General features: G+C 32.2%; 56 protein-coding genes and 2 tRNA genes (2 of these 58 running past the window's edge). 25 read left to right on the forward strand and 33 right to left on the reverse strand.

Translation table 11 applies throughout. From position 1 onward, the window contains the following. Nucleotides 1-119: the 3' portion of an acetate--CoA ligase gene (acs, locus tag BFJ87_RS07060; protein ID WP_077401946.1), read on the forward strand. The gene continues 1,789 nt to the left of window position 1, outside the view; 119 of the gene's 1,908 nt are visible here — the last part of the coding sequence; its start codon lies off the left edge, out of view; its stop codon occupies nt 117-119. A 45-nt stretch (nt 120-164) separates the two neighbouring features. Here the strand turns inward: acs and BFJ87_RS07065 are convergent, their stop codons facing one another. Together BFJ87_RS07065 and BFJ87_RS07070 are read right to left on the reverse strand one after the other, a co-directional pair. Next, the gene (locus BFJ87_RS07065; protein WP_077401949.1) at nt 165-1,439 is read right to left on the reverse strand and encodes an NRAMP family divalent metal transporter; all 1,275 of its coding nucleotides are present in this window, start codon (nt 1,437-1,439) and stop codon (nt 165-167) included. Nucleotides 1,440-1,450: 11 nt separating this feature from the next. Then, on the reverse strand, nt 1,451-2,086 hold the full coding sequence (locus BFJ87_RS07070; protein WP_077401952.1) for a SanA/YdcF family protein: 636 nt from the start codon (nt 2,084-2,086) through the stop codon (nt 1,451-1,453). A 158-nt stretch (nt 2,087-2,244) separates the two neighbouring features. Here BFJ87_RS07070 and BFJ87_RS07075 point away from each other — a divergent pair, with 158 nt between their 5' ends. Both BFJ87_RS07075 and BFJ87_RS07080 read left to right on the forward strand, forming a co-directional pair. Then, nucleotides 2,245-3,831 carry a S41 family peptidase gene (locus BFJ87_RS07075; RefSeq protein WP_077401955.1) on the forward strand — a complete coding sequence of 529 codons (1,587 nt, stop codon included), beginning with the start codon at nt 2,245-2,247 and terminating at the stop codon, nt 3,829-3,831. 125 nt (nt 3,832-3,956) lie between these two features. After that, nucleotides 3,957-4,469: a hypothetical protein gene (locus BFJ87_RS07080; RefSeq protein WP_077401958.1), complete on the forward strand. Its 513-nt coding sequence runs from the start codon at nt 3,957-3,959 to the stop codon at nt 4,467-4,469. Nucleotides 4,470-4,505: 36 nt separating this feature from the next. Here BFJ87_RS07080 and BFJ87_RS07085 read toward each other — a convergent pair whose 3' ends face one another. Next, on the reverse strand, nt 4,506-4,967 hold the full coding sequence (locus BFJ87_RS07085; protein WP_077401962.1) for an Lrp/AsnC family transcriptional regulator: 462 nt from the start codon (nt 4,965-4,967) through the stop codon (nt 4,506-4,508). A gap of 157 nt (nt 4,968-5,124) precedes the next feature. On the opposite strand from BFJ87_RS07085, the gene metE reads away from it, so the two are divergent. Beyond that, complete coding sequence (gene metE, locus BFJ87_RS07090) at nt 5,125-7,440, forward strand: 5-methyltetrahydropteroyltriglutamate--homocysteine S-methyltransferase (protein ID WP_077401965.1); 2,316 nt, start codon at nt 5,125-5,127, stop codon at nt 7,438-7,440. Nucleotides 7,441-7,492: 52 nt separating this feature from the next. Here metE and BFJ87_RS07095 read toward each other — a convergent pair whose 3' ends face one another. The 4 genes from BFJ87_RS07095 to BFJ87_RS07110 form a co-directional block, all read right to left on the reverse strand. Further along, nucleotides 7,493-8,305, reverse strand: coding sequence for a 3-keto-disaccharide hydrolase (locus tag BFJ87_RS07095; RefSeq protein WP_077401968.1), 813 nt, complete (start codon nt 8,303-8,305; stop codon nt 7,493-7,495). Between the two features lie 131 nt (nt 8,306-8,436). Continuing rightward, the gene (locus BFJ87_RS07100) at nt 8,437-9,843 is read right to left on the reverse strand and encodes a pyridoxal phosphate-dependent decarboxylase family protein (protein ID WP_077401971.1); all 1,407 of its coding nucleotides are present in this window, start codon (nt 9,841-9,843) and stop codon (nt 8,437-8,439) included. Nucleotides 9,844-9,957: 114 nt separating this feature from the next. Continuing rightward, on the reverse strand, nt 9,958-10,518 hold the full coding sequence (locus BFJ87_RS07105) for a carboxymuconolactone decarboxylase family protein (RefSeq protein ID WP_171974481.1): 561 nt from the start codon (nt 10,516-10,518) through the stop codon (nt 9,958-9,960). A 69-nt stretch (nt 10,519-10,587) separates the two neighbouring features. Then, nucleotides 10,588-10,905, reverse strand: coding sequence for a helix-turn-helix transcriptional regulator (locus BFJ87_RS07110; protein ID WP_077401977.1), 318 nt, complete (start codon nt 10,903-10,905; stop codon nt 10,588-10,590). 143 nt (nt 10,906-11,048) lie between these two features. On the opposite strand from BFJ87_RS07110, the gene BFJ87_RS07115 reads away from it, so the two are divergent. Both BFJ87_RS07115 and BFJ87_RS07120 read left to right on the forward strand, forming a co-directional pair. Beyond that, nucleotides 11,049-12,191, forward strand: a complete 1,143-nt coding sequence (locus BFJ87_RS07115) for an MFS transporter (RefSeq protein WP_077401980.1) — start codon at nt 11,049-11,051, stop codon at nt 12,189-12,191. Between the two features lie 39 nt (nt 12,192-12,230). Then, the gene (locus tag BFJ87_RS07120) at nt 12,231-12,983 is read left to right on the forward strand and encodes a helix-turn-helix domain-containing protein (protein ID WP_077401983.1); all 753 of its coding nucleotides are present in this window, start codon (nt 12,231-12,233) and stop codon (nt 12,981-12,983) included. A 9-nt stretch (nt 12,984-12,992) separates the two neighbouring features. On the opposite strand, the gene BFJ87_RS07125 is transcribed toward BFJ87_RS07120, so the two are convergent. The 11 genes from BFJ87_RS07125 to mutS all read right to left on the reverse strand — a co-directional run bounded on the left by BFJ87_RS07125 (nt 12,993) and on the right by mutS (nt 21,007). Further along, the gene (locus BFJ87_RS07125) at nt 12,993-13,901 is read right to left on the reverse strand and encodes a pepsin/retropepsin-like aspartic protease family protein (RefSeq protein ID WP_077401986.1); all 909 of its coding nucleotides are present in this window, start codon (nt 13,899-13,901) and stop codon (nt 12,993-12,995) included. Between the two features lie 84 nt (nt 13,902-13,985). Continuing rightward, nucleotides 13,986-14,633 carry a suppressor of fused domain protein gene (locus tag BFJ87_RS07130; protein WP_077401989.1) on the reverse strand — a complete coding sequence of 216 codons (648 nt, stop codon included), beginning with the start codon at nt 14,631-14,633 and terminating at the stop codon, nt 13,986-13,988. Nucleotides 14,634-14,672: 39 nt separating this feature from the next. Beyond that, nucleotides 14,673-15,062: a DUF5071 domain-containing protein gene (locus BFJ87_RS07135; protein WP_171974482.1), complete on the reverse strand. Its 390-nt coding sequence runs from the start codon at nt 15,060-15,062 to the stop codon at nt 14,673-14,675. Nucleotides 15,063-15,064: 2 nt separating this feature from the next. Continuing rightward, nucleotides 15,065-15,802 (reverse strand): hypothetical protein, encoded by a 738-nt coding sequence (locus tag BFJ87_RS07140; RefSeq protein ID WP_139344219.1) that lies wholly within the window; start codon nt 15,800-15,802, stop codon nt 15,065-15,067. Nucleotides 15,803-15,813: 11 nt separating this feature from the next. Further along, nucleotides 15,814-16,737 carry a hypothetical protein gene (locus tag BFJ87_RS07145; RefSeq protein ID WP_077401998.1) on the reverse strand — a complete coding sequence of 308 codons (924 nt, stop codon included), beginning with the start codon at nt 16,735-16,737 and terminating at the stop codon, nt 15,814-15,816. Between the two features lie 102 nt (nt 16,738-16,839). Further along, nucleotides 16,840-17,025: a hypothetical protein gene (locus BFJ87_RS07150; RefSeq protein WP_077402001.1), complete on the reverse strand. Its 186-nt coding sequence runs from the start codon at nt 17,023-17,025 to the stop codon at nt 16,840-16,842. A 19-nt stretch (nt 17,026-17,044) separates the two neighbouring features. Continuing rightward, on the reverse strand, nt 17,045-17,548 hold the full coding sequence (locus tag BFJ87_RS07155) for a hypothetical protein (protein WP_077402004.1): 504 nt from the start codon (nt 17,546-17,548) through the stop codon (nt 17,045-17,047). Between the two features lie 10 nt (nt 17,549-17,558). Then, nucleotides 17,559-17,915 carry a hypothetical protein gene (locus BFJ87_RS07160; protein WP_077402007.1) on the reverse strand — a complete coding sequence of 119 codons (357 nt, stop codon included), beginning with the start codon at nt 17,913-17,915 and terminating at the stop codon, nt 17,559-17,561. 166 nt (nt 17,916-18,081) lie between these two features. Next, nucleotides 18,082-18,165 (reverse strand) — tRNA-Leu (locus BFJ87_RS07165). A gap of 45 nt (nt 18,166-18,210) precedes the next feature. Next, nucleotides 18,211-18,282, reverse strand: a tRNA-Gly gene (locus tag BFJ87_RS07170). A 142-nt stretch (nt 18,283-18,424) separates the two neighbouring features. After that, nucleotides 18,425-21,007 (reverse strand): DNA mismatch repair protein MutS, encoded by a 2,583-nt coding sequence (gene mutS / locus BFJ87_RS07175; protein ID WP_077402010.1) that lies wholly within the window; start codon nt 21,005-21,007, stop codon nt 18,425-18,427. 157 nt (nt 21,008-21,164) lie between these two features. Here mutS and BFJ87_RS07180 point away from each other — a divergent pair, with 157 nt between their 5' ends. Beyond that, nucleotides 21,165-21,698, forward strand: coding sequence for an RNA methyltransferase (locus BFJ87_RS07180; protein WP_077402252.1), 534 nt, complete (start codon nt 21,165-21,167; stop codon nt 21,696-21,698). A gap of 165 nt (nt 21,699-21,863) precedes the next feature. On the opposite strand, the gene folK is transcribed toward BFJ87_RS07180, so the two are convergent. After that, nucleotides 21,864-23,009 (reverse strand): 2-amino-4-hydroxy-6-hydroxymethyldihydropteridine diphosphokinase, encoded by a 1,146-nt coding sequence (gene folK, locus BFJ87_RS07185; RefSeq protein ID WP_077402013.1) that lies wholly within the window; start codon nt 23,007-23,009, stop codon nt 21,864-21,866. Nucleotides 23,010-23,141: 132 nt separating this feature from the next. Between folK and BFJ87_RS07190 the strand changes: the two genes are divergently transcribed. Both BFJ87_RS07190 and BFJ87_RS07195 read left to right on the forward strand, forming a co-directional pair. Then, nucleotides 23,142-23,852, forward strand: coding sequence for a queuosine precursor transporter (locus BFJ87_RS07190; protein WP_077402016.1), 711 nt, complete (start codon nt 23,142-23,144; stop codon nt 23,850-23,852). Nucleotides 23,853-23,959: 107 nt separating this feature from the next. Beyond that, nucleotides 23,960-26,701 carry an AsmA-like C-terminal region-containing protein gene (locus BFJ87_RS07195; RefSeq protein ID WP_077402019.1) on the forward strand — a complete coding sequence of 914 codons (2,742 nt, stop codon included), beginning with the start codon at nt 23,960-23,962 and terminating at the stop codon, nt 26,699-26,701. Here BFJ87_RS07195 and BFJ87_RS07200 read toward each other — a convergent pair. Further along, nucleotides 26,691-27,485: a DUF2797 domain-containing protein gene (locus BFJ87_RS07200; RefSeq protein WP_077402022.1), complete on the reverse strand. Its 795-nt coding sequence runs from the start codon at nt 27,483-27,485 to the stop codon at nt 26,691-26,693. The two genes, BFJ87_RS07195 and BFJ87_RS07200, sit on opposite strands and share 11 nt — an antisense overlap. An 83-nt stretch (nt 27,486-27,568) precedes the next feature. Between BFJ87_RS07200 and BFJ87_RS07205 the strand changes: the two genes are divergently transcribed. Then, nucleotides 27,569-29,083, forward strand: a complete 1,515-nt coding sequence (locus BFJ87_RS07205) for a GH3 auxin-responsive promoter family protein (protein WP_077402025.1) — start codon at nt 27,569-27,571, stop codon at nt 29,081-29,083. Between the two features lie 69 nt (nt 29,084-29,152). Then, nucleotides 29,153-29,743 (forward strand): alpha/beta fold hydrolase, encoded by a 591-nt coding sequence (locus BFJ87_RS07210; RefSeq protein ID WP_077402028.1) that lies wholly within the window; start codon nt 29,153-29,155, stop codon nt 29,741-29,743. Between the two features lie 55 nt (nt 29,744-29,798). Here BFJ87_RS07210 and clpX read toward each other — a convergent pair whose 3' ends face one another. From clpX to BFJ87_RS07240, 6 genes are all read right to left on the reverse strand, one after another. After that, a complete protein-coding gene (gene clpX, locus BFJ87_RS07215; RefSeq protein ID WP_077402031.1) occupies nt 29,799-31,034 on the reverse strand; it encodes an ATP-dependent Clp protease ATP-binding subunit ClpX in 1,236 nt (411 codons plus the stop codon). A 47-nt stretch (nt 31,035-31,081) separates the two neighbouring features. Further along, nucleotides 31,082-31,762 (reverse strand): ATP-dependent Clp endopeptidase proteolytic subunit ClpP, encoded by a 681-nt coding sequence (gene clpP, locus BFJ87_RS07220; protein WP_077402034.1) that lies wholly within the window; start codon nt 31,760-31,762, stop codon nt 31,082-31,084. 203 nt (nt 31,763-31,965) lie between these two features. Beyond that, complete coding sequence (gene tig / locus BFJ87_RS07225) at nt 31,966-33,294, reverse strand: trigger factor (RefSeq protein ID WP_077402036.1); 1,329 nt, start codon at nt 33,292-33,294, stop codon at nt 31,966-31,968. Between the two features lie 99 nt (nt 33,295-33,393). Continuing rightward, complete coding sequence (locus BFJ87_RS07230) at nt 33,394-33,744, reverse strand: phage holin family protein (RefSeq protein ID WP_077402039.1); 351 nt, start codon at nt 33,742-33,744, stop codon at nt 33,394-33,396. A gap of 20 nt (nt 33,745-33,764) precedes the next feature. Further along, the gene (locus BFJ87_RS07235; RefSeq protein WP_077402042.1) at nt 33,765-34,535 is read right to left on the reverse strand and encodes an alpha/beta fold hydrolase; all 771 of its coding nucleotides are present in this window, start codon (nt 34,533-34,535) and stop codon (nt 33,765-33,767) included. Next, a complete protein-coding gene (locus BFJ87_RS07240; protein WP_077402045.1) occupies nt 34,535-35,248 on the reverse strand; it encodes a pyridoxine 5'-phosphate synthase in 714 nt (237 codons plus the stop codon). The genes BFJ87_RS07235 and BFJ87_RS07240 overlap by 1 nt, the downstream gene beginning before the upstream one ends. Before the next feature lie 147 nt (nt 35,249-35,395). Between BFJ87_RS07240 and BFJ87_RS07245 the strand changes: the two genes are divergently transcribed. The 8 genes from BFJ87_RS07245 to murI all read left to right on the forward strand — a co-directional run bounded on the left by BFJ87_RS07245 (nt 35,396) and on the right by murI (nt 43,431). After that, the gene (locus BFJ87_RS07245; protein WP_077402047.1) at nt 35,396-36,052 is read left to right on the forward strand and encodes a CBS domain-containing protein; all 657 of its coding nucleotides are present in this window, start codon (nt 35,396-35,398) and stop codon (nt 36,050-36,052) included. 4 nt (nt 36,053-36,056) lie between these two features. Continuing rightward, nucleotides 36,057-36,938 carry an NAD kinase gene (locus tag BFJ87_RS07250; RefSeq protein ID WP_077402049.1) on the forward strand — a complete coding sequence of 294 codons (882 nt, stop codon included), beginning with the start codon at nt 36,057-36,059 and terminating at the stop codon, nt 36,936-36,938. A 116-nt stretch (nt 36,939-37,054) separates the two neighbouring features. Beyond that, nucleotides 37,055-37,750: a type IX secretion system protein PorG gene (porG, locus tag BFJ87_RS07255; protein ID WP_077402053.1), complete on the forward strand. Its 696-nt coding sequence runs from the start codon at nt 37,055-37,057 to the stop codon at nt 37,748-37,750. A 9-nt stretch (nt 37,751-37,759) separates the two neighbouring features. After that, complete coding sequence (locus BFJ87_RS07260; RefSeq protein ID WP_077402056.1) at nt 37,760-38,500, forward strand: isoprenyl transferase; 741 nt, start codon at nt 37,760-37,762, stop codon at nt 38,498-38,500. Next, nucleotides 38,472-41,093 carry a BamA/OMP85 family outer membrane protein gene (locus tag BFJ87_RS07265; protein ID WP_077402059.1) on the forward strand — a complete coding sequence of 874 codons (2,622 nt, stop codon included), beginning with the start codon at nt 38,472-38,474 and terminating at the stop codon, nt 41,091-41,093. The genes BFJ87_RS07260 and BFJ87_RS07265 overlap by 29 nt, the downstream gene beginning before the upstream one ends. 101 nt (nt 41,094-41,194) lie before the next feature. Continuing rightward, a complete protein-coding gene (locus tag BFJ87_RS07270) occupies nt 41,195-41,980 on the forward strand; it encodes an OmpH/Skp family outer membrane protein (RefSeq protein WP_077402062.1) in 786 nt (261 codons plus the stop codon). 55 nt (nt 41,981-42,035) lie between these two features. Beyond that, nucleotides 42,036-42,545, forward strand: coding sequence for an OmpH/Skp family outer membrane protein (locus BFJ87_RS07275; protein WP_077402065.1), 510 nt, complete (start codon nt 42,036-42,038; stop codon nt 42,543-42,545). A 94-nt stretch (nt 42,546-42,639) separates the two neighbouring features. After that, nucleotides 42,640-43,431, forward strand: coding sequence for a glutamate racemase (murI, locus tag BFJ87_RS07280; protein WP_077402068.1), 792 nt, complete (start codon nt 42,640-42,642; stop codon nt 43,429-43,431). A gap of 8 nt (nt 43,432-43,439) precedes the next feature. On the opposite strand, the gene BFJ87_RS07285 is transcribed toward murI, so the two are convergent. From BFJ87_RS07285 to BFJ87_RS07310, 6 genes are all read right to left on the reverse strand, one after another. Further along, complete coding sequence (locus tag BFJ87_RS07285) at nt 43,440-43,937, reverse strand: dihydrofolate reductase (RefSeq protein ID WP_077402071.1); 498 nt, start codon at nt 43,935-43,937, stop codon at nt 43,440-43,442. A gap of 18 nt (nt 43,938-43,955) precedes the next feature. Further along, a complete protein-coding gene (locus BFJ87_RS07290; RefSeq protein WP_077402074.1) occupies nt 43,956-44,780 on the reverse strand; it encodes a thymidylate synthase in 825 nt (274 codons plus the stop codon). Nucleotides 44,781-44,949: 169 nt separating this feature from the next. Further along, a complete protein-coding gene (locus BFJ87_RS07295; RefSeq protein WP_077402255.1) occupies nt 44,950-46,440 on the reverse strand; it encodes a NupC/NupG family nucleoside CNT transporter in 1,491 nt (496 codons plus the stop codon). A gap of 19 nt (nt 46,441-46,459) precedes the next feature. After that, a complete protein-coding gene (locus BFJ87_RS07300) occupies nt 46,460-47,092 on the reverse strand; it encodes a bifunctional nuclease family protein (protein ID WP_075695112.1) in 633 nt (210 codons plus the stop codon). A 92-nt stretch (nt 47,093-47,184) separates the two neighbouring features. After that, nucleotides 47,185-48,153: an electron transfer flavoprotein subunit alpha/FixB family protein gene (locus BFJ87_RS07305; RefSeq protein WP_077402077.1), complete on the reverse strand. Its 969-nt coding sequence runs from the start codon at nt 48,151-48,153 to the stop codon at nt 47,185-47,187. A 2-nt stretch (nt 48,154-48,155) separates the two neighbouring features. Next, nucleotides 48,156-48,902, reverse strand: a complete 747-nt coding sequence (locus BFJ87_RS07310; RefSeq protein ID WP_075695114.1) for an electron transfer flavoprotein subunit beta/FixA family protein — start codon at nt 48,900-48,902, stop codon at nt 48,156-48,158. Between the two features lie 169 nt (nt 48,903-49,071). Here BFJ87_RS07310 and BFJ87_RS07315 point away from each other — a divergent pair, with 169 nt between their 5' ends. The 4 genes from BFJ87_RS07315 to BFJ87_RS07330 all read left to right on the forward strand — a co-directional run bounded on the left by BFJ87_RS07315 (nt 49,072) and on the right by BFJ87_RS07330 (nt 55,826). After that, nucleotides 49,072-50,049, forward strand: a complete 978-nt coding sequence (locus tag BFJ87_RS07315) for a pyruvate dehydrogenase complex E1 component subunit beta (protein WP_077402080.1) — start codon at nt 49,072-49,074, stop codon at nt 50,047-50,049. 99 nt (nt 50,050-50,148) lie between these two features. Beyond that, nucleotides 50,149-52,647: a DUF5686 family protein gene (locus tag BFJ87_RS07320; RefSeq protein ID WP_077402083.1), complete on the forward strand. Its 2,499-nt coding sequence runs from the start codon at nt 50,149-50,151 to the stop codon at nt 52,645-52,647. Between the two features lie 84 nt (nt 52,648-52,731). Then, on the forward strand, nt 52,732-53,259 hold the full coding sequence (locus tag BFJ87_RS07325; protein ID WP_077402086.1) for an inorganic diphosphatase: 528 nt from the start codon (nt 52,732-52,734) through the stop codon (nt 53,257-53,259). Between the two features lie 119 nt (nt 53,260-53,378). Further along, nucleotides 53,379-55,826: a sodium-translocating pyrophosphatase gene (locus tag BFJ87_RS07330; RefSeq protein WP_077402089.1), complete on the forward strand. Its 2,448-nt coding sequence runs from the start codon at nt 53,379-53,381 to the stop codon at nt 55,824-55,826. Between the two features lie 59 nt (nt 55,827-55,885). On the opposite strand, the gene BFJ87_RS07335 is transcribed toward BFJ87_RS07330, so the two are convergent. Beyond that, a complete protein-coding gene (locus tag BFJ87_RS07335) occupies nt 55,886-56,506 on the reverse strand; it encodes a deoxynucleoside kinase (protein WP_077402092.1) in 621 nt (206 codons plus the stop codon). Nucleotides 56,507-56,788: 282 nt separating this feature from the next. On the opposite strand from BFJ87_RS07335, the gene BFJ87_RS07340 reads away from it, so the two are divergent. After that, nucleotides 56,789-57,622, forward strand: coding sequence for a GLPGLI family protein (locus BFJ87_RS07340; protein WP_077402095.1), 834 nt, complete (start codon nt 56,789-56,791; stop codon nt 57,620-57,622). 28 nt (nt 57,623-57,650) lie between these two features. After that, nucleotides 57,651-57,671, forward strand: the start of a protein-coding gene (locus tag BFJ87_RS07345) for a carboxypeptidase-like regulatory domain-containing protein (protein ID WP_077402098.1). Its footprint extends 2,748 nt past the window's final position; 21 of the gene's 2,769 nt are visible here — the first part of the coding sequence; the start codon lies at nt 57,651-57,653; its stop codon lies beyond the right edge, outside the window.

The following is a 57,671-nucleotide window of genomic DNA, read 5'->3' on the forward strand; positions in this document are numbered from 1 at the left end:
GTAAAATTATGCGCCGTATTTTACGTAAAATAGCTTCTAATGATACGGGGAATTTAGGTGATATTAGTACGTTGCTAAACCCAGAAATTGTTAAGGAAATTATGGATAACTCACTATAAAACACAGTATGTAATTTAGACCGACTTTTTTATAGAGTCGGTTTTTTATACAATAATTTCTATATAACAATAGTACACCGCAAAAAGACTTAAAAATAAAATACCTGCATAGGTAAGCAACTTTAGCCATTTTTTCGGTTTGTCTTCGGACGCAACATCATCACTCATAACATTTTTTAAATTCATATAACCAACTATTGGAGCTACAATAAATGATACAAACGTAGCTAAGGCTACAACTTTGCCCATATTAGAATTAAAAAATACAATTACCCCTAAATTTATAACCGCAAGTGCAAGTACGGCTAGCGTAAAGTAAGATTTACTGCGTTTATTTGTTCCTATAGTGTTATTATTTGTCTTGTTTTTTAGTTTTTGTAGTACATCAATACTAACTCTTGCTATAGCATCATGAGCCGTCATACAAGAACTAAACATAGTAGCAAAAGCAGCTGTAGCAACAAAAATGGTTGTCCACTCACCAATATGCACAGTAAATAAATTTATAAGCTGGTCTGCAAAACCAACAGCACTACTGCTCATTTCGGTATTTGTGCCATAAAGAGATAAGCACCCAATTGTCATAAAAAATATAGCAAGTATTGCAGTAACAATGTAGCCAAAGTTAAATTCAGACAATGCTTCTTTAAGGTTTAATTTTTTGCTGGTTAGTTTTTGCTTTTCAATAGTCCACATACTTAACCAGCTAGAAGTTTCTACGGCAGTAGGCATCCAACCCACTAAGCCAATAATAAATAAAATGCTGGTATTGCTAAAAAGTGTTGGAGGCTTAAAGTTGGCTACTTCATCAACCTTACCCTTAAAAACTACAATTACAGTAGTAACTAAAAGTGCAATTCCTAAAATAGATACTATAATTTTTAAAGACTTCTCTAAAAAAACATATTTACCAATGATTAATAGAGCAGATATAAAACCAAACAGCACAAAAGCAACTACAGAGATAGATACATTTGTGAGCTTAAAAAGGTTTATTAATAGTCCGGATGTAACCAAGTACAAAGCAGCCAAAATGGTAAAGGTAGATACTAGCGTAATTAAGGCATAAAACCATAAATACCCTTTTCCCCTGTTTAAATAGCCTTCAATTAATGTTTTATTGGTAGCATTGGTATACCTAATTCCAAACTCAAAAAAAGGATATTTTAAAATGTTAGCCAGTACTATGGGTATTAACATGATCCAACCGTATTGTGCGCCAGCCTTTGTAGATAATACCAAATGCGATGTCCCAATTGCCATACTTGCAAAAAGTAACCCTGGTCCTAAATTTTTAAGTAAAGTTGTAATTTTTTGCATTGTAGTATGTACTATTCTATCACTATTTTTTCGCCGTAAAACTTGGGTTCTGTATTAAATATAATATCTAAAAATACTTTAACACGGGCCAAATATTCTCTTGTTTGTACTTTTAATCCGGCCTTGCCGTCTAAGTCTTTGGCATTAAAACCTACTGCAGTAAGTCCTTTTTTATCTGCAATATAAATAGCTCTTTCATTATGAAATTTTTGAGATATTACAGTAACATTGTTAAGTCCAAAAATAACGTGTGCACGTACCATAGAATCTAAAGTTCTAAAGCCCGCAAAATCTAAAAATATTTTTTCTTCAGGTATACCTTGCTTTATAAGCTCTTTTTTAAACGTATCTGGCTCGTTATAGTATTTAGTTCCATTATCTCCGCTTACTAAAACATAATCTATTTTTTTAGCCTGGTACAAAGCAACAGTAGCATTAATACGGTGTACGTAGTAAGGGTTAGGGCTTCCGTTTGTTAGTTTGTTGGTTGTGCCTAAAACCAAACCAACCTTATTGTGTGGTATGTTATTTACTGTAAAATATGTTTTGCCCTTAGCAGCATTTTTAATAACGCTATTAGAACAAAAAATTGCCAATAATGGCAATGCAATTAAAATACAAATGGATATGTAAATTTTTTTCCTCATACAAGTTAAAGGTACAAAATAGTGACTTAGAATTGATGAAAATAAAATTTTGTTAAACATACTTTTTAGTAAATTCAATATTTTAACTTTATTGGCATACTATGTGTTGTGTTATTTGTTAAAAATGATATAACTTTAATTCATTAAACCATAAGCTTTTGAAAAAAATAATAAGTTCTTTATTTGTCATACTACTAATTACTTCTTGTGCTAGTGTAAAAAAACACAACGAGCAAATAACCAAGTTACATAGTGTAAATGAACTTCATAAAGATGTTGATGTAGCCTATAGAAAACTACAAAAATTGCACCCTCAATTATACCTTTATACGCCAAAAAACGAGTTAGATGCAAAGTTTTTGGCTTTAAAAAGTAGTATTACAGAACCAATGACTACTTATGCATTTTATGAAAAATTGGTTCCTGTTGTAGCAGAGGTTAAACAAGGACATGCAGGTATTTCGGTGCCAACAAAAAAGTACACACGTAAAGAAAGAAAAGCTCAAAATAAGCTAAAAAATGAATGGTCTTATTTAAGGTTTGAAAACGTAGAAGATGCTGTTTTGGTTAAAAATACTCTTGGAGAAGACAGTACAATGGTAGGAAGCAGAGTGGTAAAGTTAGGAGATGACTCTATTGATGACTTACTAAATAAGTACAAAACTTATTTTTCTTCAGACGGGTATAACACAACTTTTCATGATAAATATGCTGCGCAGAAACTAGCTAGATATTACTATCAAGACAAAGGAAGATTAGATAGTTTAATGGTTACATTTTCTAAAAATGATAGTTTATACACTAAAGTTTTTAGGAGAATACCAAGAGACTCTACAAGGTTTCCTAAAGCAAAAAAAGATAGTTTAAAGGGAAAAAAAACAATCAAAAAAACAAAAGAAGAGCGTAAACTTGCTTCAAAAAAGTTAAAGAAAAAGCTAAAGAATTATCATAAATACGGGTATAGTTATTCTGAAAAATATTACAACAGAAATTTAGATTTTATAGGTGAAGATAGTAGCGTTGCCTATATGAAAATTAGAAGCTTTACAAGAGGTGATTACGAAGCTTTTTATGAAGAGGCTTTTAAAAAAATAGACTCTGCAAAAACTGAAAATTTAATTATTGATTTACGTGATAATGGAGGTGGTAGATTGGTAGAAATTCACGATTTATATTCTTATTTAGCAAAAGATAAATTTAAATTTATTGAAGAAGGAGAGGTAAACACAAGATACCCAATTATAAAGTCTTATATGTCTCGTAATAAAACAATTTATGGAGCAGCATACAAGTCTTTATTTGTGCCATTTGTATTTTTTAAAGAAGTTTTTAAAGCACGCAAAAAAAATGGCAAGTTGGTATATAAGTTTAAGGAAACTAAAGTAGCAGAGCCTAAAGAAAATAATTATAAAGGTAACGTGTACGTATTAATAAATGGCCGTTCTTTTTCTGCATCTTCTGTGTTTTCTAATGTTGTAAAAGCACGTAAAAGAGGAGTTATTGTTGGTGAGGAAACAGGCGGAGCTTACAATAGTACTGTAGCAGGTCAAACAAAATATGTAAGACTACCAAACTCTAAGTTAATGCTGTACTTTGGGTTAATGGTTTTAGAAACGCCTTATAAAACCACGGTTAAAGGGTATGGTGTTAAACCAGACGTTGCTATTACACCAACCTTAAAAGACCGTGAAAATAATTTTGACCCAGAGTTAGAGTGGATTTTAAATACAATAAACAAACAATAATTTTAATTAAAGGAATACAAAACAGATGTTCTACAACGGTAAACAAGTGTTTTGCAACATTAATTATGCATTTTTTTTATAAGCGTTTAGTTTTGGTAATAAATAACTAAACCCCAATCAAAAAAATGAAAAAGATAGCATTACTAATTGCGTTTGCGGTAATTACTGTAAACTTATCTGCCCAAGAAGGATTAAAAATAGGTATACAAGGAGGTATTCCTTTAGATGATTTTACAGATAAAGTAAGTTTAATGGTTGCAGCAGATGTTGGCCATATGTGGGCTTTAGGAGAAGTGGTAGATTTAGGTGTAACAGCTGGTTACATACACGGCTTTGCAGAAAAATACCATACAGATTTAACAGAAGATTTACCTGATATTCAGTTTTTAAAGGCGGCTGCTTCAGTACGTGTATGGACGTCCAATTCTTTTTCTTTTGGAGCAGATTTAGGTCAAGGTTTTGGACTAAATGATGACATTGATGGTGGCTTTTATTACAGGCCTCAAATAGGTTATTTAATGGGAGAAAGTACCGAGCTAAATTTGTCTTACACTGGCATACAATTAGGTAATAATACAGAGTGGTCTACAGTAACTATAGGAATATTGCATACTATAAAAACCATAAAGAGATTTTAATAAAAACACCCCACAATACAAACACTTGCGTTTGCTTTAAATAGGTACAGCGTAAGTGTTTTTTATTTCTCCCATTACAAATGTACTGTGTGTACTACCTACACTTTTTACAGAGCCTAAACCATTTAACACAAAATCTTGGTAATGCTTCATATCTTTTACTTGTACTTTAAGTAAAAAATCAAAATCTCCAGATATATTGTAACACTCTGTTACTTCTTTTATAGACTTAATTTCTTTTACAAAGTTGTGTCCTATATCTTTTGTGTGCTGTTTTAGTTTAATATTACAAAAAACAGTTAACCCCTTCTCTAACTTTTCAGCATCTAAAACGGCAACATATTTTTTTATATACCCGTTTCTTTCTAATCTTTTTATGCGTTCAAAAACAGGCGTTGTAGATAAATTTACCTTATTAGCAAGCTCCTTAGAGGTTAGGTTTGCATTTAATTGTAGTAATCGCAAAAGTTGTACGTCTATCTGATCTAAATTACTCATAGAAAATTTGTCTAAAAGTTGATAAAAAACAAATGTATAAAAGATTATTATTCTTTTTACTATATTATTTGTAGTTCTTATTTCTAAATTTTGTAAGTTATTTAGCTTAAATATTTATTATACTAACCTTTGCATAGAATAATAAATTTACAATGCTATGAAAACTAATGTTTTAGGTTACCCAAGAATTGGAGCTAAAAGAGAGTTAAAAAAAGTAAGCGAGAAGTACTGGAAAGGTACAGCTACTAAAACCGAATTGCTAGAAATGGGTAAGCAATTAAAACTTTACAATTGGAAATTAATGCAAAAGGCAGGAGTAGATCTTATTCCGTCTAACGATTTTTCTTTTTACGATCAAGTTTTAGATGCTACCTTAACCTACGGTTGTATTCCTGCAAGATATCAGACAATAAAAGAAAAAGAGTCTAAACTAGATCTGTATTTTGCAATGGCAAGAGGCTTACAAAATAATGAGTTTGATGTTACTGCTATGGAAATGACTAAGTGGTTTGATACCAATTACCATTATTTAGTGCCAGAGTTTACAGCTAATCAAGATTTTGAATTATTCTCTTTAAAACCTGTGGAGGAGTTTAAAGAAGCATTAGCACATAACATTACCACAAAGCCAGTAGTATTAAGTCCGGTTACTTATTTGCTTTTAGGAAAGGAAAAAGAGGAGGGCTTTAATAAAATAGATTTGTTAAACAATTTGTTGCCTGTATTTTTTGAGTTGATAACAGAGTTAGTTGCAGCTGGGGCAACACACGTGCAATTAGATGAACCTTGTTTGGCATTAAACCTTACAGATACAGATAGGCAGGCAGTAACTAAATTGTATACCCAATTAGCCGATAAGTTTCCTGACTTAAAAATTATTTTAACTAGTTATTTTGATTGTTATGGAGATAATTTAGAAACTGTAATTCAGTTACCAGTATACGCTTTACATTTAGATTTGGTACGTTGTTCTTTACAGTTAGATGATGTTTTAGATGCAGCTAATTTTAAGAATGATAAAATACTTAGTTTAGGCTTAATTGATGGGCGAAACATTTGGAAAAACAATTTTGAAGAAACCTTAGCAACTGTAAAAAAGGTTGAAGAGAAAATAGGAGAAGAGAATGTTTGGTTAGCAACATCTTGTTCTTTACTACATACGCCATACGATTTAGATTTAGAACAGAATGAAGAAACACTACCAGCTAGTGTAAAGCAATGGTTGGCTTTTGCCAAGCAAAAAGTAGATGAGTTGGTTACACTAAAAAAACTGGCTACAGGAAATGCTAGTAAAGATGTAGCAGCTAAATTATTAAATAATAAAAGAGCCCATAGGGCAAAAAAGGAATCTTCAGTAATACATAATGCTGCGGTAAAAGCAAGAGTTAGTTTTTTAACTGAAAATGATAGTTTGCGTAATGCAGAGTTTTCATCACGTCAAAAAATACAAAAAAACCAACTAAAATTACCTGCATACCCAACAACAACTATAGGATCTTTTCCGCAGACAAAAGAGGTAAGGAGTTGGCGATCTAAATTAAAGAAAAAAGAACTTAGTTTAGATGCTTATAACGAACTTATTAAGCAAGAGATTGAAGAAACCATACGTTTTCAGGAAAAAATAGGGTTAGATGTACTTGTGCACGGTGAGTGTGAGCGTAATGATATGGTAGAGTATTTTGGAGAAAAACTAGAAGGGTTTGCAATCTCTAGTTTTGGTTGGGTGCAGAGTTATGGTAGTAGGGCAGTAAAGCCTCCAATATTATTTGGAGACGTGTCTAGACCTGTACCAATGACAGTTAATTGGTCTGCCTATGCACAGTCTTTAAGTTCTAAAGTAGTAAAGGGTATGTTAACAGGGCCGGTTACTATTTTACAATGGTCTTTTGTACGTAATGACCAGCCAAGGTCTGAAACCTGTAAGCAAATAGCCTTAGCAATTAGAGATGAGGTTGTAGATTTAGAAAATGCAGGTTTACAGGCTATTCAAGTAGATGAACCAGCTATTAGAGAAGGTTTACCATTACGAAAAGAATATAGAGATGCATATTTAACTTGGGCTGTAGAGAGTTTTAAAATAGCAACTTCTGGAGTGGCAGATAAAACACAAATACATACGCATATGTGCTATTCTGAGTTTAATGATATTATAGAGCATATTACAGCCTTAGATGCAGATGTAATTACTATAGAAACCTCTAGATCTAAAATGGATTTATTAAACGTGTTTGTAGATTATAAATATCCTAATGAAATTGGTCCTGGTGTTTATGATATACACTCGCCACGTGTACCTACATTGCAAGAGATAGAAGATCTTTTAGAAAAAGCAAGTAAGTTACTGCCAACAGACAATATTTGGGTAAATCCGGATTGTGGATTAAAAACTAGAGATTGGCCAGAAACAAAAGCTGCCTTAGAGAATTTGGTAGCTGCAGCAAAAACAATGCGTTCTAAATTACAAACGGCTTAATAAACGAGCTGTATAAAAAAAGCCTTTAGTATTGCTAAAGGCTTTAATTTTTTTAGTTTTTGGTAAGTAGTTCGTTAATTACTTCTGTAAGCTTACCTTTATCTGTAATGTATTTTTCTAGGTTTACTATTTCTACTTTTCTAAAATCTACAGGATGACTCTCACTTTGTAAAGAGATACTACCACTAGTTAATGGTTTTCCTTCTTTGGCTCCGTTTACAGGATCTAGTTGAGGTTTTGTATAACGCAGCACTTCTTCACCATTTACATAGTGTACTATTAAAGAATCTTTTAAAACCAAAGCTTCAACACGTACCCATTGGTCTCCGTGGTATGTTTTAGATGTAGATTTTGCACAGTGTTCTTGTATTATCTCATTATTAAAAACATACTGTGTGCCAGGTGTGCAAATATTAGCAGTTGGGCGGTCGTCTTTACCATTACCGCCTAAAAGTTGTACTTCTATAGAATTAGGAAAATCTTGCTCTACCGCCATTGTATTAGGAGATTGTCCGTGTATCATAATACCACTATTTCTAGTAGCCCAACCTTCACCACCTTTAGCTTGCTCACCTACAAACCTGTACTCTACACCTATTAAATATGCGCTGTATGGTTTTTTGTAAAATAAGTGTCCGTATTGCTGATTAAAATCTCCGTAGTTGTTATAACGAACTTCTATGTTGCCATCTTTTACACTAAACGTGTTTGCGTAGTTGTCATTTAAAGGGTGGTTTTTAATTTTTACTTGCCAGCCTTTAAGGTCTTTACCGTTAAAAAGTTGTTTCCATTTTGGTTTGTTATTATTGCAACTTGCTAGTAATAAAACGGCACACAACAGTAGGCTAAAACTTTTATTCATCATAATTGGTAGTTATTTAGGATTTGCTAAAATATAAATTTAGAGCAGAGTTGTAATTAATATGATGTTAAATCTGTAGAAAAAAACCTACGATACAGTTTTTAGGTAGCTAGTGTATTCTAGCATAAACTAATTTATTTAATGTATTTAAGAGCTTTTTCAATTTCTTTGGTTATTATCAAAATATCCTTTTCATTAGTACGCCAATTAACAAAAGAAGCTCTAACTCCTTTAGTATTTCTATATACTGTTGGTGTCATATACACTTTACCTTCTTTGTTAAGTTCGGTTATAAAAAGAGGTATTTTATCTTGTTTATTTTTATCCTTTAAAGAAAAACAAACATTGTTTAAACGTGTTGGAGTTAGTAGTGTAAGCTCTTCATTTTGTAAGATAAATTCTTCTAACTTTTGTGCCATGTTAACTGAGTTTTCTACAATGTCTTTGTAGCCATCTTTACCGTAAGCAATAAGAGAAAACCAAGCAGGTAACGCTCTTAATCTTCTGGAATTTTCTGGTAAAAAATTTAAATAATTAAAGTTTTCTGATGGGTCTCCTAAATAGGGTGCATTAGAATTTTGAAATGTTTCTAACTGTAATAAGTTATGTTTTTCTTTTACAAAAAATACAGCACTGTCATAAGGAACATTTAACCATTTATGGCAATCTATAGTAATGCTATCTGCGTTTTCCCAGCCTTTAACAAGGTGTCTGTATTTAGGAGAGCAAGATGCAAAAGCGCCAAAGGCACCATCAATATGCCACCAAAAATTATATTTTTTATGTAAGGCGTTTATAGCTTCAAAATTATCAAAATCTGCAGAATTTACGGTTCCTGCACTAGAGATAAGTATAAATGGTTTATTATTTAAGGTTTTAATTTTTACCTCTAAATCATTAATATTTATAGATTCTCTGTTACCTTCTTCAATTTTTATTTTTATAACATTGGCACTACCAATACCAAGCATAGATAAAGATTTTATAGCAGAAGAATGCGGCACTGCAGATAGTACATTTATGGTGCTGGTAATACCATTTTTTGCAAAATCTTTTCCTTCCTGTTTACCTATCCATTGTCTGGCTACTGCCAAACAAGTAAAGTTAGACATTGTAGCACCAGAGACAAATCCACCTAAAAAGTTATTAGGAAGATGAAATAAGTGTAGTAATAATTTTATGGTTTCTTGTTCTATTTGTACAGAAACATCACCTTGGGCAGTAGTTGTTTGTGGGTTTTGGTCATAAATGGTTGTTAGCCAATCTCCAATAACCGCAGCTGGTGTAGTGCCACCAACAACATAACCTAAATAGCGTGGGCCAGAAGAAGCAACAATTGTATGTCTAAATTTTTCATTAAATAATTTTAGAGTTTTTAATCCGCCTATGCCTTCGTTATTTAAGATTTTTTTAGACGTTTTTAATACAGGTAAACTTGTTTTTTCTAAGTCAACATTTTTAAAATATTCTGTTCCTTGCTCAGCTATTTTATGCAATAATTTGTCAAAACTATTAAAATCTTTTTCCAATAATTTGTTCATAATACAATGTGTTGTTTTGGTTATTTAACCAGGCTACTTAATAGTACACAAGTTAAAAAAACAAAACCACCTAAGTGGTGGTTTTTGTAATAGAATAATGACAATCTGTATTTCTTAATCTTCAATTTCTTTACCAACCGCAAAAGGTTCTAAAGATTCGTTTATTACATTTTCTGTAATGTGGTTAATATAATTACTTAAAGTTTTTAAGGATACACCAACAATAATTTCCATTATATTTTCTGGAGAAAAACCTGCATTGTAAAAAACTTCTAAATCATTTTTAGAAACGTTACCTCTGGTCTCTGTAATTTTTTTAGTAGTGTTTATAAGTACATCTAACCTAGTGTCTTCTAGCTGTTTTTGTTTGCGTATAGCATTTAAGGTTTTAGAAGCTACACCATTTGCTTTAGCGGCTCTAGTATGTGCAGCAGTACAATAATCACATTTGTTTACAACACTAGCAGCAAGTAATATTAGGTGTTGCTCACCAGCTGTAAAAGATGTAGTAGAAAATATTTTAAATAAACTGTTATACGCTTCTAAAGTTGCAGGTGCGCCAGCCATATATTTAAACAAGTTAGGCACAGCTCCGTATTTTTGCTCTCCGTATTTTAAGAGTTCTTTAGATGCTTCTGGAGCGCTTTCTATGCTATGCTTTGTAAAATTTTTCATTCTGCTCATTTTTAATTTTTAATAGAGCAAAGGTATGGCCGTGCACAACAATTGGCAATGGACAAAGGTTCACTTTAAAGAACTTCTGTAATCTGTAGGCGTTTGCCCAGTTTTGCGTTTAAATACTTTGCTAAAATAAAAATGATCTTCAAAGTTCATTTCAAAAGCTATTTCTTTAACGGTTTTATCTGTTTGTTTTAGTAATTGTTTGCCGTGTGTTATTTGCTTTTCTAATAAAACTTGACAAGGTGGTTGCAAATTCTTTTTTTTAGCAAGTTTACTTAAATACTTGGGTTTTAAACCAAGTTCTTTTTCGTAGAAGGAAATCTCGTGTTGTGTAATAAAGTGCTTATTTACTAATTCTGTAAAATGATCTAAAACATCCATTTACTATTTATTTTGGGGATTATAATTGATATGTTATTAAATATAAAGAATTTATTTGGGAGTAGCTTTGTTATTTCCATTTTGGTATACTCTATTAGAAAAACAGAATACTAAGTGCAAAATTAGTGTTGCAATTTTGCACTATGAAAAAGATAACAAACTTAGGAATATTTACCTTGTTATTGGTAAGTAGTTTAACCATAATGGTAGGTACCGTTATAGCGCCTTCTTTAACGGGGATTGTAGATAATTTAAATTTTAGTTTTTCGCCAGGTTGGTTAATAACATTGCCGTCTTTAGGTGTTGTGGTATTTGCTCCTATTGTGGGTAAACTTTTACATAAAAAAGGTTCTTTTATTATGTTGTGTTTGGGGTTGGTGCCTTATGCTTTTTTAGGCTTTGCTGGGGCGTATATTACAAACGACTATATTTTAATGCTAGACCGGTTTTTATTAGGTGCAGCTACAGTTGCAGTGCAAGTGTCTGTAACTTCTTTTATTGCAGATTTTTTTACGGGTGAAAAAAGAATGAAACTTATTGCTTGGCAAGGTATGTCTATAGAGTTAGGTGGTGTAATTTTTCTTTCAATTGGTGGTATACTTGGGCAGTGGCATTGGCAGTACCCATTTTTCCTATACCTTATTGCAATTATATGTTTGTTGTTAGTAGTAAAATCATTACCTAAGGCGGTTAAAAAAGACATAGCTGTAGCTACTCAAGATAAAAAAGAAGACAAACTAGCTATAAAAATCATTTTTTATGCCTCATTGCTTTCAATGGTATTGTTCTTTGTTAGTTTTGTTACTTTACCAATTTATTTACCAAAATCTATTGGTTTTACAGAGTCTTATACAGGTTATTTTATGGCATTTATCTCTTTAGTAGCAATTGTAACGGCAAGTCAAATGCCAAGAGTAGTAAAAAAAATAGGAGATGGTTGCGTAGTTGCTTTAGGCTTTTTGTTGTTTATGTTAGGGTACATAACACTAGCCATAGTTGGCAGTTTACCTTTACTAATTTTAAGCGCAATATTTATTGGCGCAGGCTTTGGATTTACCATACCACTTTTAAACCACATGATGATAGAGGCTAGTGCTACAAAAAATTTAGGTAAAAATTTAGGTCTTTACTCAATGGGCGTTTTTGGTGGGCAATTTTTATCAACTTTTATAGAGTATATATCTGCAAATTATGCTATTGTATATGGTGTAGCGTCTTTATTAGCATTGGTTATTGGTATTTTACTTTACTATGCGTTTAAAAAAATAGAAGTACATAGCAAATAAATATAGTATGCCTATATTTAAATTAAATTTTAAATATAGATGCCTAAAACTGGTTTAAAACACAAAATAAAAATTGATAAAAAGGTAACTAAAGGCACAAAAATGCTTTCAGATAATTCTTTTGGAATCTTTTTTTGTTTTTATACAAATAAAGATTCACTAGTGTTTTTTAAACCTTTAAACGATTATTTCTTAGAAGAAGCATTTTCTCATGAAAAAGGAATATTACTAAATTTTGAAAGAGATTTAATAGAAGAAGATGATATAGAATATGCTTTAGATGTGATGTCGCTTTTTAACAAACAACCACAATTGGTTTTAAAAAATAAAGCGCAAGTAGCAAAAGTAAAAAGTGTGGTTTATTTGGTGGTAGAAGAGTATAACACTACTGCATCTTACATAATGATAAAAACACTATTAAAAGTTTTACTATTACATTTAATACGTATTGGTAATGACAATTTTATAGAGCAAGATCTAAAACAAAAAAGAGTTTTTGATTTTTTAGAGTTGATGGAAACTTATTTTTTAAATGAAACACAAGCTAGCTTTTACGCAAAAGAGCTAGGGTTAAGTGAAAAAAGATTAAATCAGATTTTGAATGAAAAATTAAACTTAACGGCTAAACAAATTATACAACAACGTCAAATTACTGAAGCCAAAAGGCAACTTGTAAAAAAAGAAGTAACAATTAAAGAGCTTGCTTTTGAGCTGGGTTTTGAGTCTTTAAGTAGCTTTTCTAGGTTTTTTAAAAAACATACAGGAGTTAGTCCGTCTAAGTTCTCTGAATAATATAAATAACTACTTGCCGTAAGGTAAATTATAGTTTCTGTTTGGCTTTAAGTATGTAAATTTTCGATTTGCACTAATGTAAAAATCAAACCTTTTTAAAAAGTCAGTGCCAACAACACTCATACTTTGTTTGGCAATTGCGCCTTTAAAAAAGCCAATAGGTACATTTTTAAATGTAGTTTTGCCAACTTTAAATTTAGGTAAAATAGCCTTTTGTGTTTTTAGTACATTACCGTAAGAATCCTTAAGTTCTTTGGTGTCTATAATTTTTAAAAGCGAATCTAATGTATTGGTTTTAGCAAAATCATCATCAAACAAAATAAAACCAGTGTACCCAGAGTGAATTAAAAATGAATTCTCATATTTTTTTGATGCTATACTACTTTCTCCGCCCAAAAACATAAATCCGTCTTTATAATTTAAAGGGATTTTTTTATACCCTTTTATTTTTTTAGGTATTGTTTTGTATACCGTTATTTTGTGGTTTGTAAAGCTAATATGTAGGGCTTTGCCCTTAAATAAACTAGGGCCAAATTTACCATCTGTTCCTGGTCCCGAGTTTTTATTTTCCCAAATAGGTAAATTTTCCCAATTAAAATCTCCTATTTGTAATGTGTTGCTATTACTATGTCTAGATGTGCTTTTTCCGCCCCAACTTTCTACAGTATCTTCTGTGTTCCATTGTACGCTAGTTGTTTTTGCAGCGCTATCTTTTATTAAAGTGATAGATTCTGCAGCTGTGTGTAGCATTAGGCTAACAGTATCTTTTTTATTTAAAATAGCCTGTACTGCAATGTTGTTTTTAGGAGTGAAAGTAAACGGAAAACTACCTAATAAATTTGCGTTGTTTTTGGTTTGAGATATGCCACCAAAAGTAACTAGTGTAAAAAATAAATAAGTAAACAATTTTTTAGGCATAGTTATTATTGGTTTAAGAGACGTAATGCAGTAAAGCTAATTTACATAAAGTTGGAGTAGGTGTAGTGTTAGTGTAGTTAATTTTTACTTACGTTGTAAATCTGTAACAAGCAAAGGGTTGTTTTGTTTTAGTTTATCTAGTAGTTCTTTTGTTTTTGTGGTACTAGGATTTTGTTTTAGTTCCTCATATTCTGTGTTGGTTAAGCCAACCATTTGCAAAAACTGAACTTCACCGTGTGGAGTGTTTAATATGTCTAATTCTTTGTCTATAACAAAGGCCAGAGCAGTAATATCTGTATTGTAATTACTTCTTATTGGGCCGTTTGCAGGTATAAGATGGTACTCCTCAAACCATTTTTCTTTGCTAAAAACATACTTTCCTAAATTCTGAATTAAATTACAAGCCCAATTAACATTATCGTCATCACTATATTTTTTTAGTCTAAACGTAAGTTCAAAACCAAGTTTACTATATTCTTCTTCTACAGATTCCTCGTTATAATATAGCTCAGAAAATCCGTATGAAATGTAATGAAAGTGTGGTTCTTGCAAGGTGCTATTGTAAACGCTAATACCATCTATAGGTTCTGTGCCACCTAATGCATAAGGTAATTGTGGAGCATAATGTTGTGGGTTTTGCTCAGGGTATATTTTTTCTATTGCAGAGTCTATATAGTCCCAACCAACAGTATCTTCTTCTGTATATTTATTTTTGTATTCTTTTAGGGTCATAGGATTAATTATGGAGTATTAAGCAAAGCAGTTACTTTTCTAGGTTTTAGTATTCATTTTTTTAATCACCTCTAAAGCCAATTCTTGTGTTTCTTCGGCTATTTCTGCTTTTGTAGGTTGTGTGGCAATTCGTTTAAATTCGGCCATTAGTTTTGGGGTTATTGGAGCTGTTGCATTAGTGCCAAAAACTAACACAAGCCAGTATTTCCAAACTTCATCTTTACCTTTTAAAATGACAATAATATCATCTGTAATATGTTCTGTTATAGACTGTAAATACAATGCTATTGGGCCTGCAACTGGCCAGTTTAAATCTTGCAACCAAGTTAATAGCTCTGGCACTATTGGTTTTACTTGCTTATAGCTATAGTTATTTAAGTTGGCTACGGCTGCTGTATCTCCTTTATGTTTTGGTAGTTGTGGTTGCACTATTATTTTTCTTTTTTAAATCCTTTGTTAGTTAGTTTCCATTGGGTATGTGTTTGTTCGTTATTGTAAAAACCAGTTTCCTCATCTTCTTGGTAACTAAAATAAGACAATATTTTTTTTTCTTCATTGTATGTTATTTTAATGTCTTGCCCGCGGTTGGCTTCTGTAAAAATATAATCTTCATTAATAAAGGCAGACTTACTTTTTTGTAAGACACCATTAATTATACTGTACACTTTTGCTGTGCTGTAATGTTTGCCTCCACAACAGGTTCCCCAGCCTAATAACAAGTAGTGCGGTTTGTTGTTAATTTCTATATGGTGTACACCAAGTATAAACACATCTTGGTCACCATCATCTTTATCTTTTAAGTTTATATATGTAATAGCTCCAGTACTGTTTTTGTATTGCGCATAACTAACAGAGCTGTGGCAACAGCCAGGGTCTCTTTGGCTCCAAGTATATGTTTTTACTACACTGTCTAAGCTGTATTTTATGCTTATATGTTTAGATAAACTATCATATGGGTTTGTAAAACTAGTGGAGTCTTTTAAATGTTCTAAAAAACGCTCCTTTACAAAAGGAAACATACTGTTTGCCATATCAAAATCTACTGCTTGGTAGGCTTTAAATGTGGTTGTAAGTAGCTCGTCAGAATAATTGTAATCTTCTTGGGCAAATGCATTATTGCACATACAGAATGCAAATAATAGAATTTTAAGTCGTTTTATTATTTTCATACCATATAATTTTATGTGTAATCGCTATAAGGGATTTCTAGTTTATTAATTTGTTTAATAATATTTTTTTCTCTTTTAAAACTTATAAAATCTATGGTAACTTTATATTTTTTATGATACACGGTGTGTATAATTATAAATGTTCTTTTGTTTCTGCCACCGCCCACTGTTTCTTTAGTTGTGTGGGTAATAACATTTGTAGGTATTATTTTTTTTACAAACGGATTTATTAAGTTTTTAATAATGATGTAATTTTTAGAACTTTCTATATAGCCCATTTGTGTTGTAAAAAGTAACAAAAAAAGAAATGTACCTGTACTAAATATAAAATATCCTGGATCTAGGTAGTTGGAAATAAACAGTTCTAGCAATAATATAATAGAGGAAGTTAATGCTATTAATATAATTACTTTTATTAGTGTAATATAAAATGGTATGGGTGTGGTTTTGTTGGTAATAGCAATAGTGCTATTAGTAACAGGTTTACTTATTTTTATTTGTTTATTACCAAAGGTGTTGTCTAAGTGTAAACGTAGTTTCCAAAAGTTAGTGTAGTAGGCTTCTTTTAGGTATATTTTTTTATTGTTTTTTAGGTGTATGGTAAGTCCTTTTTCATAAATGGTAAAAAACATAAATTTTGAAGGTACAGAACTATGTAACTCAATACTTTTTACTTCATTATAAGTATATGTTTTAAATATGCCAATTTTAATGTTTTTAGCGTTTGCTCTATAAAAAATGAGACTTTTTAAGGCATAATAAATGCCATACGTTACAAAGGCCATAAAGGCTATTAAAAATAATATAATTTCTTCTTTAGTAATTAGAAGTACATAAAGAAAAACCAAAATGGTAATAAAAAAAAATAGTAAAAATATGTACAGAAAGTTAAATCTGCTGGTTATGGTTGCATTTCTTATGTTGTTACGCATCATTTTGTACCTAAATTAAAAAGTACAAATTAAGGTATATAAAGGGTATTGTAATGCGCTAATGTTTATTTGTAGGAGTTAGGCATATTACCGTTGCTTAATAATTTATTTTTTAGCTTCTTTACGGTAAGCATTTAAAATAAGTATAGCCATAAATGCCCAAATTAACCTATATACCCATATATTTATATCCTTGCCAAAAAATAGCACAGTTTCTGCATCTCTCATAAAACTATATACAACATTTACAAGGGCAAGTGCTACACCAATAATTAATATTGTTTTTCTCATAGCTGTTAAAACTAGTGTTTTATTTCTTTTTTTTAAGTTCCGAATTAATTTTCTTTTCCAATTTCTTAATCTCTGCAAAAGGTAAATTAAGGGCTAAAAAATAATTTCCGTTTCTAATTTTACTATTTACGTAAAAGGCATTAATAATTTTGTTGTCTATAAACAAACCTATGCTTTTACGCTCTTCAAAAGCTATGTCTGTAGCAATTTGCATTTTAATATCTCCTTTGGGTGTAAAGGTTAAATTTAAACCAAATTGTTTTTCTCCGGTATTTCCAAATGTAGCATCTATACCAACAGTAGAACATTTTTTAATAGCTGTAATAGGAATTAATGTTTGTGTGTTTACGTATTGTAGTTTATTAAAATCTGGAACAAAAACTTTTACTCCAACAGAATCGTTTAAAATATAAAAGCCAGATTTTAAATGGCTTGTTCTGTCTGTTTCTTGTGTATATTGACAAGTGCCGGTGAAGTTTATAAGAAATAGAAAAAAGAGTAAGGTGTAGGTTTTTATAGTCATAATATATTTTCTAAAACCCTTCTAAACCTGTTGACGCCGCATCAAAAAACAATAATCCTGCAATAAGCATAATATAAAAAATTATCCATATTAAAGAGATAACTACACCTGCAATGGCAAGCCCTCGCGGACGATTAAAAAGTCCAATTATAGATAAAACAAGTCCTAAAATCCATATTAAGTGCCCCACAATAGGAATACAATATAAAATGTAAGCAAGTATAGAGATTATAAAACCTGCAATGCCTATTGGGTTAGATTTGCCATTGTTATTGTTTTGATTAATAATAATAGGTTGCGCTTGGTAAGTTTCTTGTTGTTGCTGTTTTTGGTTGTCTTCTTGGTTGTGTGGTGTAATGTCACTCATAAAAATTGGCTGTATTTTATGGCAATATAAAAATAAGTGGGTAAAATAGTACCTTATTTTATAAGTTATGCGAATTAAAATTTTTAAAGTAAGTTAAAAGAGGTAAGAGGAAAAAAGGTATAAAAAGCAAAAACCCTTGAAAATCGTGAGATTAACAAGGGTTTTGTACTCGAGATGGGACTTGAACCCATACGGACTAATGTCCATTGGATTTTAAGTCCAACGTGTCTACCAATTCCACCACTCGAGCAAATTAGCTGTTATTACTAACAGGCAATTGGTATAATTTTTTCTGAGCGAAAAAAGGGATTCGAACCCTCGACCTCCACCTTGGCAAGGTGATGCTCTACCCCTGAGCTACTTTCGCAATTTTTATGAGCGTACATCTTTATCAGATGCGGGTGCAAATTTAAGACATTTTTCTAAACCACAAAGCTATTTTCAAAAAAAATATCAATATTTTTTGTCTAATTTTAGAATTTATTTTCAAATAACATAAAATGAGCGTTTTACACTTCATCTTTTTTTTGTGCGGAAAGCAATCTTTTTATTTCATTTAGTTTCATTAAGGCTTCTACCGGTGTTAGCGTGTTAATATCTAAATCAATTATTTCTTCTTTTAGCTCTAAAAGAAGAGGATCATCCATATTAAAAAAGCTCAGTTGCATTTCGTTTTGGGCATCTGTTAGCTTTGTTGTGAGCTCTTCACTAGAGTGAGATTTCTCTAACTTTTTAAGTATTTTATTAGCTTTAGAAATAACTTGCTGTGGCATACCAGCCATTTTTGCTACGTGTATACCAAAACTATGCTCGCTACCACCAGGAGTAAGTTTGCGCAAGAACAGAACATTATCTTTTAGTTCTTTTACAGATACGTTGTAATTTTTTATTCTGTTAAATGTTGCTGTCATTTCATTTAACTCATGGTAGTGGGTAGCAAATAATGTTTTTGCTTGTGTTGGGTGTTGGTGTAGGTATTCTGATATTGCCCAGGCAATAGAAATACCATCATAGGTGCTTGTGCCACGTCCAATTTCATCTAACAATACCAAACTACGATCTGATAGGTTGTTTAGAATAGAGGCAGTCTCGTTCATCTCTACCATAAAAGTAGATTCTCCCATAGAGATGTTGTCACTGGCACCAACTCTGGTAAATATTTTATCTACATAACCAATTTTTGCAGACTCTGCAGGTACAAAACTACCCATTTGTGCTAATAACACAATTAAGGCTGTTTGGCGTAATATGGCAGATTTACCACTCATATTTGGCCCTGTAATCATTATTATTTGTTGTTCTTCTCTGTTTAAAGTAACATCATTGGCAATATAAGTTTCTCCAACAGGTAATTGTTTTTCTATAACAGGATGTCTTCCGTTTACAATTTCTAAATCTGTAGAATTGTCTATAACAGGAGCGGTATATTTATTGTCTGTTGCCAATTGTGTAAAACCACAAAGGCAATCTAATTGCGCAATTAATTGTGCGTTGTGCTGTACTGGCGCAATATATTCTTGCATCCAAATTACTAATTTATTAAAAAGTTCTAACTCTAAAACTTGTATACGTTCTTCTGCTCCTAATATTTTGCTCTCGTACTCCTTTAGTTCTTCTGTAATGTAGCGTTCTGCATTTACTAAGGTTTGCTTGCGTATCCATTCTTGTGGTACCTTGTCTTTGTGGGTATTACGTACTTCTATATAATAACCAAATACATTATTGCTAGCTATTTTTAAAGAGGTAATACCGGTACGTTCGGTTTCTCTTTCTAACATTTTATTTAAGTAATCTTTGCCAGAAAATGCCAAACCACGTAGCTCATCTAACTCGGCAGAATATCCTTTGGCAATAGTTTCGCCTTTAAGCATATTAACTGGGGCATCTTCGCTAATCATTTCTTTAATTTTAGAGCGTAGTAGATCACAACCGTGTAATTGGTCTCCTATAAGTTTTACCGCCTCGTTTTTACTACTACTGGTAAGTTGTTTAACAGGTAGTATGGCTTCTAAAGAGTTTTTAAGTTGTACTACTTCTTTGGGTGATATTTTGGCTGTTGCTACCTTAGAAATTAAACGTTCTAAGTCTCCCATTTGCTTTATAGATTGTTGCAACTGGTGTAAAATGGTATCATTAGCTTGTAAATAGCTAATAACCTGGTGTCTTCTTTTTATTTTTTCTACATTTTTTAAAGGCAAAGCCAACCAACGTTTTAGCATACGCCCACCCATAGGAGATATGGTTTTGTCTATTACATCTAAAAGTGTAACTGCATTTGGATTGTAAGAGTGGTATAACTCTAGGTTTTTAATGGTAAACCTATCCATCCAAATGTATTCTTCCTCAGCAATACGTTGTAGCGTATTTATGTGTTGTAGTTTGTGGTGTTGCGTTTCAGACAAGTAATGTAAAACAGCACCAGATGCCATAATGCCCTGCTCTAGATGTGCAACGCCAAAACCTTTTAAAGTAGCGGTATTAAAATGTTTGGTAAGTGTTTCCTGTGCATAATCTTCCTGAAAAATCCAATCTTCTATAAAAAAGGTATGAAACTCGGTTCCAAATATTTTTAAAAAGTCTTTTTTATGTGTTTTAGAAACTAGGACCTCATTGGGAGCAAAGTTTTGTAACAATTTATCAATTTGCTCTTCTGTACCTTCTGATGTTAAAAATTCTCCGGTAGAAATATCTAAAAAAGATACACCTACTTTTTTTCTTCCAAAATGTACAGCACATAAAAAGTTGTTGGTTTTGGCAGATAAAATATCATCATTTAAAGCCACACCGGGAGTAACCAATTCTGTAACGCCTCTTTTTACAATGGTTTTGGTCTGCTTGGGGTCTTCTAACTGGTCGCAAATTGCAACACGTTGTCCGGCTTTTACCAATTTTGGTAAATAGGTATTTAAAGAATGATGCGGAAAACCAGCCAATTCTGTTTTTTCTCCACCATTGTTACGGTGTGTGCATATAATCCCTAGTATTTTAGATGCTTTAACGGCATCATCACCAAATGTCTCATAAAAATCTCCAACACGAAAAAGCAACATAGCATCTGGGTACTTTGTTTTTATAGCGTTGTATTGCTGCATTAAAGGAGTTACCTTTTTCTTCTTTGGTGTACTTGTTTTAGGCAAATTGAAAAATCTTAATGATTAACTTAAAAATTACAAAACGAATTTAAGTTTTTCTCTTTGGTTACAAAACCTTTGTTGATATTTGTGGATAAGTTTACTAGATATAAATAGAATGAGAAAATTAAAAAATAACGAATTAGAGCGATTAAATATTGAAGAGTTTAAACAAGCAGAAAAAACGCCTATTGTTATTGTTTTAGATAATATTAGAAGTTTAAACAACATTGGGTCTGTTTTTAGAACAGCTGATGCTTTTTTAATTGAAAAAATATACTTGTGTGGTATTACGGCAAAACCGCCACATAAAGACATACAAAAAACAGCTTTGGGCGCTACAGATAGCGTTGCTTGGGAATATGTAGAAGAAACACTACCTCTAGTGCAAGAGTTAAAAAGCAATGGTTATAAAACACTTGCTGTAGAACAAGCAGAAAATGCTACTTTTTTAAATGATTATAAGGTTAATGAAAACCAAAAGTATGCACTAATTTTTGGTAACGAGGTTAAAGGTGTGGCACAAGATGTAGTTACAGCTAGTGATGTGGTTTTAGAAATTCCCCAATACGGTACAAAACATTCTTTAAATATTTCTGTAAGTGCAGGTGTTGTGGTTTGGGATTTGTGGTCTAAACTAAAAGACAAATAAAACATCTTTTTAGTTTTAAGGCATAAAAAAAGACCCAACTAAGTTGGGTCCATTATGTAGTTTGAGTTAGTTAGTTCCTCTGTTAAGAGATATGCAATTAAAGAAAACGTTTTCAATATTGCAAATAAATTGTGAAATAACTGTTAATTTAATACTTGTCTTTTTTTAAAGATTACGTAATATGTAACCTTGTATTTCGTGTAAAATGTACTCATAATCAGAGTCATTAGCTACAAAATCTAGGTCGCTTACGTCTATAATAAAGGTGTTTTGTTGTGGGTAACTTTTTATGAAATCTAAATAACCTTTGTTAATTTTTTCTAGATAATCAGTCTGTATATCCTGTTCATATTCACGACCACGCTTTTTAATGTTAGCAATTAAGCGCTCTGTGTTTTGGTATAGGTATACAAAAACATCGGGCTTTTTTACATCTTTATACATTAAATCAAATAACTTACGGTACAGTTTAAACTCATCTTGGTGTAAGGTTACTTTTGCAAATATGAGCGATTTAAAAATGTCATAATCACTAACCATAAAAGACCTAAATAAGTCTAGCTGTGATGTATCATCTGAATATTGCTGGTAACGGTCTGCTAAAAAAGACATTTCTAAAGGAAAAGCATACCTTGTTTGGTCTTCATAAAACTTAGGTAAAAACGGGTTATCTGCAAAACGTTCTACAATAAGTTTGGCATTGTAGTCTTCAGATATTTTATTAGCTAAAGTAGTTTTACCTGCACCAATGTTACCTTCTATTGCTAAAAACTGAGCTTTTGCCAATAAGCTTTCTCTGTTAGGGTATAACCTTCTTTCTGTACGTTCTATAGTGCCTTTGTCTTTACATTCCTGAAAAAGGTTTCTAGAGTCTTTGTTTAATATTGGATGGTAAAATTGCGGACCAACATCTGCAAGTGGGCGTAATACAAAACTTCTAAATTGCAAGTTTGGGTGTGGTACCACTAATTTATCTGTGTTAATTATCTCTTTGCCAAAGTATATAATGTCTATATCTATGGTTCTGGCTTGGTAACCAGCTTCATCTGTACGTTGTCTGCCTAAATCTTTTTCTATTTTTAAAATTATATCTAAAAGCTCAAAAGCATCTTTAGTTGTGTTAATAGATACACAGGCGTTTAAAAAGTCATCCGACTCAAAACCCCATGATTGGCACTTGTAAACTTTAGATATACCTACAATATCACCAGCTTTTTCTTTTAATAAAAAAATGGCATCTTGTAGGTTTACTATTTTATCACCTAAATTACTACCTATAGATAGGTATGCAGTTGTAACGTTCTTCTTCATTTAAAAACAAAGTAAATAAAATAGTTTTTAAGGCACTATCTTAAAATTAAATATCTTTTTTGTAAAGGTATTAAAAGCTTAACTTAAGTATCTTTACAAATTAGTTGTAATTTATATTAGTAGTTGCTTTTTATGAACAAAACAGATAAAAAATTAGCCTTAAAAATTTATTTATACCTAGGAGCACTTTTTATAACTTCTTTGGTAGTTTCTAATTTAATTTTTCAAAAGTTTTTTATTTGGCAACCTTTTGGAGACGTTACTATTTTTGGCGCTACTTTGTTTGAGATTTCTGTAGGGGTTTTGCCTTATCCTGTTACTTTTTTGTTAACCGATTTAATTTCTGAAATCTACGGTAAAAAAAATGCCAACCAAATTGTGGTTGCAGGTATATTTGCATCTTTTTTTTCGTTATTAATTGTGTATTTGGCATCCTCAGCTCAAGCCACAAGTTGGTCTTCTGTTAATAACGCAATGTTTAAAGATGTTTTTGGTAATACCATTTTGGCAGTTACAGCGTCTATGTTGGCGTATTTGTTTGCGCAATTTGTAGATATACAGGTGTATCATTTCTGGAAAAAATTAACAAAAGGTAAACATCTTTGGTTGCGTAATAACTTTTCTACATTCTTTTCTCAGCTTGTAGATACGGGTACAGTTTTGTTGCTTTTGTGTTCTTTTGGAGAAATTGCATGGGGTAAATTTACGGGTTTGTTAATTAGCGGTTTTATTTTTAAGATAATTATAGCATTTATAGACACCCCTTTCTTGTATTTATTCGTATATATAATGAGAAAAAGATTTAATTTAAAAATAAACCAAGAAATAACATTAGAGTCATAATAAAACTGGCTTATTATTGTTTTAATTGTAAGATTTATATCACAGCTTTAAAAACAATAATTTGTTTGTCTGGTTTAGCTAAATTTAAAAGATAAAAATAGTTCTGTATGAAAAAGAAAATATTAAAAATTGTAGGTATTGTAGTGTTGCTAATTGTAATTTTATTAATTGCTGCGCCTTTCTTTTTACAAGGAAAAATAGAAAAAATTATTAAGGATAAAGTAAACAATAATATAGAAGCTACATTAGACTTTGCTAGTGCAGACTTAAGTTTATTTTCTAGTTTTCCTAATGCTAAGGTTACCATTAATGATTTAGTGTTAACAAATAAGGCTCCTTTTGCTGGCGACACCTTGTTTGCCTCTAAAGAAATTGCTTTAGATATGGCAATAACTGAACTTTTTAAAGATTCTTCTGAGGCTATTGGTATAAAGAGTTTGGCTGTAGATGGCGCTACTTTAAACATTATAGTAAATAAAGATAGTATTGCTAATTATGATATTGCCAAAAAAGATCCTGCAGTTGCTGTAACGCCAGAGACAACAGAAGAAGAGGGTAGTAGTTTTACTTTGGCAATGGAGTCTTATAAAATTACCAACTCTAGTATTGTGTATGTAGACCAAACGTCTGGTATGGCCTTAGCGCTAACAGAATTGCAGCATTCTGGTACTGGAGATTTATCTTTAGAGAAGTCTGAGTTGGATACTAAAACAAATGCACTGGTATCTTTTGGTATGGGCGGTACAAATTATTTAAACAGAAATAAAGTTGGTTTAGATGCTTTAATAAGTATAGACTTAAAGCAGAGTAAATATTCTTTTTTAAAGAATGAGGCTTTAATTAATCAGTTGCCATTAGTTTTTGATGGTTTTGTTAAGGTTAATGATGATAACCAAGAGGTAAACATCAACTTTAAAACTTTGTCTAGTGAGTTTAAAAACTTTTTAGCATTGGTGCCAGAAGAATATACTAAGAGTATAGAGAATGTAAAAACAACCGGAAAATTTACGATAGAAGGTAAGTTAGATGGTATTGTAGATGAAACACATATTCCTAAGTTTTCTGTAAAATTAAATTCGGACAATGCGTCATTTAAATATCCAGACTTACCAAAGTCTGTTACTAATATCTTTATAAATGCCGCTATAGATAATACAACTGGTTTGGTAGAGGATACTTCTGTAGATATTAAAAAATTAGCTTTTGCAATAGATCAAGATAGGTTTAATCTTAATTCTCAGATTACAGATTTAGTGTGTAACACTAAGGTAAAAGCGCATTTAGATGGTAATATGAACTTAGCAAACATATCACAAGCATATCCTGTACCAGCAGACTTAAATTTAAAAGGTTTACTAAAGGCAGATGTTACTACAGCTTTTGATATGGCTTCTATAGAAAAAGAACAATATCAAAATACAGCAACAAGTGGCACGTTAGATTTAAAAGATTTTGAGTATAATTCTGATGAGCTTAAAAATCCTGTACAAATTACAACAACTTCTTTGTCATTTAATCCAAAAACGGTATCATTAAATGAGTTTCAAGGAAAAACTGGTAAGACTGATTTTTCAGCAAAGGGTACAATTACAAACTTGTTAGGATTTATGTTTAAGGATGAAAAGGTAAAAGGAGATTTTGCTTTAAATTCTAATACGTTTGCTTTAAATGATTTTATGGTTGATGAGGTTGAGGAGACAGAAACGTCAACTAAAACAACAGAAGAAAAGCAAACTGTAGCCGATGAAAAATTAAAAATTCCATCGTTTTTAGATGCTACAATTACTGCTAATGCTAATACCGTATTGTATGATAATTTAACGCTTAAAGATGTAAAAGGAACGTTGCGTATTAAAGATGAAACTGCAACATTGTCTAATATGACTACCTCTTTATTTGGTGGTAAAATGGCTTTTAATGGTGAGGTTTCTACTAAAAATGAAGCTGCTACTTTTGCTATGAATTTGGGAATGAATCAGTTTAACATAAGTCAGGCTCTAAAAGGGTTAGAAATGTTAGAGGTGTTAGCTCCTGTAGCAAAAATTATAAGAGGTAATTTAAATTCAGATATTTCTGTTGCAGGTAATTTAAAGGATGATTTTACACCAGATTTAGCTACAATATCCGGTAAAGTGTTGGCAGAGTTAATGCAAACGGAATTAGATGGAAAACAAGAAAAATTTGTAACAGCTTTAAGTGATAAGCTTAGCTTTTTAAAACCAGAAAAATTAAACTTAAACGGATTAAAAACTGCTTTATCTTTTGATAATGGAAAAGTGGCGGTAAAACCATTTAAGCTTAACTATGGTGATATTACAATGAATGTTGCTGGTAGCCATACTTTTGATAGCAAGTTGGCTTATAATGCAACTGTAGAGGTGCCTGCAAAATATTTAGGAAGTGATGTAACTAAGTTAATTGCTAAAATTGATGATAAAAAGCTAGAAGATTTAACAATACCGGTTACAGCTAATATTGGTGGTAATTTTACAAATCCAGAGGTAAAAACAGACTTAACTAGTGGTGTAAAAAACTTAACTAGCCAGTTAATAGAAATAGAAAAGCAAAAACTAATAGCGAAAGGCAAAGACAAAGCTACTAGTGTTATTAGTGATTTGTTAAATAAAAATAAGTCTAAAACCGACTCATTAACTAAGGAGGATGCAAAAACTTCTGTAGTTAAGGACGTTGTAGGTGGGTTGTTAGGAAAAAAAGATACTACTGCGGTTAAAGAAAATACAACTACAACTACCAAACAAGAAACCCAAAAAGAAGCTGTTAAGGAAATTTTAGGAGGCTTGTTTGGCAAAAAGAAAAAAGAAACCGAAAAAGATACTACTAAACAATAGTTAAACTAACGTAGTAGCCCTCGTTGCTTCTAATGTTAAAAACAGTATTGTCTTCAAAAATTAAATACTGGCCTTTAATACCTTTTAAAGTGCCTTTGTAGGTTGGTGTTTTATCCAGATTAAGACTTTTTACTTTTTCTGGATATTGCATTACTGGAAATTCTAAATGAGTTTCTTGGTTGTCCTCTATAAAATACTGTAAGGCTTCTTTAGGTATATATTGTTTTAGTTTGTTGCGCCATTCTATTAAGTTTTCATCATCTACCGTATTGGTAAGCATTTTACGCCAATTAGTCTTGTCTGCTACGTATTCTTTTAATGCAACTTCTGTAATTCCTGCTAAATAGCGGTTTGGTACTTCAACAATTTCTATGGCTTCATGTGCACCTTGGTCAATCCACCTTGTAGGTATTTGTGCTTTGCGAGTAACACCTACTTTTACGTTGCTAGAGTTTGCTAAATAAACAATATGTGGTTGTAATTGAACTTTTTTTTCATAGGCCAAATCGCGGTCTTCTTGGTCTAAGTGGGCTGTGCTTAACTCTGGTCTCATTATCCAATCTCCGGCAGTTGGGATCTCAAAAAAACAAGATTTACAAAACCCTTGTCTGTATATTGGCTTGTCTAACTTGCAGTTAAGGCACTGGTGTTTTATAAAGTTAATCTCTATAGTTTTATTTAAAATCTGGTTCACATTTAAAAAATCATTCTCAAAAAGTAGATAATATTGTATAGGGTTTCCGTTCTCTGTTTGCATTTTTTGTAAAACACCTTGGTACTGCATAAAATGTATTTGAATATTAAAGTTGTATAGGCTATTTTTATCAAAATAACCACTGAAATTTTTCAGGATAAAGATACCTAAAAATGTCAATACCTTTTGTTAATTCTATTGCTTCTTGGTTGCTTAAAAAGCGGTATCACCAGATAGAACTTTTTTTAAAATATCCTGCAGAGGTGCAGGAAGAAGTAATGTTTAAACTCTTAAGTATTGCTAAAGATACGGAAGTGGGGAGGCAATATAATTTTGCTACTATTACAAATTACAAAGAGTTTGCAGAGCGTTTGCCAATTGTTTCTTATGAAGAGATAGAGCCTTTAATAGAACGAACAAGAAAAGGGGAGCAAAACATTTTTTGGCCAACAAGTATAAAATGGTTTGCTAAAAGTAGCGGTACTACCAATGCCAAAAGTAAATTTATACCTGTTAGCTCAGAGGCTTTAGAAGACTGTCATTACAAATCTGGTAAAGATTTGCTGTGTTTATACCTTAACAATAATGAAAACTCTCAGTTGTTTACAGGAAAAAGTTTGCGCTTGGGTGGTAGTAAAGAGTTGTATGAAGATAACGGGAGTTTTTTTGGAGACTTATCTGCAATATTGATAGATAATATGCCTTTTTGGGCAGAAATGAGTAGCACACCAAGTAATAAGGTATCTTTAATGAGTGAGTGGGAAACCAAATTAAACGCCATTATTAACGAAAGTAAGTTAGAAAATGTAACTAGTTTGGCGGGTGTACCTTCATGGATGTTGGTATTACTAAATAATATGTTAGAGCAAACCGGAAAAAATCATTTGTTTGAAATTTGGGAAAATCTGGAGGTTTATTTTCATGGAGGTGTAAGTTTTAGTCCGTATAAAGACCAGTACAAGGCCTTGTTGCCTCGTAAGCAATTTAATTACTACGAAATATACAATGCATCTGAAGGTTTTTTTGCTATACAAGATAGAAACAATGCGGATGATTTACTTTTAATGCTAGATTATGGTATTTTTTATGAATTTATACCTATGGATGCTTATGGTTTAGAAGACCAAAAAGTAGTTGCTTTATGGGATGTAGAGTTACATAAAAATTATGCAATTGTAATTACCACAAATGCTGGTTTGTGGAGGTATAGAATAGGGGATACTATTAGGTTTACATCCTTAAATCCGTATAGAATTAAAATTACTGGTAGAACAAAACATCATATTAATGTTTTTGGCGAAGAGTTAATTATTGAAAATGCAGAGGAATCATTAAAAAAGGTGTGTAAAAAAACAAGTGCACAAATTAAAGACTATACAGTTGCGCCAATATTTATGGTAGGTAAAGAAAAAGGTGCACATGAATGGATTATAGAATTTAGAAAAGAGCCGCAGGATATTAACCATTTTACAGAATTGTTAGATAATGCTTTAAAATCTTTAAATTCTGATTATGAAGCTAAGCGTTACAATAATATAACACTTACTATGCCTAAAGTGCACAGTGCTAGAGAGAATCTTTTTTATGACTGGTTAAAAGATAGAAACAAACTGGGAGGGCAACATAAAATACCTAGATTGTCAAATAAAAGGGACTATATCGATGAATTGCTTCTAATGAACAAATAAATTGGTTTATTTACTGGTTATATATCATATTGCATATATAAACCTAACCAGTATATAAAACTATAAATTATGAATTCAGAAAGACTAGTTGTTTTGTCAGATATGTGGGGTCCAAAAAAAGGAATGTGGATTACATCATATTTAGCATATTTACAGCAGTATTATGATATAGAATATTATGATATTCAGGAGTTAGCAAATGTAAATTTGTTAAAACAAACCGAGAAAAATATACACAGCGCTTTTGTAGAAGGAGGTATTGATACTGCTGTATCTCATTTATTAAAAAAAGAAACTAAATCAGCTCACTACCTTGCTTTTAGTATGGGTGGTTCTATTGCTTGGAAGGCAAACTTAAAAGGATTACCAATGAAATCTTTGTACACAGTGTCTGCAACAAGAATACGTAAAGAAGTAGAGCGTGTAGATGTAGATGTAAAAATGCTTTTTGGAAGCAAAGATTTGTACAGGCCTTCTGTAAAATGGTCTGAAACTATTGGAGTAGATTTAGAAGTTGTAGATAATTATGGTCACGAGATGTACTCTGACTCAGAAATTATAAAAAAAGTAAGCTTAGATCTTTTAAAAAAAGTAATGGTAAAACCAGAACAGGTTAAGAAAGAGGCTAAGGTTAAAGTATTGGCAAAAAAAATATCCTAAAGCATACCTTTAGACCTTTAGGATATTTATAGTATAGTTTTAAAAAGCCGTTTTTTTATGAAACGGCTTTTAGCTTTTTAACTGTTTCATAAGATAACTTTTGTTCTGCATATTCTTGTGTTACTTTAAACTCTTTGTCTTGGCTACTTGGTAGCTCAAACATAGCGTCTGTAAAAATTGCTTCACACAAAGAACGCAGTCCCCTTGCGCCTAGCTTGTATTCAATTGCTTTAGAAACTACATAATCTAAGGCTTGGTCTGTTATAGAAAACTTAATGTCGTCCATAGCAAAAAGCTTCTCATATTGCTTTATAATTGCGTTTTTAGGTTCTGTAAGTATAGCACGTAACGTTTTTTCGTCTAACGGATTCATATGTGTTAACACTGGTAAACGGCCAATAATTTCAGGAATTAAACCAAATTCTTTTAAATCTTTTGGAATAATGTATTGTAAAATGTTAGTATTGTCTACGTTGTCCTCTAATTTAGATGCGCTGTAGCCTACTGCCTGCATATTTAGGCGTTTGGTTATTATACGTTCTATGCCGTCAAAAGCGCCACCAGCAATAAATAAGATGTTTTCTGTATTAACCTCTATAAATTTTTGATCAGGGTGTTTACGTCCTCCTTTTGGTGGTACATTAACAACAGTACCTTCTAAAAGTTTTAATAAACCTTGTTGCACGCCTTCGCCAGATACATCTCTAGTAATAGAAGGGTTATCGCTTTTACGAGCAATTTTATCAATCTCATCTATAAAAACAATGCCGCGCTCTGCTTTTTCTAAATTGTAGTCTGCAGCTTGTAAAAGGCGCGTTAGTAAACTTTCTACATCCTCACCAACATAACCAGCTTCTGTTAGTACAGTAGCGTCTACAATGGCTAATGGTACGTTAAGCATTTTGGCAATTGTTTTTGCCATTAATGTTTTTCCAGTACCGGTTTGCCCGGCCATAACAATGTTACTTTTTTGTATTTCTACATCGTCATCTGCGCTAGAAGGTTGTAATAATCTTTTGTAGTGATTGTATACTGCAACAGACATTACTTTTTTTGTACGTTCTTGTCCTATAATAAAAGTGTCTAAAAAGGCTTTTATTTCCATAGGTTTTTTAAGAACCAATTCTGCAGATAAACTGTCTGTTTTAGACTGTTTAGTGTCTTCTATAACAATGCCATATGCTTGCTCTATGCAACGGTCACAAATATGTGCGCCCTCACCAGCAATTAATATGTTTGTTTCTGCTTTGGTTCTTTTACAAAAAGAACATTCTAAATTTTCCTTTGCCATAAGTCTACTTCTTCTCTTTTAGAGTAAGGTGTTTATTAGTCGGTTTTTTAATTTTTTTCCCTTACTAATATTTCGTCTATCATACCGTAGGTTTTTGCTTCATCAGCTTTCATCCAGTAATCTCTGTCACTGTCATTACTAACCTTGTCAAAAGTTTGGCCAGAGTGTGTTGCTATAATATTGTACAACTCATCTTTTAGCTTTAATATTTCTCTAGCAGTAATTTCTATATCGCTAGCTTGCCCTTGTGCGCCACCTAATGGTTGGTGAATCATTACACGAGAGTGTGTTAAGCCACTACGTTTTCCTTTTTCTCCTGCGCATAATAATACGGCACCCATAGATGCAGCCATACCAGTACATATTGTTGCAACGTCTGGTTTTATAAATTGCATAGTGTCGTAAATACCTAAGCCAGCATAAACACTACCACCTGGAGAGTTAATATATATTTGAATGTCTTTAGATGCATCTGCACTTTCTAAAAACAATAATTGTGCTTGCACTATATTTGCAACTTGGTCATTAATACCAGTTCCTAAAAATATAATTCTATCCATCATTAATCTAGAGAAAACATCCATTGCAATGGCATTTAGTTGTCTTTCTTCAATAATGTTAGGCGTCATATTACTTGGGTACATTGTACTTAATATTTTATCATAGTACATGCTGTTTATCCCTTGGTCCTTTATGGCGTAGTTCTTAAATTCTTTTCCGTAGTCCATATGTAGTATTTGGTATTTTTAAATAAAAAAGGTGCCGAAAATTTATACTTTCGGCACCGTAAATATACTTATTTTTTTTAGTGACGACCTATAGTGTAATTTGCTTTTAAAGCTATTTGCTATAGTTTGATACTAAATTTAACGGAATTTTTTGTTTTACCATATATGTGCTAGTGTTTTTTTAACAATGCACAGGGTAAAATTTATTCTTTTCCGTAAACTTCTTTAATAAAATCGTCATAAGAAAGCTCCTTAACTTTAAGGTTTGCTTTTTCTTTGTAAAGCGTTAATAATTTTTGACTCATTAACTGCTCAGACAATCTTTTTACTTCATCTTGGTTAGACATAATTCTTGCTGCAATATTGTCTAATTCTTCTTCAGCAGGATTTAATTGTCCGTATTGTGCCATTTGAGACTTAATAAAACCTTTGGCAAATTCTTTTAGTTCGTCAAAATTTACCTGTAAATTGTTTTCTTGTATTATTTTACCTTCAATTAACTGGTAACGTAAACCTTTTTCAGATTTTTCAAATTCAGCAGCAGCTTCTTCTTCTGTTAATGGCTTTTCACCTGTCATTTGAATCCATTTTTTTAAGAATTCAGTAGGTAAATCAAACTTTACATTTTCAATAAAGTTTTCAGTAATGTCATTTAACAATTTTTGATCTGCTTGTTGCTCAAATTGCTTTTCTGTATCTTCTTTTATTTTTTCTCTAAGTTCTTTTTCAGAAGTAATTTTTTCTTCTCCAAATAACTTGTCAAACAACTCTTGGTTCATTTCTGCAGGCTCACGTTCGTTAATTTCTTCAATTGTAAACGTAACCTCTGTATTTAAATCAGCAGATTTATCAGCAGCTAAACCTAAAGCACTAGATAATTGGTAATCTTCTTTAAAAAGACCTTTGGTTTTTAATGTAACCACATCACCAACTTTTTTACCTACTAATGCATCTAAAGCTTTTTTAGCTTTAACATTGCTAAGTTCTATAGTTGTTTTGTTGTTAATTTCTTCTTCTTCGTTGGCAAAAACTCCAGTTACTTCATCTTTTTTAGATACTTCAGTTTTAGAGATAAGTTTTCCGTACTGCTTGCCAATACGTTCTACTTGCTCGTCTATCATTTTTTTATCTGCAACTATTTTATATTGAGTAATTGCTTTTTTAGTCTTAATTGGAGCTTCAAATTCTGGAGCTAAACCTAATTCAAATTCAAAATCTAGATTTTCTGCATCCCAGTTAAAGTCATCTTGTTGCTTAGGTAGCGGGTTACCAAGAACATCTAACTTTTCTTCAGTTAAGTATTTGTTTAGGTTGTCTTGTATAAGTTTGTTTACTTCGTCTACTAAAACAGCCTTACCGTATTGTTTTTTAATAAGGCCCATTGGTACATGTCCTTTTCTAAAACCTGGTATGTTTGCTTGCTTTCTATAATCGTTAAGAATTGCTTGTACCTTATCTTGGTAATCCTCTTTAGTGATAGCAACTTTCACAACTGCATTTAATGCATCAATCTGCTCTTTTGTAATATTCATTTCTTGAATCTGATTTTACTTAAATAAAATGGGCTGCAAAAATAGTACTTTTTAATTACGTCTACAACTTTTTAAATTGTTGTAATACAAAAGACTATGTTATTTTTCTTTATCTGTTTTTAAGACTGAAAATAATACGGATTGTAATAATGATAATAATAAGCTAAATACTATGGCCCACAGCCAACTATCTACAGTAAATCCTGTTACAAAATATCCGGCTAATTTTATTATGCAAGCGTTTATTATTAACAAAAATAGGCCTAGTGTAACTATTGTAACTGGTAAAGTTAGTATTACCAAAAGTGGTTTTATAAAAAAGTTTAAAAGGCTTAATACAATAGCAACAATTATTGCGGTAGTGTAAGTATCTACACCAATGCCAGGTAAAATTTTAGATAATACAACAACGGCAATAGCGCTTAATAATACACGTAGTATAGTTTTCATAGCTTAATGTATTTTATGGGTTAACTTTTTATAAAGGTAAGCGATTTTTCTAAGAATTCCTTAGGGTTTTCTGCGTGTAACCAATGTCCTGCATTGCTTATGGTTTGTATATCTGCCTTAGGAAAATGTGTTTTAATAATATCTGTGTCCATTGGAGATATGTACTCAGATTTGTCTCCTCTTAAAAACAATGTTGGTTTGTTGTATGTTGCAGATGCATCTATGTTTTCTCCAATTTGTTCCATACGTTCTGCTAAAACGTCTAAATTAAACCTAAAACCTAATGTTCCTTTTTCTACCCAATATAAATTTTTTAATAAAAATTGACGTACTCCTGCATTAGAAATGTGTTTAGCTAGCTCGTTACTAGCTTCTGTTCTAGAGGTAATTGTATTTAGGTTTAAAGCTTTAAGGCCATTAATTATTTCATGGTGGTGCGGTGGATAAAACTTTGGAGCAATATCTGCAATTAGTAATTTGCTAACCAAGTTTGGATAACTACATGCTAATTGCATAGCTGTTTTTCCTCCCATAGAATGGCCAAGAACAATGCAATTGTTTAAATTATACTCTGCAATATAGTCTTTAATGTCGTTTGCAAGAATGTCATAATTAAACTCGGTAGAGTGAAAACTTTTGCCGTGGTTGCGCTGGTCTATTAAATGTACTTGCAAACCCTCTTCTGCGTATTTGTTGCCAAGAGTTTTCCAATTATCAGACATTCCTAAAAATCCGTGTAAGATTAACAAAGGTTGTCCTTCTCCAAGTATTTTAGAATGTAGTGTAGGCATTATTTTAGTTTGTTAAGGTACATGTTTACTACGTTTTCTAGTCCTAGGTAAAGAGATTCGCTAATTAATGCGTGTCCAATAGATACCTCTAACAAATGCGGTACTTTTTCTTTAAAATAAGCTATGTTTTCTAAACTTAAATCGTGGCCAGCATTAATTCCTAAGCCTAGTTTATGAGCTAAAATTGCAGCATCTGTAAAAGGTTGTACTCCTGTTTTGTTGCCTTCTGCAAAAGCATCTGCGTAACTTTCTGTGTAAAGTTCTATGCGGTCTGTGCCAGTTTCAGCTGCTCCTTCAACCATTTTTAAGTCTGCATTTACAAAAATAGATGTTCTAATATTGTTTGCTTTAAAAGTAGCAATAACATCTTTTAAAAAATCTTTGTGTTTAACAGTGTCCCAACCAGCATTAGATGTAATTGCGTCTATGGCGTCTGGAACCAAAGTAACCTGTGTAGGTTGGGTTTCTAAAACTAAGTCTATAAACTTTTTAATAGGGTTACCTTCAATATTAAATTCTGTGGTAACAATATTTTTTAAATCTCGCGCATCTTGGTATCTAATGTGTCTTTCATCTGGTCTTGGATGTATAGTTATACCTTCTGCACCAAAAGCTTCTATATCTGTTGCAACTTTACATAAATTAGGAACATTGCCTCCTCTAGAGTTTCTTAAAGTGGCAATTTTATTTACGTTTACGCTTAATTTTGTCATTTTTATTTTGTTTAGCTACTGCAAAAATACAAATAAGGCATAGCTTTTGTTATTACTTTGTTAAGGTTTTTTATTTTTATTAAATGCCTTGTAATTTATAACCTAGGTCGAAAAAATTATTATTAATTTGCAGTAATATTTTAAGCTATGCAGATACAGTCTAACATATTAACAACAATTCCTACATTCTCTATAAACGATAGTATGGAAGGGGTAATTCGTTTTTTTAAAACAACTACTTTTTCGCACGTTGCAGTTGTAGATGATAATAGATTGATAGGTATGATTGCCGAAAACGATTTTAAATCCTTTGAAAAAGGTAAAAAAATTGAAGATTATAAATATCAATTAGAGAACTTTACAGTAAATTCTGATACCTCTTGGTTAGATGTTTTAGAAGTGTTTTCTAAAAATGATGCTAACATTTTACCTGTTTTAGATAAAGATGAAGCTTTTACGGGTTATTATGACTTAACAGATATTGTTGCTTTGTTTATTGGTACTCCTTTTTTTACCGAGCCAGGTGGAATTTTAGTGGTAGCAAAAGGTATGTCTGATTATTCTTTTAGTGAGGTTGCCCAAATAGTAGAGAGTAACAATGCAAAGTTGTATGGTGCTTTTATTACAGCAATAGAAAATGATGTTGTGCAAATTACATTAAAAGTAACCTCTGCCAATTTAAATGAAATTACACAATCTTTTAGGCGTTATAATTATAGTATTTTATTTGGTAATGATGATGATCTTTTTCTGCAAGATTTAAAAGAACGCTCTAACTATTTAGATAAATACTTAAACGTATAACTGTATGAAAGTTGCCATTTACGGACAAACTTATAATGATGATACTGTAGACTATGTGTTTGAGCTATTAAGTGAGTTAAAACTGCATAATGCGAGCATTAGTTTTGAAAGTGATTTTTACAAATTTATAACAGCCTCAAAAGAAATTGAAGATTTTTCAATTTTTACAGAAGATAGTGGTTTAGATGCATCTTTTGATATGTTTGTAAGTTTTGGAGGAGATGGTACAATTTTACGAGCCATTACTTTTGTTAAAGATTTAGGTATACCAATTGTTGGTGTTAATACGGGGCGTTTAGGGTTTTTGTCAACCTTTAAAAAAGAAGATGTAAAAAAAGTAGTGCAAGAGTTTGTGTCTAAGGATTATACTGTTGTAGATAGGAGTTTAGTGGCAGTAACCTCTAACGTAAATATACCAGAGTTTAACGCTATTAATTTTGCGCTTAATGAGGTAACAGTGAGCAGAAAAGACACTACATCTATGATAACTGTAGAGACCTTTTTAAATAATGAGTACTTAAACTCTTACTGGGCAGATGGTTTAATAGTATCTACGCCAACAGGTTCTACAGGCTACTCTTTAAGTTGTGGAGGTCCTGTAATTACCCCAACAGCAAAATCTTTGGTAATTACACCTATAGCACCGCATAACTTAAATGCAAGACCTTTAGTTATTTCTGATAATACTGTGGTAAAATTAAAAGTGTCTGGTAGAGAAAAAAACCATTTACTTTCTTTAGATTCTAGAATAGTTACCTTAGAAAACGGTACGGAAATAACTGTGAAAAAAGCAGACTTTACCGTCAAGTTAATAGAGTACACATCAGAAAGCTTTTTAAAAACCCTGCGCAATAAACTTTTGTGGGGAGAAGATAAGCGTAATTAATTGTTTGTTAAACAATAAATGTGCTATAAAACTGTTATTCAATGAAGAGAACAGAGGTGTAATAATAGGATTCTGCTAAAATCTAATATTATTATATTTGCAAACTTTTAGGATTTATGAGAATATTTATTGCTATTATATTATTTTTTATTTTAGGCAATGCCAGTGCGCAAACTTATGAAGTTGGTGTGCTAACTGGTGGTTTAAATAATATTGGTGACGTTGGTAGAACCAACTATATAAGTCCAAGCGGTTTTGCTTATGGCGGTATTTTTAAATGGAATAAAAGTAAACGTTATGCTTGGCGAGCTAGTATACTTCACGGAAAGTTTGTTGCAGACGATTTAAAGTCTGGTTTGGCATACAGGCAAAAAAGGCAATTAAAAATGGAGAATACTATTACAGAATTCTCTGCAGGTTTAGAGGTTAATTTTGTAGAGTACAATTTACACAAGTTGGGTCCTGCATTTACACCTTATTTATATACAGGTGTAACTTATTTTAGGTATGATTATAATTATTTTGAAGTTGGTTTTTTGCAAGATTTAGATCAGCGTGAAGGAGATTTTGCTATTCCAATGACAGTTGGTTTAAAGTATAGATTAAATCAATTTTTTATCTTAGGCGCCGAAATAGGTGCTAGATATACGTTTACAGACAATTTAGACGCTAGTAATCCAGAAAAAGCTAATGTTGCAACCCTTATAGATCCTAAGTTTGGAAATATTTTTAGTGATGATTGGTATGTTTTTTCAGGTTTTACGTTAACTTACACCTTTGGTAGAAAACCGTGCTCAGATTGTTTTGAGTAAATTATACTTATGGATACTATAGAAGATTTAAATAAAGAAAATATTCCAGATCATTTAGCCATTATTATGGATGGTAATGGCAGATGGGCAAAACAAAAAGGTAAACTGCGTATTTTTGGACATGAAAATGGCGTAAAAACAGTGCGTAGAGTAGTAGAAAATTGCGCTAAGCTTGGTGTAGGTTACTTAACATTGTATACTTTTTCTACAGAAAACTGGAATAGACCTAAGTTAGAAGTAGATACGCTTATGCGTATTTTGGTGTCTTCTTTAAAGAAAGAAGTTAAAACTCTTAACAAAAACAACATAAAACTTAACGCAATAGGAAACCTAAGTTTATTACCTGCAAAAGCTGGTGAAGAACTAAAGAATGTAATGTCAAAAACCTCGGTAAATACTGGTATGACACTAACATTGGCGTTAAGCTATGGTTCTAGGGATGAGATTAGAACAGCTGTTCAGGAAATTAGTATCAAAGTTAAAAATAATATAATTTCTCCCGAAAATATTGATGAAATCATTATTAATAACCATCTTTACACGCAAAATTTACCAGACGTAGATTTACTTATAAGAACTAGCGGTGAACACCGTATAAGTAATTTTTTACTTTGGCAAATAGCGTATGCAGAACTGTACTTTACAGATGTTCTTTGGCCAGACTTTAAAGAGCATCATTTAGTAGACGCAATTAAAAATTATCAGAACAGAGAACGAAGATTTGGAAAAACTAGCGAACAACTCAACTAACACAACCAAAAGAACCATTACTTTTGGTTCTATTATTACCATCCTTTTTCTTTTTACAAACCTTATTGCTTTTGGGCAAGAGGCATCTTATGAAGATGGTAAAAAGTATATTTTAGGAGGTTTAGAAATTACAGGGGTAAAAAGTTACAACGAGCAAACTGTAATAACATTTACCGGTCTTAGGGTTGGGCAGCCAATAACACTTCCTGGAGAAGAAATTAGTGCTGTAATTAATAAATTATGGGCTTTAGAACTTTTTAGTGATATCAATTTTTATATTACAGATATTAAGGGAGAAGAAGTATTTTTAGAACTTAATATCGTAGAGCGCCCTACGCTTACAGATGTTACTGTATACGGAGTAAAAAAACGTAAGGTAGCAGATATAATAAATGATACAGACCTTAAAAAAGGAAAGAAAATAACACAAAGTCTTATTAATAACACAGAGAACTACTTAAAAAATAAGTACAAAAAACAAGGGTACTTAAATACTAAAGTAAACATTGCTACTGCTGTAGATACATCAGAAACCAATGCTCAAAAAATGGTTATTAATATTAAAAAAGGCGAAAAAGTAAAAATTAGTGACATTACTTTTAATGGCAATAGCCAGTTAGCTGATAAAAAATTGCGTAAGGCTCTTAAAAAAACTAAAAAGAAGAAGTTTTACCGTTTCTGGAAAAAATCTAAATATATAGAAGAAGATTATAAAAACGATTTAACTGCATTGGTAGAGAAATATGCAGAAAACGGATTTAGAGATGCAAGAGTAATTTCTGATACTATTACTAATGTTAATGATAATAACATTAAAATTAATATTAATGTAGAAGAGGGTAACAAGTACTACTTTGGAGATATAGATTTTGTTGGTAATACAGTTTATCCGGACGTAATTTTAAGTAGAGCCTTAGGTATCAAAAAAGGTAGTACGTATAATGGTGTATTATTAAAGAAAAGAATTTCTGATAATACGAAACCAGATCCAAACGATTTAACAAGTTTATATCAAAATAATGGATATATGTTTTCTACAATTAACCCAGTAGAGGTTTCTGCAGAAAATGATACTATAAATTTTGAAATAAGAATTATAGAAGGTAAGGAAACCTTTTTAGACCACGTTACTGTAACAGGAAACGACAAAACAAACGACCATGTTATATTTAGGGAGCTAAGAACTCGTCCTGGTCAAAAATATAATAAAGCAGATATTATTAGAAGTATTAGAGAATTAGGTGCTCTTGGTTATTTTGATGCAGAAAGTATTAAACCGGATGTTCTTAACCCTAACCCAGACGCTGGTACTGTAGATATTAATTATAATGTTTTAGAGGCTGGTTCTAGTCAAATTGAATTACAAGGTGGCTACGGTGGCGGTGGTTTTATAGGTACATTAGGACTGTCTTTTAGTAACTTTTCTTTAAAAAATATTTTTAATAAAGATGCTTATGTTCCTGTACCAATGGGAGACGGACAAACATTTTCTATTAGGTTACAAGCTAGTAGAACTTACAGAGTATATAGTTTTAACTTTTCTGAGCCTTGGCTAGGAGGTAAAAAACCTGTGCAGTTTAATATGTCTTTGTCTAGAACGCAGCAATTTGCTTATGACTATCAAGAAAGAGAAGTAGATAAAGGCAGACAGTTTTCAATATCTAGTATTTCTGTAGGTTTAGCTAAAAGGTTAAAGTGGCCAGATGACTTTTTTGTGGCCTCTCACTCTTTAGCATACCAATTATATGATTTTAAAGATTACAATATAGGTTTGTTTAATTTTGGTAATGGTTCTGCAAATTCATTTTCTTATACGTTTGGTTTGTCTAGAGAATCTTTAGCAGGTGGTAAAATATTTCCGCGTGGTGGATCTAGTTTCCAATTTAAATTTAAAGCAACACCACCTTATTCATTATTTTCAGATAAAGATTATAAAGGGTTAAAAGAGGAAAGTGATGAGTTACAAGAAGCACGTACAACCAGAAATTTAACTGCTTATGAGCAAACTCGATTAGAGGAAATTGAGGAAGATAGATTTAAGTGGTTGGAATTTTATAAGGCTAGTTTTAAAGGAGATTGGTATACAACTTTAACAGGAGATTTAGTTTTACGTACTAATGCAGAATTTGGTTTCTTGGGTAATTATAATAATGATATAGGTAATGTTCCTTTTGAGCGTTACTTTGTTGGAGGTGATGGTTTAGGTAACTTTACTTTAGACGGAAGAGAAACAATACAATTAAGAGGATATGAGAACCAATCTTTAACACCCGTTATTGCTAGTTCTAATGAGCAAGAAGGTGGTGTGGTTTATAATAAATTCTCTATGGAACTAAGATATCCTATAACATTAAAGCCTTCTGCATCTATTTATGCACTAGGATTTTTAGAAGGAGGTAACTCTTTCAGCAATTTTACTGAATTTAATCCGTTTGAAATAAAACGATCGGCCGGAGTAGGGTTGCGCATATTTATGCCAGCTTTTGGTCTATTGGGAATTGACTTTGGTTATGGGTTTGACAAGGATAACTTGCCAACCTCTACTGAACCAAGTGGATGGCAGACGCACTTCATCATTGGTCAGCAGTTTTAATTACAAAGAATATTTCTAATTTACCATATATTAATAAGCTTGTTTTTGGGTAATTAATATTTTTGGCACGATATTTTCTATGTATTAAAACGATAAACAAAATGAAAACAAAAGTTCTTTTAATTGTAACTACGTTGCTACTGTCAACTAGTATTTTTGCTCAAAGGGGTGTTAGGATTGCCTATGTAGATATGGAATACATTTTAGAAAATGTAGAAGAGTACAGAGAGGCAACCGAACAACTAGCTAGTAAAGTAGAAAAATGGAAACTAGAAATTGAAGGTGAAAAAAAGGAAATCTTTGATATGAGGCAAACACTGCTTGCTGAAAAAGTTTTATTAACAAATGAGTTAATAGAAGAGCGAGAAGAAGAAATTGCTTTATTAGAAAAAGAAATGTTGCAATACCAGCAAGATAGATTTGGTCCACAGGGAGACTTGGTCATGCAAAAATTAAGGTTGGTGCAGCCAATACAAGATCAGGTTTTTAGTGAAGTTCAAAAAATTGGACAAAATAAAAATTACGATTTTATTTTTGATAAATCTGCAGATGTTGTAATGTTGTATGCAGAGAAAAGAAATGACATTAGTGAGCTAGTACTTAGAGCAATTTCCAGAACCAGAAAAATTAGTGCACCTAAAAAAAGCGCTAGAAGTAGATTTGATGATGAGGAAGAAGAAAAACCAATTACAGAAGCTTTAAGGATTAGACAAGAGCAAGCCAAAGAAGCAGATGCGGCAAGAGCTAAAAGTGCAGAAGAGAAAAGAGCAGAGCAGTTAAAATTAAGAGAGGAACGTAAAAAAGCATACGAGGCTAGAAGAAAAAAGTTATTAGAAGAAAAAGCAGCTAAACAAAAGAAAACCAAAGAAGAAAAAGACAATAATTAAAAAGGTCTATACACTAAAATTAACTAAATACTTAAATTAACATTCAATTACTATTATGAAACATTTAAAGAAAATAGCAGTAGCATTAGTATTATTTGTGGCTACAACGGCATTTGTAAACGCACAGTCTAAAGTTGCGCATATTAATGTACAACAGTTGTTACAAGAGATGCCTGCAATGAAGCAAGCAGATGCAGAATTAAAAAAATTAAATGAAACTCTTGGGGCAGATATCCAAGCGAGTGTTACAGAAGCTAGAAACAAGGCTACGCAATACCAAAATGAAGCAGCTTCTAAAACAGCAGAAGAAAATGCTAAAAGAGAACAGGAAATAATGACGTATCAAAAAACTATTCAAACTGCACAGCAAGCGGCGCAGCAAGAATTACAAAAAAAGCAACAAGAATTGTTGGCTCCAATACAAGAGTCTGCAATGAAAGCTATAGAGAAAGTAGCAGCTGCTCAAGGATATGACTACGTAATTGATGCTAGTCCAGGTGCGGGTCTACTTGTGTCTAAAGGAAAAGATCTTTTAGCAGACGTAAAAAAAGAATTAAAATTCTAATTTACTAGACTTTATTATTACAAAGGCTGTGCATTTTTGCACAGCCTTTTTTGTTTATTTGTGTTATATTTAAGTTTATAAATTTTATAGTTAAATGCAAAGCAATCCTATTGGTGTTTTTGATTCGGGAGTTGGTGGTACGTCTATTTGGAAGGAAATTCATAAATTACTTCCGTTAGAAAATACGATTTACCTGGCGGATAGTGCTAATGCTCCTTATGGAGAAAAATCTACTGAGGAAATTATTCAATTAAGTGTTAAAAATACAGAGCTTCTACTAAGTTATAACTGTAAGTTAATTGTAGTGGCTTGTAACACGGCAACTACTAATGCAATTAAGTATTTAAGGAATACGTATGCTGATGTTTCTTTTATTGGTATTGAGCCTGCAATAAAACCAGCTGTTTTACAGTCTAATTCTAAAACTGTAGGCGTATTGGCAACTAAAGGTACGTTGTCTAGTAGTTTGTTTCATAGTACCGTTAAAAGTCACGCAGAAGGCATTAAAATAATTGAAAAAGAAGGTAAGGGATTGGTTCCTTTAATAGAAGCTGGTAAGGCTTCTTCTAAGGAAACAAAAACCTTATTAAAAACTTTTTTGGCTCCAATGCTAGCGCATAATATAGATTATCTTGTTTTGGGTTGTACACATTACCCTTATTTAGTGCCTGTTTTAAAAGAGTTGCTTCCAAAGCACGTAAATATTATAGATTCTGGTGAGGCAGTGGCTAGGCAAACTAAAGCGGTTTTAACAAAGAATAGTTTGTTAAATACACTAAACAATAAAAGCTCTCATAGGTTTTATACAAACGCAGATGTACCTATCTTAAAGTCATTTTTGACAGAAGTAAAGTCGACTATTAATGTTGTTTATTTAGACTTTTAAAAATCCAATTAGCATTTGCGTACATATGTTAAATATGTAAAATCTAATTTGTGTTTTTCATCTTTTGGGTGGTATTCTTCAAAAACCACTTCCCAATTATTTTTATTTAATTCAGGAAAAAATGTATCGGCATCAAACTCTGTATGTACTCTTGTAAGTTCAATTTTATGTGTGTATTCTAACGCTAATTTGTAAATTTCACCACCTCCAATTATGTAAACTAGCTCGTTATCTTTGGTAATTTTTAAAGCATCTTCTAAAGAGTGTACAACCACACAATTATTATAATTTATAGTGTAGCTTTTGTCCCTTGTAATTACAATGTGCTTTCTGTTTGGTAATGGTTTAGGAAAACTTTCAAAAGTTTTTCTCCCCATAACAATTGGGTTGCCTGTAGTAAGTTTTTTAAAGCGTTTAAAATCATCTGGCAAATGCCAAAGCAAATCATTGTCTTTTCCTAGGGCATTATTTTCTGCAGCAGCTGCAATGGCTATTATTTTTTGCACAACTTGTAATTTATAAAATTATATAGCTACTTTTCCTTTAATGTGTGGGTGTGGGTCATAACCTTCTAATACAAAATCATCAAAAGTAAAATCAAAAATATTTTTTACTTCTGGGTTTAATTTCATTACAGGTAATTGCCTAGGTTCTCTACTTAACTGCAATTCTACTTGATCTAAATGATTGTTGTAAATGTGTGCATCTCCAAAAGTGTGAATAAAGTCTCCTGCTTCATAACCGCAAACTTGCGCCATCATCATAGTAAATAATGCATAAGATGCAATATTAAATGGTACGCCTAAAAAGATATCTGCGCTTCTTTGGTACAATTGGCAAGATAATTTACCATCTGCCACATAAAACTGAAAAAATGCGTGACAAGGGGGTAATGCTGCTTTGCCATTTGCTACATTTTCAGAAAAAGAAACAGAGGTGTCTGGTAAAACACTAGGATTCCAAGCTGTAACTAGCATTCTTCTGCTGTTAGGATTGTTTTTTAGTGTTTCAATAACTTCTTTTATTTGGTCTATGTCTTCACTATTCCAATTACGCCATTGGTGCCCGTAAACAGGACCTAAATCTCCGTTTTCATCAGCCCACTCGTTCCAAATTCTTACTCCATTTTCTTGTAGGTAGGCTATATTGGTGTCTCCCTTTAAAAACCAAAGTAACTCATAAATAATAGATTTTAAATGCAGCTTTTTTGTGGTTACCATAGGAAAACCTTTGCTAAGGTCAAAACGCATTTGGTGTCCAAAAACACTAATTGTGCCTGTTCCAGTACGGTCACTTTTTTGGTTGCCGGTCTCTAATACGTGTTTAAGTAAGTCGTGATATTGTTTCATTTTAAAGCAGCATCTTTCTTCTGTTTAATGCAAACAGAAATTGTTTAGTCTTATGTAAAAATAAGTAATTAAATAATAACTAATAGTATAATAAGTTCTGAATAATGATTTAATCATATATCCAAAACTTATTAATTAACTTGTGAATTTATTGTGTTTTAGGTTGATTTTAACCTAATATCATACCTGCAATTGTTGCCGAAAGTAAAGAGGCTATAGAACCGCCTAAAACAGCTTTAAGTCCTAATTCTGATAATGTTTTTCTTTGTTTTGGAGCTAAAGATCCAATCCCGCCAATTTGTATGCCAATAGAAGCAAAGTTTGCAAACCCGCAAAGCATATATGTGGCCATTAAAATAGATTTATTATAGGTAAAATGTGTGTCGTTTGCGGCGTTTTTAAGAGCGGCAAGTTGTGTGTAGCCAATAAATTCGCTAGCAGCCAATTTAACACCTAATAATTGACCCATTAGCATAATGTCTTCTTTTGCTACACCTATTAGCCACATTAATGGGGCAAAAATGTATCCTAAAATAAATTCTAATGACAGGCTGTCATATTGGTCGTGGTTGTTGTCAATTATTGTATTAAGAGATGTAAAATGCCAAGATATGTTTAAAGAGTCAATAGTAAAACCATCAAAACTTGCAGCGCCACCTAAAATACCATTAATCATTGCTATTAATGCAACAAATACTAAAAGCATTGCTCCTACATTTACAGCTAACTTTAGGCCTTCTGTTGTTCCGTTGGCAATGGCATCTAATATGTTAGCGCCTATTTTATCTTGAGAAACGTGTACGTCTGTGTCTACTACTTCTGTTTGTGGATACAATATTTTGGAAATTACGATTGCACCAGGTGCTGCCATTACAGAGGCAGCTAGTAAGTGCTTGGCAAAAAGTAGTCTTAAAACTTCATCACTTCCGCCTAGAAAACCAATGTAAGCTGCTAAAACTGCACCAGCAACTGTAGCCATACCACCAACCATAACTAATAATATTTCAGACTTATTCATTTTTTCTAAATAAGCTTTTATTAGTAGTGGAGCTTCAGTCTGTCCTAAAAATATATTACCAGCTACAGATAAACTTTCTGCGCCAGAAATACCAAGGGTTTTGGACAGTAACCAGGCTAGCGCTTTTACTACTTTTTGTATTATTCCTAAGTAAAACAATACAGAAGTTAGCGCAGAAAAGAATATAATAGTTGGTAAAACTTGAAAAGCAAATATGAATCCAAATTTGTCCATATCTGTGACCAATCCCTCAAATAAAAACTTACTTCCTTTGGTTGTAAATTCTAGGATGCTTACAAATACTTGGCCTATTTTGTCAAAAACCGTAGCTATAAAATTTACTTTCAATACACCAATAGCAATTATAAGTTGTAAGCCTAAACCAATACCAACAGTCTTCCAATTAATTGCTTTACGATTAGCGCTAAACAAAAAGGCTATAAGTATTAAAACAACCATACCTAATAACCCTCTTATGAGGCTATTTAGTGTAAAACCTTCATTATCTATAATTGGGTTGGTAATATTGTTTGTTGTTGTTTCAATAGCTTGTGTAGCTACTTGAGCAGGTATTGAATCCTGAGCTATTGATGGGAGTATAGCAAAAAAAGCAATGAGGAAAATCCAGCAACTTTTTTTCATAATAAATTTTGTGTAAGTGTTATTTTCTTTTTGAGATTTCATCCCGTAGTTTGGCAGCTTTTTCATAATCTTCATTGGCAACTGCCTTGTTAAGTTCTTCGTGAAGCTCACTTAAATTTAATTCTCTGTAAGCATCAGAAGGGTTAGATTCTATTTCTACGGTTTCGCTTTCTTGTAGAATTTCATCAACCATTATACTATCATCTTTGTCCTTGTCCTCATCTTCTTCTTTAGATGAAAATTTTAAGAAAATACCAGCTTTATCCAGAATGGTTTTGTACGTAAATATAGGTGCGTCAAAACGGAGTGCTAATGCAATTGCATCGCTAGTTCTGGCGTCAATAATCTCCTCTACCATATCTCTTTCGCAAATAATGCTAGAGTAAAAAACACCATCTACTAACTTGTGTATAATTACTTGTTTAATAACAATGGCAAATCTATCTGCAAAATTTTTAAAAAGATCGTGGGTTAGTGGTCTTGGTGGCTTAATTTCTTTTTCTAGTGCAATAGCAATAGATTGTGCTTCAAAAGCACCAATAACAATAGGTAGTTTTCTATCGCCCTCAACCTCATTAAGTATAAGTGCGTAGGCGCCATTTTGCGTTTGGCTATAAGAAATTCCTTTTATTTTTAATCGTACTAAACTCATATAAACTTTTAAAATTACTAAGGGCTGTTTAAATAAAAGGGTTTTACCTTGTATTTAAACAGCCCTTTAGTATGGGCACAATTTATAAAAAATTAAGCGTTTTGGGCTTTAAATTCTTTTAATTTTTCAATTAAGGTAGGAACCACCTCAAAAGCGTCACCAACAATACCGTAATCTGCAGCCTTAAAGAAAGGAGCTTCTGGGTCTGTATTTATAACAACTTTTACTTTAGAGGCGCTAATACCAGCTAGGTGTTGTATAGCTCCAGAAATACCAATAGCAATGTATAAATTACTTGCTACAGGTTTACCTGTTTGTCCTACGTGCTCGCTGTGAGGTCTCCATCCTAAATCTGATACTGGTTTAGAACAAGCTGTTGCAGCACCAAGTACATCTGCTAATTCTTCTATCATTCCCCAGTTTTCTGGACCTTTTAAACCTCTACCACCAGATACAACTACATCTGCGTCTGCAATAGTAGCTTTACCAACTACTTTGTCTATTTCTATAGATTTTGTAGAAAAGTCTGCATCAGTAATTGCAGGAGAAAAATCTTCTACACTTGCAGAAGTCGTATTTTCTTTAGCTCCAAAAGCATTATTAGATACACCTATAACTTTAACATCTGTGTCTATAGTTGTGTGTGCAAAACCTTTGTTGCTAAATACTGTTCTTTTTACTTTTAAAGGAGAAGTACTTTCTGGTGCTTCTACCACATTTGGTGTGTAGCCAGCTTTTAATTTTGCGGCTACTATAGGAGCTAAAAATTTACTATCTGTACTAGAGCCAATAATAACAACCTTAGCTGTTTCTTTCTCTGCTGCCTCGGTTAATGCGTGTGCATACGCCTTTGCATTAAAAGTTTTTAGAGTGTCATTGCTAATATTTAACACTTTAGTAACACCGTAGTTACCTAGGCTATCATTGTTATCTGCGTTAAAAGACACAGCGGTAACAGTTGTGCCTAATTGTTGTGCTACTGCATAAGCGTAAGAAGCTACTTCAAAAGCACTCTTTTTAAATTTTCCGTTTTCTGATTCTGTATATACTAAAACTGACATAATTAGATTGCTTTTGCTTCGTTATGTAATAAGTTAATTAACTCGTCTATGTTATCTGCATCAACTAGTTTAACAGCCCCTTTTGCAGCAGGTTTGTCAAAACTAACGTCATTTGTTGCGCTTTCTGCACCAGTTGGTTCTACTACAGTTAATGCTTTTTTACGAGCCATCATTATACCTCTCATGTTAGGTATTCTTAAATCACTTTCTTCTACTAACCCTTTTTGACCTCCAATAACTAAAGGTAATGAAGTGCTAATTTTTTCTTTACCACCATCTATTTCTCTAGTTGCGGTAACAGTATCACCATCAATTTCTAAACCAGTACAAGTGTTTACAAAGTTCATGTCTAATAAGGTAGCAATCATACCTGGTACCATACCACCGTTGTAGTCAATAGACTCACGACCAGCAATTACTAGGTCATAACTTCCGTTTTTAATTACTTCGGCTAATTGTTGTGCTACAAAAAAACCATCAGTAGGTTCTGCGTTAACACGTATTGCTTCATCAGCACCAATTGCTAATGCTTTTCTTATTGTAGGTTCTGTTGTTGCGGTACCAACATTCACAACATGTACAGTTGCTCCTTGTTTTTCTTTAAACCACATTGCTCTTGTAAGACCAAATTCATCATTTGGATTAATTACAAATTGTACACCGTTTGTATCAAACTTAGTATCTCCTTCTGTAAAGTTAATTTTAGAAGTAGTGTCTGGTACGTTACTTATGCAGACTAATATTTTCATCTTTTATCAATTTTATAATAACTTGGCTAAGATACCAATAAAATTTCTAATTTACTATGCATGCATAATAAATTTTATCGTTTTTTTGCCAGTATGTTAACTGTAATTGAAAGATTATTTCCTATTTTTGCTAGCGTTTTTATCGATTATAATAATTTATTCCACATAAATGAAAACATTACAGTTTAGAGAGGCTATTGCTGAGGCTATGTCTGAAGAGATGCGAAAAGATGAATCTATCTATTTGATGGGTGAAGAAGTAGCTGAGTATAATGGTGCTTACAAAGCATCTAAAGGTATGTTAGATGAATTTGGTGCAAAAAGAGTAATAGATACTCCAATTTCTGAATTAGGCTTTGCTGGTATTGCTATTGGTTCTGCAATGAACGGAAATAGACCTATAGTTGAGTTTATGACATTTAACTTTTCTTTAGTTGGTATAGACCAAATTATTAACAACGCGGCAAAAATTAGACAAATGTCTGGTGGGCAATTTAATTGTCCTATTGTTTTTCGTGGGCCTACTGCTTCTGCAGGTCAGTTAGCAGCTACACACTCACAAGCTTTTGAGAGCTGGTATGCAAATTGTCCTGGTTTAAAAGTTGTTGTGCCGTCTAACCCTATGGATGCAAAAGGTTTATTAAAGGCAGCTATACAAGATGATGATCCAGTAATTTTTATGGAGTCTGAGCAAATGTATGGAGACAAAGGTGAAGTTCCAGAAGGTGAGTATACATTGCCTTTAGGTGTTGCTGATATTAAAAGAGAAGGTACAGATGTTACCATAGTTTCTTTTGGTAAAATTATAAAAGAAGCATACACTGCTGCAGATGAACTAGCTAAAGAAGGTATAAGCTGTGAAATTATAGATTTAAGAACTGTAAAACCTTTAGATTATGATACAGTTTTAAATTCTGTTAAAAAAACAAACAGATTAGTAGTGTTAGAAGAAGCATGGCCTTTTGGTAACGTTGCTACAGAAATTACATACCATATACAGTCTAATGCATTTGATTATTTAGATGCACCTGTAGAAAGAATTAATACAGCAGATACACCTGCTCCTTATTCGCCTGTTTTATTAGAAGAATGGTTACCTAATCATAAAGACGTTATTAAAGCGGTTAAAAAGGTTATGTATAAGTAAAATTTTAGTTTTGCTAAAGAACTAAAGCTTTGTCTGTTACGGCAAGGCTTTTTTCTTTTTTTAAAGACTTTAGTGTAGGGTTGCTTTTAAGAGTTAGTTATGATAAAAAAATTCTTTTTTGTTCTGTTTTGTTTTGTTTACGCTTTAAATTATGCGCAAACAAAAGTAAGTGGAGTTGTTTTAGATGAATTTGGTGAACCCGTAGCATTTGCCAATGTACTATTTAAAAATTCCACAGAAGGTACCATTACAAACGATGATGGTCGCTTTTATATGGAGTCAGACAATAACCATTCGGTTTTACAAATATCTTTTGTAGGCTATGAAACTTTAGATATACCGCTTACAGCAAAAGTTACCTATAAAATAGAAGCTGTTTTAAAAGAGTCTGGAGAACAATTAGATGAAGTAGTTATTTTTTCAGGAAAACTCTCAAAAAAAAATAACCCAGCAATAGATATTCTTAAAAAAATATGGGCAAAAAAAAGAGAAAATGGATTACGTAAGTATAAACAATACGAATATGATAAATATGAGAAAGTAGAGTTTGACCTTAATACCATAGACAGTGCTTTAATTAAGAGTAAAATGTTTAGAGGTTTAGAGTTTGTTTTTAATGATTTAGACACCTCTAGAGTAACAGGAAAAACGTACTTACCTATATTTTTAAACGAAACATTTCATAAAGTTAATGGTGATAATGTTTTAGGTGTTAAAAAAGAAAAATTACAAGGGAGTAAAAACTCGGGTTTTTCTAATAACCAAGCAATAACAGCTTTTGTAGAAGATTTGTACTCAGACTACGATATTTACAATAACTATTTAAAATTTTTTGATAAGAGTTTTACAAGTCCGCTTTCTAAAACAGGTGTAGATGTTTACAATTATGCCTTAGCAGATAGTGCTTTTATAGATAACAAGTGGTGCTACAATATTATTTATTACCCAAGACGTAAAAATGAGCTTACTTTTAAAGGAGATTTTTGGGTAAACGATTCTACTTATGCTATTAAAAAAATTAATCTTGAGGTTACAAAAAGTGCAAACATTAACTGGGTTAAAGAGATTTATATAGAGCAGGAGTTTGATGTAGTTAACGATTCTGTTTTTCTATTGAAAAGAGATTATATGCTAAGTGATTTTAGCCTTAACAAAAAAGAAAACTCTAAAGGTATATATGGTAAGCGTACAACTATCTACAATAATTATAAGTTTGATATTCCAAAGGATAAAAAGTTTTACAAGCAAAGTGTAGATGAGTACAGTCCGGAAGCATTTAGTAGGGATGATAATTTTTGGGCAGAAAATAGGTTGGAGCGTTTAAATAAGGACGAAAAAGGTGTATACGAACTTTTAGACACATTAAAAACCGTACCTAAGTTTAAAAGTTACTATAACATAGTAAGTATTTTGGGTTCTGGTTATGTAGAAATAGATAAGTGGAATTTGGATATTGGAGACGTTTATAGCGTTTTTGGTTATAATGACGCAGAAGGTGTGCGTGTGCGTGCAGGGGCAAGGACTTATTTTGGGCAAAATGATCCGTGGCGTGTAGAAGGTTATTTGGCCTATGGTTTTGATGACGATAAAGTAAAACACGGTATTTCTGCAAAATGGTTAATAGATAAAAAAAGTAGGTTAATAGTTTCTGGAGGACACAGGCAAGATATAGAACAATTAGGTTTAAGTTTAACTGCAACTAATGATGTTTTAGGCAGGAGTATTGCTTCCTCATCTGTATTTACTGTAGGTTCTAATGACAGGTTAACAAATATAGATTTGTCTGCGTTTAGTATAGAGGTAGAACCCGTTAATAATGTAAGACTACGCGTTGGTAACTCATACAGGAAATTAAGTTCTGCCTTACCAAATGCGTTTAGTTTAGATTATGTAGATGCAGAGTCTCCAACAGGGATCTCGTCACAAATTAAGCAGTTAGACTTTACCACAACCTTAATTTATACACCAGGTAAACGTACAATTGGTTACGGCGTAGAACGTAAAAGTATAAATGACGAGTATAGTACATTACTATTTAATTATTCTAAAGGGTTTAAAGGACCTATGGAGAGTGATTTTGATTATGATAAGATTCAGTTTTCTTACGGCCAACCTTGGCAAATTGGCGGTTTTGGCAGGTTGTATAGTACTGTAGAAATAGGTAAAACTTTTGGCGAGGTACCTTTGGGGTTACTTAATGTAATACCGGGTAACCAAACGCTATTTTCAATATATAACACATTCCCAAATTTAGATTTTTATGAATTTGTAACAGATACATACGCATCTGTGCATTTAGAACATAATTTTAATGGTAGGCTGTTTTCTCGTATACCGTTTATGAGAAAGCTTAATTTAAGAGAAATTGTAGGATTAAGAGGTGTTTGGGGAGAGCTTTCATCAGAAAATATTGCTTTAAATGCTCCAACTAATATTCCGTTAATGGCGCCATCTGATGAGATGTATTGGGAATATTCTTTTGGGATAGGCAATATTTTTAAAATATTACGCGTTGACTTTAATTTTAGAGGTAACTATTTTGATAACCCAAATGCACGCCCTTTTAGTGTTACAGGTTCTTTTGGATTTAATTTTTAATATAATGCTATCAATAAATTAAACTAAAAAATACTTTTTGTTACTATAGATTACACTATTTTTGTACAATAATTAATAATAAGAATGACTAAACACGGTAAAACATCTTTTGATGTATTAATAGAGATTCCAAAAGGAAGTAGAAATAAGTACGAATACGATTTTGATTTAAAAAAGATACGTTTTGATAGAATGTTATTTTCTTCAATGATGTATCCTGCAGATTATGGTTTTATACCAGAAACTTTAGCATTAGATGGTGATCCATTAGATGTTTTAGTTTTAGGAGGTGAACCAACTTTTCCAATGTGTGTTGTAGAGGTAAAGCCAATTGGGGTTTTTCATATGGCAGACGAAAAAGGTCCAGATGAAAAAATTATCTGTGTTCCTGTATCAGATCCAATCTGGAACATATTAAACGATTTATCAGATATGAATCCTCACCAAATTAAAGAAATTGAACATTTCTTTCAGGTGTACAAAGATTTAGAAAAGAAAAAAGTAGACGTTGGTGGTTGGGGAGATGCCAAAGAAGCTTACGAAATCTTGAATAAATGTATAGAAAGATACGATGAGAGTGAATTTAAATCTAAAAATGCTTTTAAGATTTAAAATAAGAAATCATCAATAAATAACCTAAAAACCCTCTTATATGATAAATATGAGAGGGTTTTTTTGTTAAGTTTCATTTTCTTACATTTACTAGGTTAATAATTAAACAATTATAAAATATGGAGTCAATGATTATTTATGCGCCAATTATAATGGCGGTACTAGGACTGGTTTATATGGTTATAAAACAGACTTGGGTAATGAAACAAGACGCTGGTGATGGTAAAATGAAAGAAATTTCAGATCACATTTACGAAGGAGCTTTGGCATTTTTAAATGCAGAATATAAGCTCTTGGCAATATTTGTAGTAATTGTAAGTGTTTTACTTGCAATAGTATCTATAGTAGTGCCCACAACTCATTGGTTAATTGTAGTTGCGTTTATTTTTGGAGCTATATTCTCTGCTTTTGCTGGTAATATAGGAATGAAAATTGCAACCAAAACAAATGTTAGAACTACCCAAGCAGCACGTACTAGTTTGCCAAATGCTCTAAAAATATCTTTTGGCGGAGGAACTGTAATGGGGCTTGGTGTTGCAGGTTTAGCAGTATTAGGGTTAACAGCTTTTTTTATAATTTTTTACCAATACGTTTTTATGCCTAACGGATGGACAAATGTTGGTGATATGACTATAGTTTTAGAAACATTGGCGGGTTTTTCCCTAGGAGCAGAATCTATAGCTTTATTTGCTAGAGTAGGAGGAGGTATTTATACAAAGGCCGCAGATGTGGGGGCAGATTTGGTAGGTAAGGTAGAAGCTGGTATTCCTGAAGATGATCCACGTAACCCAGCAACAATTGCAGATAATGTAGGTGATAACGTTGGTGATGTTGCCGGTATGGGAGCAGATTTATTTGGTTCTTACGTTGCTACCGTTTTAGCAGCTATGGTTTTGGGTAATTATGTTATAAAAGATATGGGAGGCTCTATACAAGATGCCTTTGGTGGTATTGGCCCAATTTTATTACCAATGGCTATAGCAGGTGCAGGTATATTAATTTCTATTATTGGTACTATGCTAGTTAAGATAAAGACTAACGATGCTAAAGAAGCACAAGTAATGGGTGCATTAAATTTAGGAAACTGGGTATCTATAGGTTTAGTGGCAGCTTCTTGTTTTGGATTGGTTACCTGGATGCTACCAGAAACAATGCAGATGGAATTTTTTGGAGAAGGTAAAATTGCTATCTCATCTATACGTGTTTTTTATGCAACTTTGGTTGGTTTGGTTGTTGGTGCTGTAATTTCGTCGGTTACCGAATATTACACTGGTTTAGGTAAAAAGCCAATATTAAAAATTGTTCAACAATCTAGTACAGGTGCAGGTACAAATATTATTGCTGGTTTGGCAACTGGTATGATTTCTACTTTTCCTTCTGTATTGTTATTTGCAGGTGCTATTTGGGCCTCTTATGCTTTTGCTGGTTTTTATGGTGTAGCTTTAGCTGCTTCTGCTATGATGGCAACTACGGCTATGCAATTGGCTATTGATGCATTTGGACCAATATCTGACAATGCTGGTGGTATAGCAGAAATGAGTGAACAAGAGCCAATTGTACGTGAACGTACAGATATTTTAGACTCGGTTGGTAATACAACTGCTGCAACAGGTAAAGGTTTTGCTATTGCCTCTGCTGCATTAACATCATTAGCATTATTTGCTGCTTACGTAACTTTTACTGGTATAGATGGAATTAATATTTTTAAAGCTCCAGTTTTAGCAATGTTATTTGTTGGTGGTATGGTGCCTGTAGTATTCTCTGCATTGGCTATGAACGCTGTAGGTAAGGCTGCAATGGAAATGGTGCAAGAGGTGCGCAGGCAGTTTAAAGATATTCCTGGTATTATGGAAGGTACAGGAAAACCAGAATACGATAAGTGTGTTGCAATTTCTACACAAGCTTCTTTAAAAGAAATGATGTTACCTGGTTTGCTAACTATTGGTTTTCCGCTTGTTATTGCATTTGTTCCTATGCTATTTGGTATGAATAATATGGCTATTGCAGAAATGCTTGGAGGTTATATGGCAGGCGTTACAGTAAGTGGTGTGCTTTGGGCTATTTTTCAAAATAACGCAGGTGGTGCTTGGGATAATGCTAAAAAATCTTTTGAAGCAGGAGTAGAAATTAACGGAGAAATGACATACAAGGGCTCTGATGCACATAAAGCTGCGGTTACAGGAGATACAGTTGGTGATCCTTTTAAAGATACTTCTGGCCCATCAATGAATATATTAATAAAACTAACGTGTTTAATAGGTTTGGTTATAGCTCCTATTTTAGGCGGACATATAGAGGATAGCACAGTATTTAAGGAACATCAAACTAAAAAAGAAGTAACCATAAATATTGATGCAACTAGTAATGATTTGGCTGTGGCAACTATTACAACTATAACTACAAAAGACGGAGAACTAAATAAAAATGTACAGGTTGTAAATGGTACTGTAGAAGAAATTACAAAAAAAATAAAAGCTGCTAAAGAAAAAGAAGGTATGGAGGTTAATGTATCTAAAGACAATAACTCTAATAAAACTATTACAGTAGGGCTAGATTACAAAAACTGATATAGAATTTTATTTAATTCATAAAAAAAACCACACTTTTTGGTGTGGTTTTTTAGTTTTTATGGTTGAAATAATCCGTTTATTTCTGCATCAATTTTATTAATAACAAAACCTAAATCTTCAGGATTGTCAACAAAATTTAAATTATCTACATCAATAATTAATAAATTTCCTTTGTCATAACCGTGTATCCAAGCTTCATAACGTTCATTTAATCTGCTTAAATAATCAATAGAAATAGTGTTTTCGTAATCTCTACCTCTTTTATGTATTTGGTTCACTAAATTAGGAATAGAACTCCTTAAATAAATAAGTAAATCTGGTGGTTGTACCAAGCTTTCCATTAACTCAAAAAGACTCGTGTAATTTTCAAAGTCTCTGTTCGTTAATAATCCCATTGCGTGTAAGTTAGGAGCAAAAATAAAGGCATCTTCATATATTGTTCTATCCTGTATTATGTCTTTGCCACTTTCTCTAATTTGTAAAATTTGTCTAAACCTGCTATTTAAAAAGTATATCTGCAAATTAAAACTCCAACGTTCCATTTGGTTGTAAAAATCATCTAAGTAAGGATTGTCTACAACATCTTCAAAATTTGGTTGCCAATTAAAATGTTTGGCTAGCAATCTGGTTAAAGTTGTTTTCCCTGCACCTATGTTTCCTGCTACTGCAATATGCATATTCTGTATGTGTTTTATTTTTTATTAGACCGATATAGGGGTCGCACAATATACAAGATAAGACTAGTATCTAAAAATGTTTGCGGCAATAAACCTAATACTTTTTAAAACCAGTAGTAAACCATTGTATTTGTACAAAGTTACAACGATAAAATAAGTCTTGTGCGTATGTCTAAAACGATTTTTTTAAAAAAAATACAATTCGCCATTAAACTATATTAAAAGATGGTAGTCTAAGTTGTTGAAAGCTAACTATCCGACAAGGATATAAACCACATACAAATGAAGAACATTTTTTTAGTTGCACTTACTTTAGTTGCTACGGTTTTTACCGTAACGGCTCAGGATTTTCAGGGTAAGGCTATTTATGAAACAAAGCTAACTAAGGCTCCAGACTTTGGAGGTAGAGATATGCCAGAGGCTCGTAAAAAAGAGATTATGGAGCGTATGAAAAGCGCAATGGAAAAAACATACATTTTAACGTTTAACAGAACAGAGTCTTACTATGTAGAAGACGAAAAATTAGAAGCCCCAGGTGGTGGTGGACCCGGTTGGATGCGTTTTGTTGGTGGAGGTTCTACTGGTAAATATTACAAAAATATTAAAGAGCAAAACTATACCAACCAAGTAGAAATGTACAGCAAAAATTTTTTAATAAAAGATGAGTTAAAAAAACCTGAATGGAAAATGGGCTCGGAAACTAAAAAAATTGGTAATTATACAGTATACAAAGCAACCCTTACAACTCCTATAGATACTACCGGTATGGGAGCAATGACCAGAATGTTTAGACGCGGTAGGCAAGGAGGAGAGTCTCAGCGAAAAATACCTACAGAAAAAACAGTTGTGGCTTGGTATACATTAGATATTCCTATTAGTCAAGGTCCTGCAGAATACTGGGGTTTACCAGGTTTAATTTTAGAAATAGAGCAAGAAGGATCTACATTGGTTTGTACTAAAATTGTAATGAATGCAGATGATGTTGTAGAGGTTAAAGCTCCAACCAAAGGAAAAGACATTAATCAACAAGATTTTGATGCTCTTATGGTAAAAAAGCGTCAGGAGATGATGCAGAATTTTCAACAGCGCAGAGGATCAGGCGGCAGAGGTCGTTAAATTTCATCAGTATTAATACATATTTATAATGAAAAAAATCATAAAATTT

It is taken from the genome of Cellulophaga omnivescoria (assembly GCF_001999725.1).
GTDB classification, from domain to species: Bacteria; Bacteroidota; Bacteroidia; order Flavobacteriales; family Flavobacteriaceae; genus Cellulophaga; species Cellulophaga omnivescoria.

Bases quoted from the DNA above. Each gene is read 5' to 3' on its own strand.
- BFJ87_RS07065 (WP_077401949.1), bottom strand. From the start codon at position 1,439: ATGCAAAAAATTACAACTTTACTTAAAAATTTAGGACCAGGGTTACTT.
- BFJ87_RS07070 (WP_077401952.1), bottom strand. From the start codon at position 2,086: ATGAGGAAAAAAATTTACATATCCATTTGTATTTTAATTGCATTGCCA.
- BFJ87_RS07080 (WP_077401958.1), top strand. From the start codon at position 3,957: ATGAAAAAGATAGCATTACTAATTGCGTTTGCGGTAATTACTGTAAAC.
- BFJ87_RS07085 (WP_077401962.1), bottom strand. From the start codon at position 4,967: ATGAGTAATTTAGATCAGATAGACGTACAACTTTTGCGATTACTACAA.
- metE (WP_077401965.1), top strand. From the start codon at position 5,125: ATGAAAACTAATGTTTTAGGTTACCCAAGAATTGGAGCTAAAAGAGAG.
- BFJ87_RS07095 (WP_077401968.1), bottom strand. From the start codon at position 8,305: ATGATGAATAAAAGTTTTAGCCTACTGTTGTGTGCCGTTTTATTACTA.
- BFJ87_RS07100 (WP_077401971.1), bottom strand. From the start codon at position 9,843: ATGAACAAATTATTGGAAAAAGATTTTAATAGTTTTGACAAATTATTG.
- BFJ87_RS07105 (WP_171974481.1), bottom strand. From the start codon at position 10,518: ATGAAAAATTTTACAAAGCATAGCATAGAAAGCGCTCCAGAAGCATCT.
- BFJ87_RS07110 (WP_077401977.1), bottom strand. From the start codon at position 10,905: ATGGATGTTTTAGATCATTTTACAGAATTAGTAAATAAGCACTTTATT.
- BFJ87_RS07115 (WP_077401980.1), top strand. From the start codon at position 11,049: ATGAAAAAGATAACAAACTTAGGAATATTTACCTTGTTATTGGTAAGT.
- BFJ87_RS07120 (WP_077401983.1), top strand. From the start codon at position 12,231: ATGCCTAAAACTGGTTTAAAACACAAAATAAAAATTGATAAAAAGGTA.
- BFJ87_RS07125 (WP_077401986.1), bottom strand. From the start codon at position 13,901: ATGCCTAAAAAATTGTTTACTTATTTATTTTTTACACTAGTTACTTTT.
- BFJ87_RS07130 (WP_077401989.1), bottom strand. From the start codon at position 14,633: ATGACCCTAAAAGAATACAAAAATAAATATACAGAAGAAGATACTGTT.
- BFJ87_RS07140 (WP_139344219.1), bottom strand. From the start codon at position 15,802: ATGAAAATAATAAAACGACTTAAAATTCTATTATTTGCATTCTGTATG.
- BFJ87_RS07145 (WP_077401998.1), bottom strand. From the start codon at position 16,737: ATGATGCGTAACAACATAAGAAATGCAACCATAACCAGCAGATTTAAC.
- BFJ87_RS07150 (WP_077402001.1), bottom strand. From the start codon at position 17,025: ATGAGAAAAACAATATTAATTATTGGTGTAGCACTTGCCCTTGTAAAT.
- BFJ87_RS07155 (WP_077402004.1), bottom strand. From the start codon at position 17,548: ATGACTATAAAAACCTACACCTTACTCTTTTTTCTATTTCTTATAAAC.
- BFJ87_RS07160 (WP_077402007.1), bottom strand. From the start codon at position 17,915: ATGAGTGACATTACACCACACAACCAAGAAGACAACCAAAAACAGCAA.
- mutS (WP_077402010.1), bottom strand. From the start codon at position 21,007: ATGCAGCAATACAACGCTATAAAAACAAAGTACCCAGATGCTATGTTG.
- BFJ87_RS07180 (WP_077402252.1), top strand. From the start codon at position 21,165: ATGAGAAAATTAAAAAATAACGAATTAGAGCGATTAAATATTGAAGAG.
- folK (WP_077402013.1), bottom strand. From the start codon at position 23,009: ATGAAGAAGAACGTTACAACTGCATACCTATCTATAGGTAGTAATTTA.
- BFJ87_RS07190 (WP_077402016.1), top strand. From the start codon at position 23,142: ATGAACAAAACAGATAAAAAATTAGCCTTAAAAATTTATTTATACCTA.
- BFJ87_RS07195 (WP_077402019.1), top strand. From the start codon at position 23,960: ATGAAAAAGAAAATATTAAAAATTGTAGGTATTGTAGTGTTGCTAATT.
- BFJ87_RS07200 (WP_077402022.1), bottom strand. From the start codon at position 27,485: ATGCAGTACCAAGGTGTTTTACAAAAAATGCAAACAGAGAACGGAAAC.
- BFJ87_RS07205 (WP_077402025.1), top strand. From the start codon at position 27,569: ATGTCAATACCTTTTGTTAATTCTATTGCTTCTTGGTTGCTTAAAAAG.
- BFJ87_RS07210 (WP_077402028.1), top strand. From the start codon at position 29,153: ATGAATTCAGAAAGACTAGTTGTTTTGTCAGATATGTGGGGTCCAAAA.
- clpX (WP_077402031.1), bottom strand. From the start codon at position 31,034: ATGGCAAAGGAAAATTTAGAATGTTCTTTTTGTAAAAGAACCAAAGCA.
- clpP (WP_077402034.1), bottom strand. From the start codon at position 31,762: ATGGACTACGGAAAAGAATTTAAGAACTACGCCATAAAGGACCAAGGG.
- tig (WP_077402036.1), bottom strand. From the start codon at position 33,294: ATGAATATTACAAAAGAGCAGATTGATGCATTAAATGCAGTTGTGAAA.
- BFJ87_RS07230 (WP_077402039.1), bottom strand. From the start codon at position 33,744: ATGAAAACTATACTACGTGTATTATTAAGCGCTATTGCCGTTGTTGTA.
- BFJ87_RS07235 (WP_077402042.1), bottom strand. From the start codon at position 34,535: ATGCCTACACTACATTCTAAAATACTTGGAGAAGGACAACCTTTGTTA.
- BFJ87_RS07240 (WP_077402045.1), bottom strand. From the start codon at position 35,248: ATGACAAAATTAAGCGTAAACGTAAATAAAATTGCCACTTTAAGAAAC.
- BFJ87_RS07245 (WP_077402047.1), top strand. From the start codon at position 35,396: ATGCAGATACAGTCTAACATATTAACAACAATTCCTACATTCTCTATA.
- BFJ87_RS07250 (WP_077402049.1), top strand. From the start codon at position 36,057: ATGAAAGTTGCCATTTACGGACAAACTTATAATGATGATACTGTAGAC.
- porG (WP_077402053.1), top strand. From the start codon at position 37,055: ATGAGAATATTTATTGCTATTATATTATTTTTTATTTTAGGCAATGCC.
- BFJ87_RS07260 (WP_077402056.1), top strand. From the start codon at position 37,760: ATGGATACTATAGAAGATTTAAATAAAGAAAATATTCCAGATCATTTA.
- BFJ87_RS07270 (WP_077402062.1), top strand. From the start codon at position 41,195: ATGAAAACAAAAGTTCTTTTAATTGTAACTACGTTGCTACTGTCAACT.
- BFJ87_RS07275 (WP_077402065.1), top strand. From the start codon at position 42,036: ATGAAACATTTAAAGAAAATAGCAGTAGCATTAGTATTATTTGTGGCT.
- murI (WP_077402068.1), top strand. From the start codon at position 42,640: ATGCAAAGCAATCCTATTGGTGTTTTTGATTCGGGAGTTGGTGGTACG.
- BFJ87_RS07290 (WP_077402074.1), bottom strand. From the start codon at position 44,780: ATGAAACAATATCACGACTTACTTAAACACGTATTAGAGACCGGCAAC.
- BFJ87_RS07295 (WP_077402255.1), bottom strand. From the start codon at position 46,440: ATGAAAAAAAGTTGCTGGATTTTCCTCATTGCTTTTTTTGCTATACTC.
- BFJ87_RS07300 (WP_075695112.1), bottom strand. From the start codon at position 47,092: ATGAGTTTAGTACGATTAAAAATAAAAGGAATTTCTTATAGCCAAACG.
- BFJ87_RS07305 (WP_077402077.1), bottom strand. From the start codon at position 48,153: ATGTCAGTTTTAGTATATACAGAATCAGAAAACGGAAAATTTAAAAAG.
- BFJ87_RS07310 (WP_075695114.1), bottom strand. From the start codon at position 48,902: ATGAAAATATTAGTCTGCATAAGTAACGTACCAGACACTACTTCTAAA.
- BFJ87_RS07315 (WP_077402080.1), top strand. From the start codon at position 49,072: ATGAAAACATTACAGTTTAGAGAGGCTATTGCTGAGGCTATGTCTGAA.
- BFJ87_RS07320 (WP_077402083.1), top strand. From the start codon at position 50,149: ATGATAAAAAAATTCTTTTTTGTTCTGTTTTGTTTTGTTTACGCTTTA.
- BFJ87_RS07325 (WP_077402086.1), top strand. From the start codon at position 52,732: ATGACTAAACACGGTAAAACATCTTTTGATGTATTAATAGAGATTCCA.
- BFJ87_RS07330 (WP_077402089.1), top strand. From the start codon at position 53,379: ATGGAGTCAATGATTATTTATGCGCCAATTATAATGGCGGTACTAGGA.
- BFJ87_RS07335 (WP_077402092.1), bottom strand. From the start codon at position 56,506: ATGCATATTGCAGTAGCAGGAAACATAGGTGCAGGGAAAACAACTTTA.
- BFJ87_RS07340 (WP_077402095.1), top strand. From the start codon at position 56,789: ATGAAGAACATTTTTTTAGTTGCACTTACTTTAGTTGCTACGGTTTTT.